Source organism: Caproicibacter sp. BJN0012 (assembly GCF_035986805.1).
GTDB lineage: Bacteria > Bacillota > Clostridia > Oscillospirales > Acutalibacteraceae > Caproicibacter.
Genome location: NZ_CP142518.1, coordinates 2471830 through 2529500 on the forward strand (window position 1 = coordinate 2471830; position 57671 = coordinate 2529500).

The window sequence follows — 57671 nt, forward strand, 5'->3', positions numbered from 1 at the left end:
TTCTGCGCTATCTGGAAAAGAAACTCGGCTCCGCGCCCGAGGATGATTTGGGTTTGCCGGACTGCGAGCTTGCCCTCTACGATGAGGTGATCGCTTTCGACCACCTGAGCAGCAGGGTGTTTGTAATCCTGAACGTCAGGAGGGGCGGGAATACCGCCGCGCAGTACGAAGCCTGCGAAGCGCGGGCGCGGGAGATTCTGCGGGAGCTGGAGATGGGGAAGGCGAAGGAGCCGGCCGTCCCCGGATATGATCCGGGCAAAATCGAAGTTTGTTCGAATCTCTCAAAGGAGCGCTTTTGCGCCATGGTGAAGGAAGCAAAGGGCTATATCCGTGCGGGGGATATATTTCAGGTCGTGCTCTCCCGGAGGTTTGAGATTGAAAACCCGCCGGACCCGTTCAAAGTATACCGCGTGCTCCGCGCCGCGAACCCCTCGCCTTACCTGTATTATATCCGGTCGGACGGCTACTGCATCGTGGGGGCCTCCCCTGAGATGCTCGTGAACGTGACGGACGGAGTCGTTACCAATAAGCCGATTGCGGGCACCAGCCGCAGAAGCGCCGATGAAGCGGAGGATGAAAGGCTGGAGCGGGAGCTTTTAGCGGATGAAAAGGAGCGCGCGGAGCACACCATGCTGGTCGACCTGGGTCGCAACGACGTCGGCCGGGTCTGCCGGTACGGTACGGTGGAGGTCAAAGATTTCATGCATGTGGAGCACGCGTCGAAGGTGATGCATCTGGTCAGCGAGGTCACGGGCGTTCTGCGGGAGGACAAAACCGCCGAGGACGCGCTGCTCTCCGTTCTGCCGGCGGGCACGCTCTCCGGCGCGCCGAAGATCCGGGCAATGCAGATCATCGACGGGCTGGAAGACAAAAAGCGCGGCGTCTACGGCGGAGCGATCGGATACCTGGGCTTTGACGGGAATATCGACACCTGCATCGCCATCCGCACGGCGCTGTTCCGGAACGGGAAAGCCTATGTGCAGGCCGGAGCGGGGATCGTCGCCGACAGCGTGCCGGAAAAAGAATATGAGGAGACCGAAAATAAGGCGCTGGCGGTGCTCGGCGCGATTCAGGAGGCGAAGAGGCTGTGATCCTGTTTCTCGACAATTACGACAGTTTTACCTACAACCTGGTCCAGCGCATCGGGCGGCTGTACCCGGAGATCCGGGTCGTCCGGAACGATGAAATAACGACGGGGGAGATCGAACGGCTGAATCCGCAGGCGATCGTGATTTCCCCGGGCCCAGGTTACCCAAGGGATGCGGGCGTCTCCGTCGAAGCCGTCCGGCGGTTCAGCGGAAGAATCCCGATCCTCGGGATCTGTCTCGGCCATCAGTGCATCGGCGAGGCGTTCGGCGGAAAAACCGTGCCCGCCTCGCGCCTGATGCACGGGAAATCGAGCGAGATCCGGGTGGACGGCGCCTGCCCCCTGTTCCACGGCTTGCCGGAGACCATCACCGCGGCGCGATATCACTCCCTGATTCTCGACCCCGTGACCCTGCCCGCCAGTCTCACCGTCGTTGCGAAGGACGAGGATGGCCAGATCATGGGCGTGCAGCACAAAACGGAGCCCACTTTCGGCCTGCAGTTCCACCCGGAATCCGTGCTGACTGAGAGCGGGGACCGAATCCTGTATCAATTTCTGAAAGAGGTGTGTCAATTGGAGACAAAACAGATGACTTTTCCGCCGCTGCCGGCGGAAAAGAGAACCGGGCTCAAGCCCTTCCTGCTGAAAGCCGTGGAGGGCGGGAATCTGACGGAGCAGGAAGCCCGTGACGCCATGAATTGCATCATGGGCGACGCCGCGACCGATGCGCAGATCGCAGCGTTTCTGACGGCGCTGCGCATGAAGGGCGAAACCATCAACGAGATCACCGGCTTTGCCAAAGTGATGCGGGAAAAGGCAGAACCCGTTGGCATTTCCCCCGCCGCCGTGGATATCGTCGGAACAGGCGGAGACCTGTCCAACAGCTTCAACATCTCTACCACCGCCGCGTTTGCCGCCGCGGGCGCGGGTCTTCGGGTGGCGAAGCACGGCAATCGCAGCGTTTCGAGCAAAAGCGGCGCGGCGGATGTGCTGGAGGCGCTTGGGGTAAAAATCTCGATCACGCCGGAACAGGCGGCGCGGTGCATGGAAGAATGCGGGATCGCGTTCCTGTTCGCGCAGTGCTACCACGGCTCCATGCGTTTTGTGGCGGCTTCTCGCCGGGAAACCGGTCTGCGCACGGTATTCAACATTCTGGGGCCACTCGCAAACCCGGCGCACGCCGATTCGATGTTGCTGGGCGTCTATGACGAATCGCTTCTCGGCCCATTGGCGCAGGTGCTGGTAAATCTGGGAGTCAAAAGCGCCATGCTGGTGCACGGGGACGACGGCCTGGACGAAGTCAGCGTGTCGGATTCCACCAGCGTCTGCGAAATTCAGGACGGAGATTTGGACTCCTACAAAATCACTCCCATCGATTTCGGCCTTCCGCTTGCACACAAGGCGGATATCGTCGGCGGAACGGCGAAGGAAAACGCCGCGATCGCGAAAGACATTCTGTCGGGCGGAAAAGGCCCGAAGCGCGACATCGTTCTGCTGAACGCCGGCTGCGCTCTTTATGTCGGAAAAAAAGCGGCTTCGGTCAAAGAGGGGGTAGCCCTCGCAGCGCAGTCTATCGACAGCGGCGCGGCGCTCGAAAAGCTCAATCGGATGGTCGAAGTGACCAACCGATTTTAGGAGGAAACGATGATTCTGGAAGAAATCGCAGCGAAACGGCGGGTCCAGCTCGCACACGAAAAAGACGTGGCGCCGCTGGAAGCGGTAAAGCGGAGGGCCGAAGCGGCCCCCGCTCCGAAGAATTTCCGCGCCGCCCTGCGCGGAAAGCATCTTTCGGTCGTCGGAGAAGTCAAAAAGGCCTCACCGTCCAAAGGGCTGATCCGCCCGGACTTTCATCCCGTGGAGATTGCGAGGACCTACGAATCGGCGGGGGCCGACGCGCTTTCCGTTTTGACGGAGGAGGCATATTTTCAGGGTTCATCCGAATATCTGAAAGAGATCCGGCGGGCGGTTGCGCTGCCGATCCTGCGCAAGGATTTTATTCTCGACCCCTATCAGATTTATGAGGCGCGCGCCATCGGCGCGGACGCGATCTTATTGATCGCCGCTCTGTTGGATGAGCAAACCTTGCGGGAATACGCCGGGCTTGCGGAGTCGCTCGGCCTTTCCTGCCTGATGGAAGCGCACGACGAGCGGGAGCTTGCGAGTATTCTGGCGGCCGGCGGAACCGTCGTCGGCATCAACAACCGCGACCTGAAAACCTTCCGCGTGAATTTAAGCACCACCGTGCACCTTTCAAAGCTGGTGCCGGAAGAATGTACGCTTGTTTCTGAAAGCGGGATTACAACGCGAAAGGACATGGAAACGGTGCGATGCGCCGGAGCCGACGCCGTTCTGATCGGGGAAACACTGATGCGAAGCGAAAACGTGGCGGAAATGCTGCACGGACTGAGGGACGGGCTACGAAGGTGAAGCTCTGCGGCATGAAAAGGCAGGAGGACATCGGCTACCTTAATGAATTCCACCCGGATTACGCGGGTTTCGTATTCGCCGGGACAAAGCGGAGAATCACACCGGAGGCGGCTGCGGCGCTGGCGGAAAAACTTGATTCCGGGATCGGGAAGGTCGGCGTGTTTGCCGACGAGGAGCCGGAAACGGTCTGCCGTGCCGTCCGGCTGGCCGGGCTGGACATCGTGCAGCTCCACGGCGGCGAGGCCGCGGAATATATCGAAGCTCTCCGGCGCCTCCTGCCGGGGATGGAAATCTGGAAGGCAGTGCGCGTTCGGGACAGGGAAACGGTGCTTCGCGCTCTGACGCTTCCCGCCGACCGCTTTCTGCTGGATGCCTTTTCTCCAACGGAGGCGGGAGGCACCGGGCGCGTCGCGGATCTCGGCGTCATCCGAAGCTGCCGCATCGAGGTTCCGTATTTTCTGGCGGGCGGGTTGAACGCGGGCAACCTTGCGACAATCGTCCGCGAAATGCGGCCTTACGGAGTGGATGTCTCGAGCGGTATTGAAACCGGCGGTGCCAAGGACCGCCGGAAAATCGAAACAGTAATGCGGATTCTCCGCGGGGAATCCGGAGAGGTGGGATCAAATTGATGCAAAAAGCCGGAAGATACGGAGAGTACGGCGGACAATACGTCCCCGAAACGCTGATGAACGCCGTCCACGGGCTTGAAAATGCGTATGAAGCGGCGAAGAACGACCCTGAGTTTCAGAACAAACTGAATCGTTTGTACCGGGAATATGCGAACCGGCCTTCGATGCTCTATTGCGCGGAGCGGATGACAAAGGACCTCGGCGGAGCGAAGATCTATCTGAAACGGGAGGATCTGAACCATACCGGAGCCCACAAGATCAACAATGTGCTCGGGCAGATCCTGCTGGCGAAACGCATGGAAAAGACTCGCATCATCGCGGAGACGGGAGCGGGCCAGCACGGGGTGGCGACCGCGACGGCGGCCGCACTGTTCGGCCTTGACTGCGAGGTTTACATGGGCACCGAGGACATGGAGCGCCAGTCGCTGAACGTTTACCGCATGGAACTGCTCGGCGCGAAGGTGACAGGGGTTGATTCCGGAACCGGAACGCTCAAGGATGCGATCAACGAGGCCATGCGCGATTGGACCTCCAATGTCGAAAATACCTATTACCTCATCGGTTCGGTCATGGGACCGCACCCCTACCCGCAGATGGTACGCGACTTTCAGAAAATCATCGGCGAAGAGGCGAAAGCGCAGCTCCTGGAGCGCGAGGGGAAGCTGCCCGACTGCGTCGTCGCCTGCGTGGGCGGCGGTTCCAACGCGATGGGGATGTTTTACGATTTTATCCCGGACCCGGGCGTGCGGCTGGTCGGTGCGGAGGCGGCGGGAAAGGGCGTGGACACCGCTCTGCACGCCGCGACCATCTCCAAAGGGACCCCCGGTATTTTTCATGGGATGAAATCGTTGTTTCTCCAGAACGAGGAGGGTCAGATCGCGCCGGTCTATTCGATTTCAGCGGGACTCGATTATCCCGGTATAGGACCGGAGCACGCAAACCTTCATGCGACCGGCCGCGCGGATTACGTCGCGGTCACAGACGAGGAAGCCGTGCGGGCGTTTGAATACCTGTCGAAAACGGAAGGAATCATCCCGGCGATCGAATCGGCACATGCAGTCGCGGCGGCGATGAAGATCGCGCCCACAATGCGGAAGGATCAGACGATGGTCGTCTGCCTTTCCGGACGGGGGGACAAGGATGTCTATTCCATCGCAAGGTACAGGGGGGTGCAGCTCAATGAACAGGATTGAACGGAAATTCGGGGAACTCAAGGCGAGAGGAGAAAAAGCGCTGATCCCGTTTGTCACAGCGGGGGATCCGGACCTGGAGACTACGGAACGGCTGGTTCTCGCCATGTTCGGGGCAGGAGCAGACCTGATCGAAATCGGCGTGCCGTTCTCCGACCCGGTCGCCGAGGGGCCGGTAATCCAGAAGGCGAGCAGACGCGCGATCGACGGGGGCGTTACGCTGGTTAAAATTTTCGACCTTGTCCGGTGTCTGCGCGTGCAGACCGATGAGCCGCTCCTGCTCATGATGTATGCCAACAGTATTTTCCGTTTCGGCACAGAGCGCTTTTTCCGGCTTTGCGCCGAGACCGGAGTGGACGGTGTGATTGTCCCCGACCTGCCGTACGAGGAGCGGGACGAAATCCAGGGTCCCGCAGAGAAGAGCGGCGTTGTTCCGATCCGGCTGATTGCGCCGACTTCGCATGACCGCATCGCGATGATTGCCGCCGGTGCGAAAGGCTTTCTGTACTGTGTTTCCTCCACCGGTGTCACGGGGACGCGGAGCAGCTTTACAACCGATTTCGATTCATTCTTCGGCGCGGTAAAGCAATACGCCAAAATCCCGTGCGCGGTTGGGTTCGGTATATCCGGGCCGGAACAGGCGATGGCGATGGCGGCTTACTGCGACGGGGTCATTGTCGGCAGTGCGGTGGTGCGGATTGTGGAACGGGAAAAACGAAGCGCAGTGACGCCGGTTGCGGAATTTGTACGTTCTCTGAAGGACGCCGTGCGTTGAAAGTCATGACTCCCGGCAAGCCGGGAGACTTGCATAAGCCCTAAAAGGGTATGTTACCGGATAGCCTTTTAAGAGATTTGACCAACGTATTGGCTTTTTCAGGCCGCCCCTCAAGGGGCTATTCTTGGAATTCTTACTACAAACGGGTCTATAAATTCCTTTATTGCTTAATTGGGAGTCGTCATCCCATTCAGTGACTGGGCGGGCAACCGAAGTGTAACAACCGCAGACATCGCTCTGAGGGCAAATACCCTCGTCTTGGCGTATCCCCGGTATGTCGCTTGTTTCTGTCGGAAACGTATCCATCACACCCGCGCTATACGGGACCGCACAGTGAGCGCCAGTATGCCGAGATTCCACACGACTGAGGAAAAGTAAATTTTCTGGGTTTTTACATAGTCCTTTATAAAATCGTCCATGGAAAATTTATAAATCAGCTTCACGGATGCGGCTCCTTTCAGTAGAATAATTATAAAGAAAGACCGGAATGATTACAAATCCAAAATAAGGGAAGACGGCAAGACATTGCCCGGCTATTCATTACATAGCCTTTTTATAAATACACCTAATATCATCCAAAGAAAAAACAACAGGATTATTAGCGATTCCGGCTGCGGATACTTTTAGACAATTTTCAGCCATCCAGTCCACATCATTTTCCGAAAGGCCCTGCTGGGAAAGTGTAACATTGAGATCTAGTCTTGTAAGCAGTTTGCGGATTTGCGCAACGCAATCCTTTTCATCATTCCCGCCTAGTAACTTTGAGATAACGGCAAATTTTCCAGGTGCACCCTTGATGGATTCTTCAAACACAACTGGAGTGAGAGCGGCAAGTCCTCTGCCATGGACAATATTTTTCAATCCACTCGCCGGATGCTCCATACCATGCGGTGCCAAAACGCCCGCCGTATTGATAACTATTCCGCCGAGAGTACTGGCAAACGTCATTTTTTCCCACGCTTCGGCATCACCGGAACCCTCATACACTTTGACAAGGCTTTCCGAAATCAGCCGAATGCCCTCGAGTGCCATAATGTCTGTCATCGGCTGCCCGATCTTGGACAGATACCCTTCCATGTTATGGCAAAGAGCATCGAACCCGACCGACGCAAGAACGGGTTTCGGCATGGTTTTCATTAAGTCGGGATCAATGATTGAGGCTTTTGCAACAATCGCGTTGCAACGCAGCGATTTTTTATCGCCGTTTTCAGGATTTGTCAGAACCGCGAAGCCGTTCCCCTCGCTCCCCGTGCCACAGGTAGTTGGAACAAGAATAACGGGAAGCGCTTTGTCTGAAAATCTTCTGTTGAAGATGTAGTCGGAAATATCACCTTCGTTCACGGAAAGAAATGCAATTGCTTTTGCGGCGTCCATGATGCTGCCGCCGCCGAGACCTACCACGACATCGCAGCCTTCGCTTTTTGCAAGCTTGACTCCGGCATATGCAGTCGTTGTAGTCGGATTCGGCTCAACCTGATCGAACACCACGCTGTTGACACCGAATTCTTTGAGAAGAGCAACGGACTTCTCGAGGAGACCGGATTTTTTCGTACTGCTTCTTCCGGTTACGATAAGAACCTTATGCCCATACTGCTCGACCTGCCCACCGAGTTCTTTAATTTTCCCACTGCCAAAAATTAAATTTACCGGCAAATAATAATTGAACTGCAAGGAAAGGTCACTCCCTTAAAAGTAAAATAACGATCGCAGAAAAGCGTCCGGAGCATTTGAAATGCTCCGGACATTTTCAAACAGTGCGATTACTTGACATTCTTTGTCTTTCCCTGATCCACACCGACAAAATAGTCTTTCGTCAAACCGTAACTGGTCAAAATTTCCATTAGGCTGCCATCCTGTTTCATCTCGTTCAATGCCTTGTCGACTTCGTTCAGAAACGCCTCATCAGAAAAGCGGACTGCGGAACCAATCTGGCCGCTGGCTTCCGGTTTGTACGGGCTCAGGAGCTTCAGTTTCAGGCTGCTGTCCTGCGAAAGCGTGTATCCCGCCACGATGCCGTCCGTCACCACTGCGTCAACTTTTCCCATGTTGACGGCTGTCATCAATGTCGCCTGGTTGTCAAAAGACGTGAGGTCGCCGATGGCGCCGCTCTTTTTCCAGGCCTGTGCCGTCTCATAAAATGTTGTGCCGGGCTGGGCACCGACGTTTTTTCCTTTCAGGTCCGCTTTGCTTTTGATGGACGAATTCTGCGGAATAACGACCGCTTCGCCTTCCTGATACCATTTGTCGCTGAAAGCGGCCATCTTGAGGCGTTCGTCCTTGACGTACATCGCATCGACGACCATATCGCCGTTTTGTTGTCAGCAGCCCGTTTCACAGTTGCGTGTAGTTCCTTATAAACCGACCTAAATGGAACTGCAAATATCATATGGCAGAAATAGAAAAATAATTCAGGAATATATTCAAAATCAGCTCAAAGAAGATTTGATAGAAAACCAAATGTGACGGCGAAGCTACCAGCCCCTTTAGGGGCCGCAGGAAACAGGTTGCGACTTTGGTTCCGCAAAAGTACCACCGACTTATCGGTGGGTATCTACTCATCGATATTCTACAAAAGGCTTTCCTTTTTTCTGTCTATTTTCTGGTGCTGTCCAAAAGGGCAGGCTTTTGATTTTTCTAAAATGTGATTGCGAGTCCTAACCCCTTTAGCACCTTATAGAACAACGTAACATTATTTATTTTTCTCTTCTTCAATAATCTTATTAAAATAAGCGGTACGGAGATTCAAGACCTTAAAGAATCCATTGATTTCCTCCGGCACGCAGTCCTTAGAAAGCCAGAGAATGATCTCCATGGTTGTTTTCCGGTCATATGCCCTGTGCTTAAGACAGGTCTCCTGTCCGCTTCCCGTTAGGTAAAGATTTCGTTCTCGCCTATTTTGGGGATTTACCTGCTGTGTAATCAAGCCATGCTTTTCCAGGGAAGAAATCAAAATAGATATAGTTCCCTTTGTTCGATGTGTCATTTTTGCTATTTCCTTGGCTGTTATGCCCGGCTCACATTCGATATACAACAGAATATGCGCTTCCATTTCGCTCAAATAAATACCGGTTCCATAGTCACGTTTTACCGACTGATAGCTGGTCATAACAAGCTGATATTCAAATAACTGGTCTACTTTTTTATCCAAATCTGCAAAAATGCTTTCTACGTTTCCGGTGCTTTCCATCTTTGATTCCTCGTTTTTCACCATTTTTTATATTATAACAGAAAAATAATAGTCTCTCAAGGGAATTGCGACTGCAGTATTAGGTCTTAGGTCATGCCGACAATCCTTTCATAATTCTACCATACGTATTCCTTGGTAAAACTCCATTTTATTCCGACATCACCAGATCGTCGTCGGGTTGGATTTCGCTTTCTCACGAATATCCTAATATTCATTTCATTACTTGTCCATTTTAAACTTAATCTTTGATTGTTTATTGCTTTTATTAAAGATAAGATTTTTAGTCTAAATTTTGCGATTGACAGCATATCAAAAGATGTGTTTTGCTCTGAAGCGATAAACAGTAAAATAACAGAACGACAGACCTTCCCCGTGATGGTATGGGTTTCCACCGTAGAATTACAATATCGCTCTTGGGCAGCGTCGTCGAAGGATGATAAACATTTTTCCAACTATGCCCCATAAGATTAAACAGATAGGCATACGGTTTGAATATCAAACAATATAGCTAGACTAATTTTGTGAAATAAGACAAAAATTCAAAATAATATAAAATAATTATTGTTATATCAGATAATCAGTGATATCATTTAGGTATAAGTGGTTTGAGCGCCAAACCATTAGCCTCCGGCCGGGGCAACGAGTAAGTGTCACAAACGAAACGAAAGGGGATATGTTATGGCTTCTACTTCTATACGTCAGGAATCTAAACTGAAAAAGACACTGGGCTTCTGGGATTTAATGGGCATCGCCTGCGGGATGATTATAGGTGCCGGAATCATGTCATCGACCGGTGTAGCACTTGGAATGACAGGAACAGGTGTGGTTCTCGCTTATGCATTCAGTCCTATTCTTACATTAATCTGCATCTTTCCAGTCGCAATCATGAGTGCCGCAGTACCGGCGACCGGAGGGCAGTATCGCTATGTCAGCCGATTGCTCGGAAAAGGGATCGGCACGTTTTACCTCATTGTTTACACCCTGATGAATTGCCTACTCGCAACTTATGCACTGAGCTTTGCGTCGTATCTGGTCAGTATTGCCACCGGCCTGAATGAACGTATTGTGGCGATCGCTGTGCTAACATTTTTTTTTATAGCAAATCTTATTGGAACCAAAACTGCTGCCATTCTGAATACAGTGATCACTGCATGTTTGATTCTCGGACTTGCCGCCTTTATAGCATTCGGCTTGGGAAAAGTTGATTACGGGTATGTCTTTACGCCAAATAATCTGTTTACACATGGTGCATCCGGGTTTATTGCATCATTGGCCCTTCTTTCCAGCGCGACAGCGGGCGCACAGTTTATTGCTGAGCTTGGCGGCGAGGTTAAGGATGCATCACATAATATTCCGAAGGTTATGGTTTTTTCTACCCTTGGAGTTGGTGTCCTTTATGTCTTGATTGCCCTGGTAGCTGCTGGAATATTGCCAATAGCACAAGTTGCGGATCAGCCGCTTTCTCTGGTTGCAAAAACCATTATGCCGAAGAATTTATACTATTTCTTTATTATTGCAGCCGCTCTCGGCGCAACGGCTTCTACATTGAACGGTACCATGGCTTGGGTCACTAAGCCTATGTTGGTTGCCTGCGAAGATGGCTTGCTGCCGCATTCTATGGCGAATGTATCCAGGAACGGTGTACCGTATAAGTGGTTGATTTTCTTCTACGTTGTTGGGATGATCCCGTTGCTTATCGGTTTCAATCTTGCAACTGTTGCAAAGTTCAGCACTGCAAATTCTCTGATAAGTAAGATCTGTATCTGCCTAGCGTTGACACAACTTGCTAAAAAATATCCGAAGGAACTGGCAAATTCCAGCCTGAAGCTCAGCCCAAAAGCAACAATTGTCTTGGCAATTGCCGGAACAATTACCTTGGTAGTCTTGTCGCTTTCACTGCTCCTGAACCTGTCGGTTTACTCCATTGGCTTCCTAGCTGTAGCGATAATTTTTTCAATTGTCTATAATAAAACCGTTATCAAAGACGTGGTGATACCGAACGATTTGGCAGTTGATTTTACCAGTGAATCAGAAAGTTAAGGCGACTCTGTACTTAGAATTCCAGGTTGCCCTAATAAACCATTCTAATGATTTAAAAGGAGGAGAAACATGTCTAATAAATATAATTTTGAAACGGTAGAGTCTCGTTTTGATGTTGGTTCTAAAAAATGGGATGAAATCGATCAATATTGCCCGGAGGTTCGAAAAAAGGGAGAGGATATTATTCCATTCTCTGTTGCCGATATGGAGTTTGAGACTGCACCAAGTATTTGTGAGGGAATGAAGAAGTATATCGACCATTATGTTCTTGGATATTCCAATCCAACACCGGCATTCTTTAATGCAGTATGCGACTGGATGTATAGTCATCATGACTGGGAAATCCAGCCGGATTGGGTTCTGACAACCAGCGGCGTCATTACGGCATTCTTCATGGCGGTCAAGACTTTTACCGACCCAGGAGATGGTGTCGTCCTGATGACACCGGTATATTATCCGATGTACAGCGCAATCCGCAATAATAATCGTAAGCTTGTGGAGAATCCGCTGATTAATCATAATGGGCATTATGAAATTGATTTTGAGGATCTGGAACAAAAAGTCAAAGATCCGAATACGAAGCTGCTAATCTTTTGCAGCCCGCACAATCCAGCAGGGCGTGTCTGGACAAGGCGGGAACTGGAGAAGGTTGGACGTATCTGTATCGACAACCATGTGCTGATTGCATCCGATGAGATTCATTTCGATTTAATTATGCCGGGATATCATCACACGGTATTTGCATCGATTTCTGAAGAATTTGCAATGCACTCCATCACTATGACGGCAGCTTCCAAATCCTTTAACTTAGCGGGTATGCAGACGTCCTGTGTTATTATACCTAATAAAGAACTGCGCGATGCGTTCCATGCCGAGCAACTTCTGGATGAGGTAAATCCGAAGAGCAATATTCTTGGTTATGAAGCAACCAGACTGGCCTATACAGAGTGTGGAGAGTGGTTTGATCGGGCACTTGCTGTCATAGACCATAACCGTCAGACCGTTGTGGACTTCATGGCAAAGGAATTTCCGGAAGTGATTGTTACGCCGCTAGAAGGTACGTATTTACTCTGGATGGATATCCGTCCTTTGGGTATTGATTATAAACATCTGGCGGAGATTCTTCGCACGGAAGGCAAGTTATTCTTTGATGATGGCTACATATTCGGTACACCGGGAGAAGGATTTGAGCGCTGGAATCTGGCATGCCCGACCCGCTATGTGGAAGAAGCCCTTCTGAGATTAAAGGGAGTACTGAATAAGCATAGAAAAGACTGATGTGAAAATTTTAAAGGCATCTGGACAGAAAAAGGAAATGGCTGGAATATCTGTCCAGGTAAAAATAAATTTTCGGAGGAGAGTATTATGGATTCACTAATTATTTACGGGAGTCATCTTTGTCCTAATACACTGTATTCTATTATAAAGTGCAAGGATAAGGGAATACAATTTCGTTTTAAGGACATCTCAGCCAATCTTGCAGATTTGAAGGAGTTTTTGACGATTTGGTCAGAAGATTCGGATAAGTTATTTCAGCAAGCGAAAGATCAAGGAATGATCGGCCTTCCGTTATTTATTCTGCCAGATGGTACAAAAACGAGAGATCTTAATGGGGTTCTTGCCCAAAAATAATGTATAGTAAAGAAGGATGGTTAAAAATGACAAAGAATTTTTCAACAAAGAACGCACCGGCTGCAATAGGACCGTATTCACAGGCAATTCAGACAGGAGATACCGTATATGTTTCAGGTCAACTCCCAATTGATCCAACCACGGGTGAGTTTCCTTCCGATGATGTGAAGGTTCTTACACAGCAGGCGCTAGATAACATTAGAGCAATCCTGAAAGAAGCAAATATGGACCTTTCCAATATCGTAAAGACTACGGTGCTTCTCGACAGTATGAGTGATTTTGCGGCTATGAATGAAGTGTATGGAAAAAACTTTGCGAAACCGTATCCCACAAGAGCGGCATTTGAAGTGGGAAAACTCCCGAAAAATGCAAAACTGGAAATAGAGGTCATAGCTGTCAGGTAAATATCACAAGAGCTGCAACTATAATGCGAATCACGCGGGGACCTTCCGCTGCGTGGTTCGCATCTTTAATTAAAAAGACTTATTTTCTTAAAGGTACAAGGGCCCGCTTTAGGTCGTACTTTAATAAGTCGCATTGAAAACTTAATGTTCTGAAAATTTTTGAATGGACCAAATAGGTGTCAAGTAAGAAAGGTTCTTTTATGAAGCCGTTGATCACATACCTAAAATAATAAATCTTAAACTGCTTAAATTTTAAAGGACGTGAGCAGTGGCGATGGCTGTCACAATCATAAATTTTGGATGGGATCGATTGATTCATTTGCACTCTACGACTTAGGGAGCATCCCTTAAACATCCCTTAAACGTGCAAAATAAAACGCAAAATCTGATTTTGCAGAAATCGGGATGTAACCTGCATTTATCCTCCTAAAAGTTTCCGATTGTAAATAAAAGGACAACGGCAGATCTGCCTTGTCCTTTCGCATTATGCTAAAGCATATGTATTATTCGGTTTATCAGAGCATTTTTTTGACTATCAAGATAAAGTTAGGCCAAATATTCTCCACAGTCGTGATTGTTATATTGCTTCTTAATTTTGATAACGACGGATTCATCAGGCTGCGTAACTTCCTCAACAATTTTATATTTTGTACGGTTACGTTCCAACTTAACTTTATAATTATCCAATTCTTCTTTGACGCTCCGGACCGCGGCATCATGACCGACGTCCTCTTTCAACTGAAAGTGGATCGTCTGTTCTAAACAAGCGGATATAATACGCTTCATTGATATTACCTCCTCTTTCTATAAAAATGATAACACAAATTTTTTTCTGTAAGCAAGTAAAATTACGATCCGCCTTCAAAGTTTGTCAATTTTGCGCATTTAGTGTGTAAATGAAATTAGTGAAAATATCCACAACAATTAATCGGCCAAAGCAAAAGATCTGAACGGTATCTACTATAAAGAGCATGATCTATTCAAGGCGTCGGCCATGGGTTTTAATAAACTCAAACACGGGGAGATACCATGTTTTTCTGTATTACCGATAAGAAATGCAAGGATGAAATCCCCGCACGTAAAGCCGGCAGAAAAATATCATTCATCTAACATAATCCGATTACACGAGCACATATCCGTCTCTCTATGAAGCTAGGGCCTTGACATCTGGATATAGTTGGGACCTTATGTCGGGAAACGACCCCTAGTAAGAAACTCGCGCCTGGTTTCTTTAAAAAGTGTATTCTCTGCCTAACAATGCAAACTCAGGTTGAAGGACAACCGCCTTCAGATAATCCATCGATTGACTATTTTTGCATTTAATGTTATAGTAAAGCGAACTCAAATCACACTTTGATTTGAGAGTGTCATCGGAGGGCTTTGATTAAAAGGCCGGATAAGATGTCGGGTTTTGCCCGGTATTTTATCTGGCCTTTTTCATGTTTGGAGGGAAAAATCAAAGGAATGAGGAGAATTTGATTTTATGCAAGACTTGTTTCAGGAGGACTGTAATATGGAAACTCAAAACGCGAGTTTTAAGCAAATCAACAAAGAATTTGTCAGGTATGTGGTTCCATCCGTTATAGGAATGCTCGTCCAATCCCTTTACACTGTTTTAGACGGCGTTGTCGTCGGGCAGGGAATCGGCGAGATCGGGCTCGGTGCCGTCAACATCGCGTTTCCTTACGGCATGGTCACGATTGCGCTGGCGATGCTGATCGGCATAGGCGGCGCCAATATTTATTCTATTTATAAAGGCCAGGGAGAAAAGGAAAAAGCCAATAATATCTTTTGCCAGTGTCTTGTCATATCCGCCGTGATTGGCGTCGTACTGGCCCTGGTGGGATTCCTCTTCCGCGAAAATCTGGCCTTGCTGCTGGGGAGCAACGAAGTGTTTCTTCCCTCCGTCACCGCTTATCTGAAATGGCTGGCGCCTTTTTCGCTGCTGCAGATGGTAACCTTCGGTGTCTCTGTTTTTGTCCGCAACGACGGCGCTCCCAAGCTGGTCATGGCGGCTTCCGTCACGGGCGCTGTCATCAACGCGGTCCTTGACGTCATCTTTATTCTCATTCTGCATTACGGTGTTGAGGTGGCGGCGATCACAAACGGCATAGGGCTGCTGATAGAAACCTCATTCTACATAACCCATTTTGCACGGAAGAGGGGCTTGCTGCGGATCAGGAGGCCGGATTTTGATCTTGCCGATATCAGACGGATATTCAGCAACGGTCTTGCCACTTTCCTGATGGAATTCAGCCTGCCCGCCGTCACCGTTTCCTTTAACCTCGCAATCATCCACACTGTCGGGACGCTTGGTGTTGCCGCCTATTCCATCGTAGGCTATGTGTGCGCCGTTATCAACATGTTTCTTGTGGGTGTCACGCAGGGCGCACAGCCCCTGATGAGCTTTTATCATGGCAAGGGCGACCGGAATACCTTTTCCCACATATATCGCCTCGGCATACGCATCAATATCATTGCCCCGGTGCTGTTGGTCGGCCTCTGCATCGCCTTTGGAAACGGGATCGTTTTCCTGTTCCATTCGGGCAATTCCGAATTGACGGCGCTGACGGTCCATATGCTCCGCCTGTACCCGACGGCGCATATCGCAATAGGGGTTACGCTGATGAATATCCTCTTTTTCCAGACCACGGAACGGAACGCCTATGCCGCCCTGATTTCTTTTCTGCGCTGCGTCGGCTTCATACAGGTGTTTCTGCTGCTGTCCGTTTTTCTGTTTAACGGCAAAGGGCTTTACCTTTCCTTCTTAGCCGGCGAGCTGTGCCATCTGGTCATTTCGCAGATACTGGTGCGGCGGACGAAACGAGCGGAAGACAAGGCCACGGGAGTGCCGGCTGCCCTTTTGGAAACGACTGAGAACGCAGGATATTTCATTACCATCAGCCGCGAATATGGTTCGGGAGGACGCATGATCGGCCGCAGGGTGGCCCAGGCTTTGAACGTTCCTTTCTACGACAGGGAAATCATCGGGCTGGCCGCGGAACATGCGAAATTATCCGTGGGAACCGTCGAGCAGTCCGAGGAAAAAATGACGAAGGGCTTTGAATACGGGCTGTACATCGGCCGCAAATATATGCCGATTCCCGATCAGGTCTTTCTTGCACAAAGCAAAGTAATCGATGAGATCGCGGGCAAGGGTTCCTGCGTAATTGTAGGGCGGTGCGCGGACCATATTCTGCGGAATAAGGAAAACTGCATCCACATTTTTATCCATGCACCTTTCGAGCAGCGCGTCCACCGGGCCGTCGAGGAATACGGGCTGCCGGCGAAGGATGCGGAGCAGGCGGTACGGAACAACGATGCGGCCCGGGAAAGCTACTATAACCATTATACCGGTGCGGAATGGGGCGACGCGCACAACTACCATTTATCTATCGACAGCGGCATCGGAATAGACCGGTGTGCGGAATTGATTCTCTGTGCCGTAAAAGGACAAATCAGATAAATTAGCCTTGTATGTCGATAAATGAAGCTCTCGGCAAATCCCGGAAGGGACGTTGGCTAGCCGCCATCGCAGAAGAAACACCTCGCGTCCACAGGGCATTTCATAACAACGCTGAACCGAACCTGCTGCCGACGCCGAATGGTTCTGTACGAAACCAGCTGCGTAATCGACGTAAAGCAGTCGGGACCAGTCAGCAAAAAACCTGCTCTCCTGAAGGAAAACGAACTGGATAAAATCAAGTTAAGGAACTGAAGGTCGTGTCAAACTTGTCCCCCTTTTAGCGGGGCCTTTTTATTCGGCTGGGCCGCCTCCGGTTTCGCCGGCTAAGTCAGCACTTTATTTTAAATTGACAAACAAAACTAATCCGCCGGTACATTTCCGGCGGATTAGTTTATCGGCCTTCTTTCAGAAGTTGTTTATTACGGTCATGCTTTGCAATGAAATCCGCGGTGTCGTTTTAAAGGTTAAATGAGTTTTTGCCAGCTTTGCAAAGAATCCTCAACTACTTCATGAACGTGTTCAAAGTCTTTCGTTTCTATACAATCTATAATCCTCTGATGATACTGAGGGGCTTTAGAATCAATCTTTTCCAACTTGACCGTCTCGCCGATAGAGCTTTGAAAAATACTGTAAACCCCTTTGAGAATGTAACCGAAAAAAATATTATGGCAACTGTCAATCAAAGACATATGGAACTGATAATCCATTTCCTGCGCTAATTCATACTGACCTTTTTTGACAGCCTCTGCCATAGATTGAACATTTTCCTTCAGTTGAGCGACATCATCCGGAGAGGTCTTTCGAATTGCCATGCGCACGGTTGCATCATCCAGTACTTCGCGCAGCTCCAGCAGTTCAGTGTTACTGCTTAGTTTTGATATAACACTGTAGACAATAGTGTCGAATGTAGACTGATTCAACTGAGAACAAACATAAGTCCCGTCCCCGCGTCGAATTTCCATAATCCCCATCGTCGTAAGGATTTTTATAGCTTCCCGCAGCGAATTGCGGCTGACCTGCAATTCGCTGATCAGTTCATATTCATTTGGAATTTTCATTCCAGGTTTATAATAACCTTTAATAATCTGTTTTTGCATATATTCAATAATCTGACGTACGACAGTCTTTTTTTCCGAAGCGCGCACGCCGTCATGCCTATTTTCTATAGCCATTTTAATTTCCCCATTTGCAATTGTTTTTTGAATTATAACACAAAATGAAATAAAGCGATAGACTATAGAGTATTGATAATAGAAAATTTTTAGTTCCTTTCAGTCAATGAAATTCATAATCGACAACTATTCTGTGATCAATTACCTGAAATACGAATTCGCGTACCTTTAAGTGCAAGGGATGTACAAGGTACTTCTCCAATGCTTCTTTACTTTCAAATTTCTGATTCAGGCACATATCATAAAACCGCTCTTCCCGGTTGTAGTTATGTCCGGTTTCAGTCGAGATCACGCCCGGAATCTTCTCGCTAATTTTCTGAAATTTTTCAGCAAGCTCCTGGGCGTTCTCGTTTCCTGTTTTTCCAAGTGCTTCAGATTTCATTTTAAAAAAAACAACATGCGTAATCATCACGCGTCCATTTCTCCTTTTATTTTAACAAAACAGTTTCCGTCCCACTGCCGCGATATTTTCAGCAGTGATGCCATTTTTATTAAGTAAACGATTATAGGGGGCAGATTCTCCAAACCGATCCTGAATGCCGACTCTGCGCACAATTCCCTTACCCATATCGGCAACCACCTCACAGACGGCACTGCCTAACCCGTTAATGATATTATGATCCTCAACTGTGATAATTTTTCCGGTTCGCCCAACAGCAGCTCTAACTGCTTCCGTATCCAATGGTTTGATGGTATGCATGTCAATCACCGAAGCGTGGATTCCCCTGTCAGAGAGAAGGTTGGCTCCCGCCAGTGCGACACTCATGACATCTCCGTTCGCAATGATGGTAATATCGTCTCCGTCCATCAATTTTTTTGCCCGGCCGATTTCAAAGGATTCATTTTCATTATAGATTTGAGGAATGGGGTCCCGGGTAAAGCGTAAATAGACAGGGCCGTCGTATTCAGCCGCGGCGCGGATCAATCTACGGGTAGAGTTATAATCGCACCCCATAATCACTGTCATATTAGGAATCGTTCTGAGAATTCCCATATCCTCAATTCCCTGATGGCTCGCACCGTCGTTCGCCGGCGTCAGCCCGCCGTGGGAACACGCAATCTTGACATTAAGCTTCGGATAGCAAATTTCCTGGCGAATCTGTTCACACATTCTCATGCTGCCGAACACGGCATAGGTGGTTATATACGGAATTTTGCCGCAGGTTGCCAGACCGGCGGCAACGCCACAGGCGTTTTGCTCCGCAATGCCAACATTTATATGCTGTTCCGGCAGCTCCTTTGCAAAATCAAGCGTTTTACAAGATTTTCCGATGTCACAGTCCACCACGTAAATATTGGAATTCTTACGACCCAGCGCCAGAATTTCATCGCCGTATGCTTCTCTGGTGGCGACGGATTTTTGGGATTCGCGCATTTAAAATCCTCCTTCCAAATCCTGCATTGCCCGAAGATACTGTTCTTCATTGGGGGCCATGCCATGCCACATCACAACGTTTTCCATATAAGAGACACCTTTACCCTTGACCGTTTCGGCAACGATGCATTTCGGTGCGCTGTTTTCGCTGTCTCGCACCTTGTCGAGAACATTCAGAATTTCCTTCATATCATGTCCGTTAATGGTATAGCTCTCAAAGCCAAAGGCTTCAAATTTTTTTTCAAGATCAAGGTTTGGCATAATTTCCGCGCATACGCCATCATTCTGAAGACGGTTCCGATCCAGAAACACAATCAGGTTATTCAACTGATATTTAGAAGCGGTTTCAGCCGCCTCCCAGATCTGGCCCTCATCGCTCTCTCCGTCGCCTAAAAGGCAGAACACACGGTAATCTTTATGGTCGCGCTTTCCCGCTATCGCCATGCCGGCCGCAACACTGAGGCCCTGCCCCAAAGAACCCGTGGAAATATCGACACCGGGGCAACGTTTCATATCCGGATGCCCCTGAAGGATTGAGCCTTCCTTCCTCAGGGTCGATAAAACGGAAAGGTCATAATAACCCCGCAGGGCAAGGCAAGTGTAAAGCACAGGGCATACATGGCCTTTTGAAAGGACAAAACGATCTCGATTCGGATCTTTCGGATTCTTAGGGTCCAAACGCAGCTCGCTGAAATATAGTGCCGTCATAATATCGGCTGCGGAAAGAGATCCGCCCGGATGGCCTGACTGCGCCTGATAAATCATGGTGATAATGTTTTTCCGCACTTCTTTTGCTCGCGCTTCCAACTCCCGGATTTTTTGCGCGTTCGCCATTCTTATCAGCTCCTTACCTCTCCATCAATTCTTTAATTTTGCTAAACCCGGATTCGCCGATCTTATAAACCGGGACATTCAGCGGATCATGAGAAAGCAGACTCATGGAAATCTGCGCAAACACAATAACATCCACTTCACTTTGGAGTTGATAGAGAGCTTCACAGACCATCTCATCATGCTTCGCGCGATCACCGGCGCAGAGTAAATCAAAGGCTCCGTCTACAACACGATTGACGAGTTCCACATCTTTACCCATCTCCGCCGCTTTTTCCAGAATGACACGTCCAATGGCAGATGGACTGGTCGGCACGGTTCCCAGAACACCGATTCGCTTACCGTTCTTTGCCGCCGTCTCCGCCACAGGTTCCTCAATATTGATCATCGGTATGCTCAGCAACGGGCGGATAATCTTTGTAGCTTCATTCACTGAGGTACAGGTAACAAGAATTCCGTCAGCTCCGCTGGCTTCCGCCGCCTTTGCATAATTCAACATGCGGGAAGCCGTTTTCGGGGTCATCCCATTGTCGTCACGCGTCGCTTTCAGCAGACTGTCATCCATAATATTATAAATTTCGATATTCGGATTTTTCTGTGCAAACGGTTTGCCAAATGGATTAAAAATAATTTCCATGAAATTGTTAACGGTATTAATGGTATAAAGTTTCTTCATTTATATTTCTCTCCAATAAAATTATTTTTCAGCTTTGCTTTCCTCAACCATAATCATTATTGTGCAGCTGAATTATCCGGCTTTTTCCTGATTTGAAATGCGATGGTAAGCACAATGATACAGAAAAACAGCAAAGCGATAGGGCGGGTGAAGAAAACAGCGGGATTGCCAGAACTGACCGTCAGAGCTCTGCGGAAATTGGAGTCAATCATATTGCCCAAAATGATTCCCAAAATAATTGGTGCAGGTGAATACCGCATCTTATCTAAAAAGTATCCAAAAACGCCGAAAATCAGGACAATCAAAATATCAAAGGATCTATTGTTGATCGCATACGCTCCGACAATTGAAAGGACCCCTACGATCGGCATCAGATAAACTTTCGGCACCTTTAGAATCTTTGACATGGGTTTTGCCAGAAACATTCCCGCGATCCACAATGTCAGAACGGAAAGAAAAAGCAGAGCGGAAATATAGTTTATAAAAGTCGGATTGTCGCGCATAAGCATTGGCCCGGGACGGATATTGTGAATCATTAGCGCACCCAGCAGCACGGCTGCCGGCGGAGAGCCTGGAACCGCAAGGGTCAGCATGGGGATCAAAGCGCCGCCAATCGCCGCGTTATTTCCAACCTCAGGCGCAATAATGCCTTCAAAAGAACCATGCGTATATTCTTCAGGATGTTTGCTTGTTCTTTGGGCGGTATTATAAGAAACCCAGGCCGCTACATCTTCTCCTACCCCTGGCAGGGCTCCAATGCCGACACCGATCAAAGAAGACTGGATGACTACGCGGATATGTTTGATAACCACCTTTAGGCTGTTTAGCTTTTCTTGCGCAGTATCCCTTGCCAAACTCACCTCAGCTTCTTCCTTATGAGGAACGAATGCCTTAATAATTTCCGGTATGCTATAAAAACCGATCATGGCAGGAACCATGCTGACGCCGCTCAGTAAATCACTGTTGCCGAAATTAAACCGAGGAGCACCCTGCATGCTGTCCGTTCCTATCATAGCAATTAATAAACCCAGCATACCTCCAAGCCAACCTTTCAGCGGAATGTCATCTGTTACAATCGATCCGCAGATCATGACGCCGAAAAGTGCCAGCATGAAATACTCAGGGCTAGTAAATTTTAACGCAATTTGGGTCATGGGCGGAGAAATTAGGGCTAGAACCAAAACGCCGACAAAAGTACCAATAATAGAGGCGGTCCGCGTCACCTTAATTGCGGTTTCCGCTTTTCCTTGCAGTGCCAAGGGGTGTCCTTCCAAAGCTGTTGCGGCCGCTGAAGCGGTACCGGGAATATTTAGAAGAATTGCAGACATGCTGCCCCCATAAATTGCTCCTACATAAATGCCCATCAGCACCGCAAAAGTATAGGAAATGGGGAATTGGTAGGTAAGACCTGTTAAAAGTGCGATCCCCATGGTAGCGGAGAGACCCGGTAATGCTCCGATAATCACGCCGAGAAATGTAGACAGCAACAGAGTAAGCAGGAGCCGAATGTCCATCAGTGTGATAAACTGCTGAAATAGTCCAACCAAATTCTGCAAAGAGATATCCTCCTCATAAATATATTTACGGTGATTCCGAGAAGGGCACCGTAAGGACCTTGTAACTCCGAGAGTCATTTGGGGAAGGGGTGTACTATCATTCGGCGATAGTCGGATGCAAAAAGCACCGGTTTTACGGCAGAGGAATCATTGCCAGAGTTCCAAAACAATAAGTGACCGCTGCTGAGGAAACCGCTGCTACAAGAAGAGATATCATTATTTTTTTAAGGCTTTTCTCGTTTAAGACTACCATCTGCACCGCCAAAAGAATAAAGGTGGCAATCATAAACGGAAATCCTTGAAAGTGCGGAAAAACATCAAACATCTGACGGCAAGCAGGAATCAGACACAGAATATAAACGGCTATCGTTCCAATGACGAAAACCGCAATCGCTGTCTCCGGGTTTTTAATAAATTCCACTGCTTTTTCTTTTGTAAAAAAGTCGAATTTCGCCCCGGATTTACGCGCAAGCCGAAACAGCATTATTGCACAGAACATGATAGCTATCGCAATAATAACGGGAAGAAACGCGGGAGACGTATACCAGTACAGAATGGCATCCTTTACGTCATTCCCACTTACTTCATTTGCAAAATCTTTTTCAAACGGATTAAAAAACATCCGGACGCATTCCAGCATCGTCCCCACGGAGACGATAATCAATATTAAGCTGAAAACCAGATCGACTTTACGTAAGGTCTCTTTTTTCATGCGATCTACACTCCCGTCAAAAGGTTACCATAATCGGGGAGCGGAAAGCCAAAGTATCCGCTCCCACTAATAAACCAGGAAAAAGCAGGTCAGGGCTTCGGAATATTATATTTTTCAGGACTGAACTTGGCCTGTCCCATGTTATAAAGATCCCAGCAGAGCTTACTTTCTGTGTCGGCCGCCATTTTGCTGGCTTCGTCGCCGGTCAGCCCATACAACGTACACAGCTGCTCATCAGCAAACTTTTTAATCTCGTCACTTTTCATTGCCTCGTCAAAAGCGTCTGTTAAAACGTCAACAACCGCGGAATCCGTGTCGGCTGGAACCATGAAGCCCAGGAACTGTTTCAGAGGCAGGTATTGCTTGAGAGCTGGAACATAGGAAGAAACTGCTTTCACTGTTCCAAATTCAGGGAAATTCCAGTCATCGTTATCCATAACCGCAATCGGGATCAAATCGCCGCTGCGGACAAACTCCTTTACCTCGCCCGCGGAAGCGCAAACGCAGTCAGCTTCATATGAAACCGAACCTTTAATGGCATCCCCCGAGCCATTGTAGGGGACCCACTTAAATGGCACATCGCCGTAAGAATCGAACAATTTTGCAAGCGCAAACCACAGCCCTCCAGTTGTTCCGGCAATAGAAACGCTTTGGGGCTTATCTTTCAGAGCATTTAGAATTTCGTCCATGCTTTTATATTTGGATTTTCTGTTGACACAAAGTACACCCGGCGAGCCAGCCGCAATAAAGAATTTCCAGTCTTTCGAAGTCTGATCGGAAGTCGTCATAATCGGAATTGTCAGAGGGGTTTCAGATGTTCCGCAAAGCGTGTAGCCGTCATGCTTGGCTTTCCAGGCATAATCCACACCGATGGAGCCCGCGCTGCCACCCGTCATATTTGTGGAGACGATTGTTTGTCCGAGCACTTTGCTCATTTGGTTCATCAAAGCCCGGTTCCAAACATCCGTACCGCCGCCCGCGCTAAACGGGATAATATTCTGCAGTGACCGAACCGGGAAATCCGCCTTTGCGGCCTGCGAATTTTGGTTTGTTTGAGAACCCGCTGAATTTCCACCGCTATTTGATGTTGAGCAGGCTCCCATAGAAAGTGCCATGGAAATCGCAAGAACCGTCGCCAGTGCTTTTTTCATGTAACTGCCTCCCTAAACAATCTTTAAATTTTCTCTTACTTTCTCCAGGTCTTGCAGCATCTCACAAATTTGTTCAAAGCGGATACGGGTTGGGGTGATGCCTATTCCTATCTTCAGAAAAACGGGTAGGCAAAGCCGGCATCATACCGCCACCACACCACGGGAAAATCAAATCTCAGCCGTTTCGAACCATGTGTCCTGCAAATAATCAACCGATTTTCGCTGTTCTTGCTACATCGCCTCCTATTCATACTACGTAGTATGTATTATATTTCACTTCAATTGTGAATGATGTGATGTGAACGATGTAAAAAAACAAGTAAAATACATAGTACGTAGTACTAATTTTGTAATTTTTAGTATATCAGACGTTCTGTAGAAAGTCAATATATTTTATTTAATTTTAATAAAATATTATGATATCGGCAGCTCTTTTTTAATCAGAAATAAAATGCCCAAAATAAAAAGACGGCTGTATTTTTACGGAAAACACAGCCGCCAAAGGCTAATTTGCAGGGCATTATGCGAAAGAAGTTTCTATTATACCCGCCAAACTATTTTATACAAAAAGTGCAATAAATCGCGCGACACCAATCATTACCTTACCCCGAAGGCTCTGTGAATCAAGCCGGCCCTCCCCCGTGAAAATAAAATCTGCACCGGCGGCCAAACTCTCAAAATTCACCGTATCCAAAACAGTGTCAATTCATGGCTGAAGGCTCGCCCCGAAAAAAGTTACCATGCCCCCATACCGTCAGCAGCACCGGTACCGGAAAGCTGTGAAATATCCCGCTCCAGCTGTTCGCAAATGACTTGCGGCAGATGCCTGAGTCCGGAATCCAGGAACTTTACCATCGTTTTGTCAGTCCCCTTCTGAGGACCAAACACATATGCCGCGCCGTTTTTTTCAAACAACGGATTGTCGACATCGCACATGGCCACAATCCTCACCTTTCGAAGCAAGGGAGAAAGCCCCGAAAGGTCGATCTTGAAAATTTGAGAAAGCGTACCTCCCACTGGATAAACGCAGTCAAAAAGTCGTTCACACTTCCCTCTCGCCGCCTGCAACGGGAATGGAAACAATCTGTGCAGCCGTGTCTGCGGCTTTGACGGAACGCCCACGATCTCACAGATTTCCGACGAACTCATCGTCCCTCTAAAGGAATCCGGGATTAGAATATTTCCTCATAAACTGATTTTCCACTTAAAGCATATCACGCGCATTCACAACATTAATGGGTTTTCCTTCCTGAAATGCTTTTAGATTCGCGACAGCAGCATCCATTAAGCGTTGGCGGCTTTCCTTCGGTGCCCAAGAGATATGGGGTGTAATCAGGCAGTTTTTAGCTTTCAGAAGAGGGTTGTTCTCTTGAATCGGCTCTACTGAAACAACATCCAGGCCGGCAGCATACACCTTGCCGGAGTTTAGCGCTTCTGCCAGGTCTTCCTCTACGATCAGCGGACCACGTGAATTATTGAGGAGAATCACGCCATCTTTCATTTTCGCAATGGTGTTTTTATTGATGATGCCCTGCGTGGAAGGAAATAGCGGGCAGTGCAGGACAACCACATCCGAAGTGCTCAGAAGTATGTCCAGTGAGACATATTCGGCAAGGCTCTTCCCTTGCGGGTTGGGATATTCGTCGTACGCGATGACCTTCATACCCATTGCTTTAGCAATTTTTCCTGTCGTCTGCCCGATCTTCCCAAAGCCGATAATACCCATGGTCTTATTGGCAAGCTCAATTAGAGGATAATCCCAGAAGCACCAGTCAGGGCATTGGCTCCAGCGGCCTTGATGCACCTCCTTATCGTGATGTGCGACATGGTGGCAGATTTCCAACAGCATGGCAATAGCGAACTGTCCAACTGCGGCCGTCCCATAAGTTGGAATATTACACACCGGAATACCACGTTTTTGTGCCGCCGCCGTATCTACGACATTGTAGCCGGTAGCCAGAACACCAATGTATTTCAGGTTGGGGCAGGCCGCCAGCGTCTGTTCCGAAATAGGGGTTTTGTTTGTAATTACGGCCTCCGCGTCGCCAAGGCGGGAAACGGTCTTCTCGGGCTGCGTGCGGTCGTAAACTGTAAGCTCGCCCAACTTTTCAAATTCTTCCCAGCTTAAATCACCAGGATTTTCAGTATATCCGTCCAAAACAACGATTTTCATATGGTTCCTCCTGATTGAATCAATCTTATCACACGTTTTTTAGCCCAGTCTACCTATGAGCCCGTTTAATTCAGACTTTCTGCATTAGTCAGACCTTCACAAACTGTTGTGCGTATTCCTTATTCCTGTAAATGTCGAAAAAAAGGAATATGTCTCTCACCGATTCACTTTTCAATTGAAACCGTTCACATCCTGCACAGTATAACATTTAGAACTCATCAGTTCAATGCTTAACTTAATAATTCTCTTCAACCACCGCAGTATAATTGACCTAAAACATCGGAGAAAATTGATTTCTTCAAAACCGCTATAATGACGCAGAGAAATGCGCTACCCTAGGCTCTTTATCTTACGGACAGTTATGCGTGTCTTCTTTCCGAGCCGGGAACCCTAAAACGAAAATTAAAGAAAAAGGACCTCCTGTTGCAAATATAGAAAATACGACAGGAGGTTTATTAAATGACGGAAAAAAGGGAACAAAGGAATGCCGTAGGCGCGAAAGACGCTTCGAAACAATTTTGCAATAGGCGATTGTTCAAAGCAACTGCCGGAAAGGCAAAGGAATACGCCCTGAAACGGCTTAGAAAGCCCAATCAAGGCGTATTTTTTGCATTATTTGGGAATAGGTTGTTTCGCAACAACCCCATCATTTAGTAGGCAGCCAGGCCTTCACCGCGTTCGCGCTGCCGTTCATTCACGAGCCTCACAGAAATTCAGCCCAAAAATCGGTCATAGAATAGCCGCGATGGAATTTACAAATTTAGGAACAGCGGTTGCAAGCGCGGAGACAGTCAGAATCAGGCAGAAACCATAACTGATTGTCATACAGATTTGCAGCACGCGGGGTGTCTTCGTTCCGGCATTGATGTCTTTCCTCCAGAGAAGCATACATATAAACAGGCCGGAAACCGGTGTTGCAACCGCGGTTGCAACGTTGGAAAGATAAATCAGCTGAACGGGCGAACCGTTGTAGCTGAAGGCAATAACCGCACAGATAATCAGAACGATCATGGAACCCCATCGGATACTTTTATCCGCCAGATTTGTCGGCTTGTTAAATCCGGCATTCAGCAAAACAACCGTACGCTGCGTATTGCCAAGCAGCGAAGAGAACGCCGCCCCAAGCAATGCGATTCCCATGATATATCGCGCCGCATTTCCCAAGACGGGAACCAGCATGTCGGCCAGCTGCTGAGGGCTGTTCAGCACTTTATGCGTCGGGTGAAGCACGATGGCGCCCACCAGTACCATGGCGCCGCTGATCAGAATGACTTCGACAATATGTGCAATGGTATCGGTCGTCATGACGCCGTTGGTCAAATCCTCTTTCTTCCATTTCTTTTCCGCACCCAAATAGGTTCCGTAAACTCCGGTTGTGACGGAAGCGTTGGTGCTGATGAAAGCCAGGGAGAGCGCCAAGCTGCCGGCGGGGAAATACCAGTGGGTTAGGCCGCTTATGGCCTCTCCGCCGGAAAAGTCGCCGGTACCGATCAGAGTGGCGTAAAACGATACTATCATGCCGAGAATGCAAAGCAGGATCGCCTTTTCAACCTTGGAATAGACGTCCTTTGCGAAATAGCAATAGATCATAACCGCAATCATAATAATGGAACCAAGTTTCCAGTTGATCCCAAACAGAAGAGTCATGCCAGCACCTGTGCCGGAGATATTTCCCATCGTAAAGAACATGCATGCAAGGAAGCTCGCGACCCCGACAAAACCCGCCGCAAATTTCCCATAGTAATGGCGGATTGCGTGAATCGCCGGCAGACCGGTCAAAAGGGAAATGCGGTATGTAGTAAGTAAAAACGAAGTGCCCATGAATGCGATGGGAATCAGCAGCCAAAGCATCGCATAGCCATAGTTGGAGCCCAGCATGGAAGCCGTGGTGATTGCGCCGGGGCCAATGACAATGCCGGTCAGAACAATGCTTGGACCAACCCTTTTCAAAAGTTCTTTCGCAGGGAGCCTTTTTGTAGAAGCCTCATTTATTCCTTCCTCCGGAGGGGTTGGTGTATTCTCATTCAAAACCTTTCATCTCCTTCTCAATCCTGTCCCCAAAGAGTTTTCCCCGCAAGAGATGCTGCACGGAATTCACAGGATCGTTTGTTTCGGATAAAACTCCTTCACCCATAATGAATTTCTCCAATTCTTTTTAGAATATGAAGTCCGAAGCTCCGCATAGGCAATCTGGAAGAAAAAACGATTTAACGAAAAGACCTTTGCCGCCGGAGGCCCGGCCAGCCATTTCGGGCCGGAGCCGCGCGGCAATCTCCTTTCCGTCAGACAAGGTTGACCTTTTCCACGCCGGAATCTTTCAAGGCCTGAGTTACTCTGTCTTTTTCCTCCTGGCTCAGCGGGATCAGCGGGGGGCGCATCAGCGGCAGAGAAAAGACTTTGCGCTGAACGAGGAATTCCTTCATGCGGGCATGCGCTTCACCGCTCGGCTGGCCAATTCCGTAGATAGCGCTGGATGCCGGGAACAGCTTTTCATTGATTTTCTTTGCCGCGACCAAATCGTTCGTCTTCATCGCTTGGTAAAGTGCGGTTACCAGTTCCGGCACGCAGCCGGAAAATCCGACGAGACAGCCATCAATGCTCTGGATCATGGTGGAAAGCAGGTTTTCGTCGTGGCAGGTGATGAGGCTGATTTCCGGAGCCTCTTTTTGCAGAGTGCGCACGTCCCTTTCGTATAAAGGCATGTCGCGCGTGCCCATTTTAACGGCTACCACGTTCGGAATCCTCACCATTTTCAACAGCAGGTCGATCGGGTAAAATGCCTTGGTGTTCGATGGATACAGATGAAGGATAATCTTAATGTCGATCGCCGCGGCAATGTCCTGAACGAACTTCAGAGCTGCCTCCGGCTTCACGCCGAACCTGAGCCACAAATGCGGCGGCATCAGCAGGATCCCGTCCGCCCCCGCTTCCTGTGCGGCTTTCGCGTGCTCAATGGCCTCGAACGTTCCCTCGGCCGAAACACCGGAGACAACCAGAGCTCTGCCCTTTACCTGATCTGCGGCGATCTTGGTGATACGGGCTCTCTCTTCCGGAAGGAACCCGGTGATTTCACCCGTGTGCCCGTTTGTGACGAGGCCCTTGATTCCGGCATCCGTGTAGGTAAGAAGCCAGTCGATATAGTTGCGGAATTCTTTCTCATTGATCGAATAGTCCGCATTCAGAGGAACCATAATCGCCGGGAAGACGCCGCCCCATTTTTTTTCCATAATAAAATACCTCCAGTCGATAATTTAAGAAAACGTTTTCTGCTTTCTGTTTTTTATTATAGAAAACCTTTTCTATGTTGTCAATATCATATATTTGAATTTTTGTACGAAAATATTGTCTAAAACACACAAACAAGGCCTCCCCAAATAGGAGAGGCCTTGTTTGTGTGTTTTCCAATGTCAGAACAGTTTTAGATTCCGGACGGACTGGCGTTCTACAATCGAAGCGTCCATAGTGATATTTTTATCTTCTTCGCCGTTTACAATATAATCCACGGCCATTTTCCCCATTTCATAGTGAGGGATCCGCAGGGTGGTAAGCGGAGGATGCATATATTTCGCCTCCGAGATATCCCCAATGCTGATGATGGAAAGATCTCTCGGAGTTTTCAGCTCCAATTTTCGAATGGCGCTCATCGCTCCCACCGCGATATTATCATTGGCACAGCAGATGGCTGTGCAGTCATTCACACGCTGCAACAGCCGCTGGCATGCGTTAAAGCCGCCCGTCTGCGAAAAATCGCTTGTGACCGTATATTCGTTGGGGCAGTCGAGACCGGCGTTCCGCATGGCGCTCTGATATCCGCGGAGGCGCTCCATGGACGTAAACACTTTCTGCGGCCCGCCGATAAAACCGATCTTTCTGTGGCCGCGCTCTATCAGATATTGAGTAATGGACCGGCCGGCCTCAAAATCGTCGATCATCACATAAGGCATACTGACTCCCTGCGGCGCCAGGGTGATGATGCGCAGCCCGTATTTTTTATGCCGTTCCATCTGCTGGAGAAGCGTTCGCTTATAATCTTCCTGATCGAGGCCGCCGCCGGTCAGAATAATCCCCTTGACTCTGTGCTGCCATAAAAGATCGTGATACGTCAGTTCGTCGCGGGGATTGCGCCCCGTATTGCAGACAAAAGAGAGGCAGCCAAGCTCACTTGCGCGATTCGTAACTCCTTTTGCGATTTCGCCGAAATAGGAGTCGGAGATATCCCTCACAATCAGCCCTATAATATCGCTGGCATTCTTGCGAACTCCCTGGGCAGCCTTGTTGGGACTGTATTGTAAAGCTTCGATCGCTTTCAGGACCTTTTCCCGCGTATCCGAGGCGACCGGGTACGCAACATTGTTGATGATTCGGGAGACCGTAGTTACGGACACTCCCGCCTGCCGCGCCACATCTACAATTGTAATGCCACGGTTCATGGCTATTCTCCCAAATATGTATTTTTTGTCTCAAAGGATATTTTTATCTGTCCGCATTATTAATTATATTAGAAAAAAATGAAATTACAATAACTTTTCGAAAGATTCTTGGCGCCAAATTGAAATAGCGACAAACAATCGCCGGCCAAGTTTGAAGTGATAACCTGTATCGTCTCCCGTTCCGACTGCGCGAACACGATGTAGATATTAAGCATCGGAAGGTATTGCCGCAGATGAGGTAATCCGTGTTGAATTTGATGATAGAGAGCCTGATCATATCCGGAAATTCCTATACCCCGACATCTTCCCGCAGCGGATTGGGAACAGACATGGTATAAGGCATATACAAAATTCGCATATAATCCGAGAGGTTAATTAAGCGCTAAACCGAATTCAGCTTAAAATCAGGACTCTGGAAAAAAACAATACATATGATATAATAACTTTAGAGAAAGCTCAAATTATGAATCAGGAGGCGAGCGTTATGCTTGGAGCTGGTCTGTTGAATATTGGAAGTCTTGTACTTGGGCTGATCGCATGGGTACTTCCCGCAGTGAATCTCGCTCAGGCCAAAAACTCTGATTGCAGGAACTGGGCCCTATCCGTGGTTAGCGTTAGTGCCTGCGCTGTTGCGCTGTGCATGCAGATCTTCTACAGTGAGCATCTAGTTAAAATACAAGACTGGTCAGCACTGATGGACACATCTCATTCAACGGCATGGATCTCCACGATGCTGCTCGTAGTTACCATCGTACTAAACACGATCACATTTGTCGTTTACCACAAGAATATCAATAACGGCAATGAACGCTAGGTTTGTTTATAGAAGTCTCGTCTATGAAAAATAATAAGAGGAATAAGCATATAATATGGGCTTTCCGGCTTGCCGCTCTCGCCGCTTGCTCCATATGGCTTTACCGGGGAAACACCTCAATTCAAACCACACAGGTCAGGATCAGCAGTGAAAGGATTCCGGTATCGTTTGATGGATTTGTCATCGTTCATGTATCCGACCTGCATAACGCTGAATTTGGGAACAATCAAGACGGGTTACTTGAAGCGGTAAAAGATGCTGCTCCTAATTTGATTGCCATTACTGGGGACCTGATCGATTCAAGGCATACCAACATTACAAAAGCGATGGAATTCATCAATGGCGCCGTCACGATCGCCCCGGTATATTATGTCACCGGAAATCATGAGTCAAGAATCAGCGAATATCCCCAGATAGAAAAGCAGATGGCAGAAGCCGGTGTTATCATACTGAGAAATCAAGGCACTGCTCTGAAACGCAAAGGAAATGGCATCCGTCTTCTGGGGCTGGATGATCCGGACTTTATAAGAAGGGGCAATCCGGCCAACCCATTAAGCACGGCTGACGCTATGCTAAAAAACTTGTTGAACAACAACAGCAGTTATACGGTTTTGCTGTCCCATAGACCGGAGTTGTTCGACATATACTCAGCCAATGACATTGATTTGGTGTTGAGCGGTCACGCCCATGGCGGACAGGTTCGGGTCCCTTTTATCGGAGGGCTTGTGGCACCAAATCAGGGGGTATTTCCCAAATATTATGAGGGTGTTTACGAAAAAGGCCGGACAAAAATGGTCGTCAGCCGTGGATTAGGCAACAGTATTGCTCCTGTACGCATCAATAATCGGCCGGAGCTAGTTGTTATTACCCTCTCGTCATAATCGATATACTCCTATTTGTGAACAAATCGGATTCATTAGCTGCTGATCGTGATAGAAGAAGTGATTTTTCCGCTGTCTGGCTGGAGATGTCCGCTGACAGTTGCAGGGGAAAACACACTGACGCTCAATGAGAGGATTTGGTATTTTCCTCTTTATTGGTTTGATTATAATCATGCAAATGCGACTCGCATTATTAGAACGGGAAGTGTCAGGCAACAGGAATTTGTAAGAGAGGAAAATTAAAATATGTGTACTGATTTTGTAAACTTAACAACAGAAAACCTTGTTAATGAGCATTTATGCTGTATTATACGCAGTAAAAAGCTCCATCCGGGTGTTGAAGCGAAGCGGGAGTGGCTTTCTGGCCGACTAGATGAAGGTCATGTTTTTAGAAAGTTAAATGCAAAAGCTACGGTTTTCATTGAATATGCTCCCCTTGAAACCGCTTGGGTTCCCATAATCGGTGACAACTATTATTATGTGTATTGCTTATGGGTTTCTGGTAGTCACAAAGGCAAGGGGTATGGGAAATCGCTGATGGAGTATTGTTTGGCTGATGCCAAAAAAAAGAGGAAATCCGGCATTTGCATGCTCGGGGCAAAGAAACAAAAATCCTGGCTTTCAGACCAATCATTTGCGAAGAAGTTCGGCTTTGAGGTTGTCGATAGCACCAATAATGGTTATGAATTGCTTGCACTTTCTTTTGACGGAACAATGCCAAAGTTCGCACAAAATGTTAAAAACGAAGAAATTGAAAGCAAAGAGCTAACAATTTATTATGATATGCAGTGCCCCTATATCTATCAAAACATTGAGATGATAAAACAGTATTGTGAAATGAATAACGTTCCCGTATCTTTCATTCAAGTGGATACGCTACAAAAAGCAAAGGAATTGCCTTGTGTTTTCAATAACTGGGGTGTGTTTTATAAAGGGAATTTTGAGACGGTGAATTTGTTAGATATCGCCTATTTAAAGAGAATATTTAAAAAATGAAAATACAATTTTGGCTTTCACATTGATTATTAGGACTATCTATGATTTGCTACGTCTTCGGTGCGAAAAGGTGAAAGAAAAACATAATAACCGGATGACCAGCCGCGCCGGAATCCAGGCGGCAAACCATTCCTCTTCCCGATGCCGCCGAGAGGAGGATTTCGTCTTTCCGGACGCGATTCATCAAAATGAGTTATAAGAATATGTTGCAAAAATGCGGGATAAGAGATATACTTAATAAAGTGGATTAATAAAAACAGTTAAGGAGCATTCAAATGGCGCAGCGACGTACAAACAGTGCCCGCCTGAAAAAAGTGAACGGCAACCGCATCTTCAAGCTGATTTATCAAGAGGGTGTCATTTCAAAACCCGAGATTGCCTATCAGCTTGGAATCAGCCTTCCCACCGTCATGCAGAACGTCAAATCTCTGCAGGACGAAGGCCTTGTCGAAGAAAGCGGGACGCTCGACTCCACCGGCGGGCGGAAAGCCGTGGCCCTGACCTGCGTGAAAAACGCCCGGCTGGCGCTCGGCGTGGATATTACGCTGAACCACATTGGCGTGGTGCTGGTGAATCTGGACGGAACCGTTCTGAAAAGCATCCGGGAAAAGATTCCTTACCAGAAAACGATTGAATACGCAAAGACGCTCGGCGCGATTGTGGACCGCTTTGTCGAGCAGTCCCAGGCGGACCCGAGGACGATTCTGGGAATGGGCGTTTCCATCCCCGGAATCCTGTCGACCGACGGGCAGATCCTGCTCGATTCGCACGTTCTGCAGATACAAAATGTAAAATGTGCGAATTTTGTTGAATTCTGCCATTACCCCAGCATTTTCTGCAACGACGCGAACGCCGCCGGCACCGCCGAAATATGGAACAGAAAATCCATCGAAAGCTGCGTCTACCTTTCCCTGAGCAATTCGGTCGGCGGCGCCATCCTTCTGAACAACAAAATCTTTCAGGGTGACAACCAGCGCGGGGGCGAATTCGGGCATATTACCGTCGAGCGCGGCGGGCGGAAATGCTACTGCGGAAAAAGAGGCTGCCTGGACGCCTACTGCAACGCGTCGGTCCTGTCCGATTTGACCAGCGGAGACCTTGCGGGGTTTTTCAGGCTGCTGCGCGAGGGCAACGCCAAAGCCGCGTCGGCATGGGACAATTACCTTGACTATCTCGCGACCGCGGTCAACAACCTGCGCATGTCGTTCGATTGCAGCGTGATTCTCGGCGGCTACGTCGGGGCCTATATGGAGGATTACGTCCTGGATCTGCGAAAGCGTGCGGCCGACCTGAATACGTTCGAAGAGGACGGAAGCTACATCAAAGTTTGCTCTTACCGCACGGAGGCCTCGGCGGTCGGGGCGGCTCTGATGCATATTGCGGCGTTTATCGAACAGATCTGCTAGGTCTGCGGAAACTTCTTCCTGTGACTGAAAATACAGCGTTCCATCGGGAGACATCTGAAACACGAATTCAGGCGTCTCCCCTTTTGTGCGCCGAAACGCGGCGAAGCGCTGTTTATCCCAGCCGTTTCCGGCGGGGGCCGAAGAGCGAATCCGCTCGCGGCGATTTCTGCAACACAATATCTTATATAAATCACAAATTTTTGTATAAAACGTCTTGACAAACCGGTGAAATCAATGTTATTATCAAATTGATCTTTATTAAACTATTTTAATAAACCATTTAATTATCTTGGCTGTTTTCATCCACTTGAAAGGGGAGCACATGTCATGCAAGGTAAAATGAAAGTCGCAGTGATGAACGGAATCGGTAACATGGGGTTTGTCGAGAGGGATATCCCCCGTCTGGCAGACAACGAAGTCCTTGTCAAGCTGGAGTATGTGGGCATCTGCGGCTCGGACCTGCACTACTACGAAAACGGCCGTATCGGTGATTATATCGTAAAACCGCCGTTCGTGCTCGGCCATGAACCCGGCGGCACGGTGGTGGAAACCGGCAAAAACGTCAGGCACCTGAAGATCGGCGACAGAGTCGCGCTGGAGCCGGGCAAGACCTGCGGCCACTGCGAGTTTTGCAAGACGGGCCGGTACAATCTCTGTCCGGACGTCATCTTCTTTGCGACGCCGCCCGTCGACGGGGTTTTTCAGGAATATGTCGCGCACGAGGCGGGCCTCTGCTTTAAGCTGCCGGACAACGTAAGTACTATGGAAGGCGCGCTGATCGAGCCGATGGCGGTCGGATTCCACGCGGCGAACCAGGGCGGCGCGCACGCGGGGCAAACGGCCGTCGTAATCGGGGCGGGGTGCATCGGGCTGGTCACCATGATGGCTCTGAAAGCCGAAGGGGTTTCTAAAGTCTATGTGGTCGACATCATGCAGAAGCGGCTGGACAAAGCCCTTGAGCTCGGCGCCGACGGAGTGATAAACGGAATGGAACAAGACGCGGTCAAAGCCGTGCTGGATCTGACGGACGGGAACGGCTGCGATCTGGTCATTGAAACGGCGGGGGCGGAAAAGACGACGCAGCAGGCAGTACATATGACGAAAAAAGGCGCCACGATCGTCTGCGTGGGCTACAACGCAACCGGAATGGTCAATCTGCCGATGAGCCTGGCTCTCGACAAAGAGCTGACCATCAAAACAGTTTTCCGCTACAGGCATATCTACCCCATGGCAATCGAGGCGGTCGCGGCGGGGAAGGTCAATCTGAAGGGAGTCGTGACCAACATCTTCAATTTCGACGACATCCAGAACGCGATGGATTCCAGCGTACGCAACAAGGAAGACATTGTCAAAGCAGTTGTAAAGATTATTAAGTAGGAGGGGACGCAGTTGAACCTGCAGGAACTGACGGCGGAAATCCAGCACATCGGCATCCCGACGGACGACATCGGGAAGACCGTCGCCTTTTACACCGGACTCGGCTTTGAGACGGTGCTGCGCACGAAAAACGAAACGGCAAACGAGCCGGTTGCTTTTCTGCGCCTGAAAAACCTGACCATAGAAACCTATGAAACACGTACCGCGAAAAAACAGGCCGGGGCAATCGACCACATTGCCCTGAACGTCGCGGATATTGACAGAACGTTTCAGGCCGCAAAGGCGGAGGGTTACTCCCTGCTCGACAAAGAAGTACGGTTTCTCCCCTTCTGGGAACACGGCGTCAGGTTTTTCACCATAGAAGGCCCGAATGCGGAAAAAATCGAATTCAGCCAGATACTGTGAGGTGACGGGAATGTTCGACATAACGGCAGTGGGCGAGCTCCTGATCGATTTCACCCCCGCCGGCGTAAGCGACGCGGGCGATCCGCTCTTTGCCCAGAAGCCGGGCGGCGCCCCGGCCAACGTGCTTGCGGCCAACAGCAGACTGGGCGGACACAACGCCTTTATCGGCAAGGTCGGGAACGACGGGTTCGGGGACTTTCTGCGCGGCACGCTGGAAAAGCTGCGGATCGACGTCTCAGGGCTCTGCACGGACCCGGAAATCCCGACGACGCTGGCCTTCGTGCAGCTCGACCGGAACGGCGACCGTTCCTTCAGCTTTTACCGCAAGCCCGGCGCGGACCTGATGCTGCGAAGCTCGGAGATTAACGACAGTCTGATTTCCGGATGCCGCATCCTGCATTTCGGCTCCGTATCCATGACCGGCGAGCCTTCCAGGAGCGCGACCCTTTCCGCCGTCAGGGCCGCCAGAAAGCTCGGGCGCATCATCAGCTACGACCCGAATTACCGCCCGCCGCTGTGGGAAAACGCCGGGACGGCAAAAGAGCAGATGACCGCCGGTTTGGAACTGGCGGATATCATAAAGGTTTCCGAAGAGGAAATGGCCCTGCTGACCGGAGAAAGCAATCTAGAAAAAGGTTCGGCGGCACTCGCCCGCTTCGGCGCATCGCTTGTCTTCATTTCTCTGGGCGCCGGGGGTGCTTTTTACCGAAGCGGAGACCTGTGCGGGGCCCTGCCTGCTTACGGCGTAAAAACAATCGATACGAACGGAGCAGGAGACGCGTTTCTGGGCGCAGCGCTGTTTCGCCTGCGCGGCAAAACACTGGAGGAAATCCGCAGCCTGAAAGAAGCGGAACTGAAGGACATCCTTCTGTTTGCGAACGCGGCCGGCGCGCTCACAACAGTGAAAAACGGAGCGATTCCGGCCATGCCCTCTCTGGAAGAAATCAGGTCCTGCATGGAAACGGTCCCGTTCCTGCCCCGCGGCTGTGCCTCATCAATCTGCAGGTCTTATTAAATTTTTTATATTATTAGGAGGAGAAAAAAAATGAAAAGGTTCTTGTCGCTTTTTCTTTTGGCAGCCATTCTTGCATTCTCTGCAGCAGGCTGCGAAAGCAGTCAGACGACCTCAAGCAGCGCGGCGCCCGCTTCTTCGGCAGCGGCGTCATCCGCCTCGGGCAGCAAAAAACTGAAGATCGGCGTCACGGTGCAAAGTCTGAGCAACCAGGTCTGGTCGGTCGCATGCACGACGATGAAAAAGCTGGCGGATGCCGACGGAAACACCCTGAGCTACATGTCCTGCGATGATACTTCGTCGAAGCAGATCGAGCAGATCGAAAACTTCATCAGCGGCGGCTGTGACGTCATCATGGTCAACCCTTCCGACCCGAACGCCATTGAAGACGTCTGCAAACAGGCGCGCGATGCAGGCATTAAAGTCATGTGCTGGGACAACACGATGAAAAACACGGATATCAACTGGGTAATCGACAACCAGAAGCTCGGCTATATGATCGGCGAACAGGCGAGCACATTCATCAACAGCAAATTCAAAGACGGAAATGTTGAAGTCGCCGTCCTCGATTATCCGCAGACTGCAATCCTTCTCGAGAGGGAAAAGGGCATCCTGCAGGCGCTGAAAGAGAAATCCCCCAACGCCAAGGTCGTTGCGCAGCAGCCCGCCCTCAATGCGACCCAAGGCCTCGACGCAATGGAGACCATCCTGCAGGCTCATCCCAACGTGAAGGTCGTGTGCTGCATCGGCGGCGGCGGAGCCGTGGGCGCCAACGAGGCTTTGAAAGCGGCCAACAAGATCGCGGACGACGTTGGGATCTTCGCTGCGGATGCGACGGACCAAGAGCTTGCCTCCATGCTGAGCGGCGAAGCGAACAGAATGTCCGTTATCATAACCGGAACCCCGACGGTCATCGGCCAGAACTGCTATCAATTGCTGACAAAACTCGGCAGCGGCGGTAAATTTGACAATCAGAATGTCTACAGGGAAATTTTCCCGGTGACCGCCGAAAACGCAAGTCAGTATTATAAAAAGTAAACTCCCGGATTCCCAGATCAATCATAAAAACACAGAGCAGATGCTGTACTTACATGGATAGCCGCGTCCCTGAGCACGATGGCTATCAAGTCGCCGGTTTCCGGTTCGCGCTTAAACGAGAAAATGGAAATGCCCCACGGAATTCGTTGGATATTTCTCTTTCGTATTTCGTAGGCATTTCCTTTGTTAAAAAGGCAGACCCGGAGATCCTTCAACTCCAATTTTTTCGCGCTGGATGGTTCTGAATTGCCCGAATGCATCTTTGAAACTGCCCAAGCGCAGAAAGGATGACTGCTATGGAAGATCCTGAATATATTCTGCAACTCAAACATGTGAAAAAAACGTATCCCGGCGTGGTTGCCCTGGATGATGTTTCCATCGATGTGAAAAAGGGTGAAATTCATGCCCTCGTGGGAGAAAACGGCGCTGGAAAATCGACATTGATCAAAACCTGCAGCGGAGCCGTTATCCCGGACTCAGGGGAAATCATAGTCAACGGCAAGTCATTCCATTCCATGAACCCGCGCCTTGCTGCCGAAAACGGAATCGCAATTATCTACCAAGAGTTTAACCTTGTCGGGGATCTTTCTGTGGCGGAGAATATTTTTCTCGGCCGCGCAATCCGGAAGGGCATCGTCGTCGATAAAAAGGCGATGGAAAGGAAATCGGAGAAGGTATTTCAACAGCTTCATATCCATATCGACCCCAACGAACTTGTCAGGAACCTTACCGTCGGTTATCAGCAGATGGTCGAAATCGCGAAGGCCATCCAGCAGGATGTCAAAATCCTGATTATGGATGAGCCCTCCGCGCCTCTTGCCGCAGTTGAAGCGGAAAACCTGTTTAAAATTGTTGATACGCTGAAAAAGTCCGGCGTTTCCATTATCTATATATCGCACCGGCTTGATGAGATATTCAGATTATCCGACCGGATTACGGTTCTTCGGGACGGTCATTACATAAAGACTGTGAACACGAAAGAGGCCAACGTGGACGAGCTGATTTCAATGATGGTCGGCAGAACGCTGAGCGAAAAATTTCCGCCCAGAAAAGCCTGTGTGCGGGACGAGACGATCCTTGAAGTCAAAAATCTTTGCGGAAACGGCGACAAGGATATCTCTTTTTCCCTAAAGGAAGGAGAAATCCTCGGCCTCGGCGGATTGATCGGAGCCGGCCGCACGGAGCTTGTGCAAATGATATTCGGCGTTGTTCCGAAAACATCCGGGCAGATTATTTTCAAAGGCAGGGAAATCAGCCCCAAAAGTCCGCGCGATGCCATTGAGATGGGCATTGCACTCGTTCCGGAAGACCGGAAGCAGGAGGGTGTACTTCTGGGCATGTCGATCAATCAGAATATCAATATGCCGATTTATAAAAGGATCTCCCGGCTTTCCGTCATTAATAGAAAAACAGAGCACAGCGTTGCCGATACCTATGTGAAAGGACTCGGCATCAAAACCCCGAGCGTCGATCAGCTTTCTAAAAACCTGAGCGGCGGCAACCAGCAGAAAGTCGTTCTGGCGAAATGGCTGGCGGCAAATTCCGAGCTGATTATTTTTGACGAACCGACAAGGGGAATCGATATCGGCGCAAAGTACGAAATCTATAAACTGATGAACGATCTTGTGGAAAAAGGGAAAACAATTCTTCTTATTTCTTCTGAGATGGAAGAGCTTATAGGAATGTCGGATCGGATTCTGGTTCTTGCGGAAGGAAAGATCACCGGCGAGCTGGCCAAAGACTCCTTTAGCCAGGAGACGATCATGAACTATGCTTCCAATATTGAAAAGGAGAAATTGGCATGAATAAGGTTGTCAGTCTTATCAAGGAAAGGGCCATCTATGTTGCTTTTGTCGCTTTGTTCATCGTTTTTTCGTGCCTGAGCAGCGACTTTTTGACCTCGACCAACCTGCTTAACATCACCCGGCAGATTGCCGTGCTCGGCGTCGCCTCTGTCGGCATGACATATGTGATTCTGATTGGCGGCATTGATCTTTCGGCCGGCTCGATCATTACATTTGTGAACATTATCGCGGCGTATCTCATGGTCAATTCCGGCATGAACATGTGGCTTGCAATCCTGATTTCGCTGATTGCAAGCACCGGTATCGGTTTTCTGAACGGTTTTCTGGTGGCAAACCTCAACATTCCATCGCTGATTGTCACGTTCGCTTCCCAGACGATTTTTGAGGGTCTTGCCTATATCATCTCAAACGGCATGCCGATTTTCGGCTTTCCAAAGAGCTTTGCAACGATCGGGCAGGGATATCTCGGTTTCATCCCGGTGCCGGCCATCATCATGATCGTTGCTTTCCTCATTGGCGGCTTCCTTCTCAACAAGACCTATTTTGGCAGGTATTTCTACGCGCTTGGCGGTAATGAGATGGCATCGCGGATGGCCGGTATCCGGACCAAACGGGTGAAATATCTGATTTTCTCGCTGTCTGGGCTCTTTGCGGGCATCGCCGGAATTATCATGCTTTCGCGCACGAATTCAGGCCAGCCAACAGCCGGCAAAGGATATGAATTCCAGATCATCACCGCTGTCGCGCTGGGCGGCGTTAGCTTGGCAGGCGGTTCCGGAGAGCTTTCAAATGTTGTGGCCGGCGTGCTGATTATGGGCATTTTGAAGAACGGCATGGTTCTGCTGAATGTCAGCGAATATGTTCAGATGGTTGTCGTAGGGATCATCCTTCTGCTGGCCGTTGGGTTTGACTGCATCCAAAAGAGAAAGCTTGGCTACACGAACCACTGACGGCATGCGGCGGCCGTCTGACGGTATCGTACAGCAGGCCCCCTCGCAATCTCCCCGTGCAAAGGCCGGCGCCGAAACGGCGCCGGCCTTTGCTCTGCCCTGTTACTGAAGCCGTCACAGCTCCCGCCGTACTTTCCGAGCCATCATCCGTGAAAGCCCGCCAAACTCACGCTTTTGTTGGGCGGGATCGCCGTCATCATTTAATTCTTTTACGTAAAATATTCACCATGCATCTGTGGCTCATTCTATATCCCGGATTTTTACTGCCGGGACAATTCTTTCCCTGCCGTTTTTACATTCAGCATTCCGCATACCTTACGGAGTGTAAATCGGTAGAAGCCCCAAATCCCGGCGCTGATGCCTAATACAATACACAGGCAGACCACCAGACTGGAGATCTCGCTTTGTGTGATCTGATTGTCGTTGAGATACAAAATCATGACGTAGCAGATGCAGGTAAGCAGTGTTCCGATGAGGCCCGGCACACCAAACACTGCTGATATCTGCCCCCGAATAGAGCAGTACAGATAGTTTGGCGCCGCTCCCAGATGCCGCAGGTCATCGTATATCTGCCGATTGTTCAAGGCGATGGTCAGGCAGCGCGTATGGCTGATGACCAGAACGGCGGCAAAGCAGACAATGGAAATGAAAATAAACAGCATCAGGAAAACCGCGTAAGTTGCTATCAAGTCGTTTCGGTCAAGCACACGGAACTGTGGGGCATATTTCCAGTGCATTTTAAAAAGCGCCGAGCCCCGGTCCCGATAGCTGACCTTCACCAGCGAAGTCTCATCGCCCCAGTAGGTTTCTCCGGCCTCTTCCGCCGCGATCTTTTCAACCCGGTCGTAAGCATCCTCATACTCCTGTTCGGGGCTGAAATGGTCAACAATGGAATTGTAAAGCCCTTTTGCAAAATCATAAGTTTGCATCACGTCCTTCACATCGAAAAATACGATTGTTTCTCGCCAGGAACGCACCAATCCGTCCGTAATTGTCTTATAGTCAGCATCGTCCAGAACGTAATAGGTGATAAAGTTGGAATACGCCAGCATATCGTCGCGCAAATACTCCTGAAACGAAACACTCAGCGTTTTCCGGGTAGTCATGTTGGTCAGCAGAAGAGTGTCGGATGGCTTTGAATCACCATTGGCGGCTTCCTTCGACAAGACAACGGCCAATTTTCCCGGTTGAATCTGAACGCTCTGCCCCGTCATTTTATTGAAATTACTTTCTGAAATGTAGTTGCCCTCTCCAAGTAGCTTTCGGTATTCATAATGGTATTTGCCGCTGTCGTCCGTGATCTGCTGATTGCCGTCGTGTGCCAGAACCGCTGTCTCGGCATCCTTCCAATCGGTGATCGTCACACTGTCTTTAGAGGCCATCGCTTCAATTTCGTCCTTCGTCAGCATATTCTGATCTTCACAGTATCGAAACGCATAGTCGACAGGCCGCTGATCAACGCGGTACGTCGATCCGGCAGACATGGTGGGGGTATAAAAAGCGGCGAAATACGCTCCGGCGATCAAAACCGTAAGGACCAGCATGCTGTTCACTGTCTGCCTGCCCTGAAACTTCATCATGCTGCGGGAAATGATATGCCGGTACCTGTTCTTGCCGCTCCGCCACCCGCGAATGACGGTATGCAGCAGCACCATATAGAGGCCGATGATCAACGGAAGATAGAAAATACTAAGCCATGCGGGAGGATAAGCCGAAAACAGCGCCTCGTAGAGACGCGGCACCAAGTACCCGCCAAGTCCGCCGGCAAATAGGAACCCGATGCCGAGCGGCCCGAACCAAGGTTTCACATCGCGGATGGGTTCGGATTTGCGCTGTTCATTAACCACGTCCATGATGTCGGTGCGGCGGACCAGCTTTGTTCCCATCAGAAACAGTGCCAGAATCGTGTACAGGGCAAACGCCGCGGTGAACAGGTACGCTTTCGGGTCAAAGGACAGCACCATTTCCTGGGTGTCCACAAGAAAAAGCCGAAAAAGCTGCCAGATACACCACGCAAGCGGAGCGCCTGAAATCGCCCCCGCCACGCAGGAGCCGACCGCCACAGCCGCAAGCTCCCGGAAAAGCAGGCCGCGGATCTGTTTGCGGGAAGCTCCCAGAGCCATAAGAATTCCGGCTTCCCGTGATTTATACCGAAAGAAAAGGGACGATGCGTAAGCCGTGAAAACTCCGCAGCCAACGACGGCCAAGGCGAAAATCATCATGACCTGCTTGCGGGAATCCCCGCCCTCCGGCAGAATCGTGAGGACGGTGGGAGAACGCATCATGCAAACGTAAGCCGTAATGAGCAGCACCGAAACGAAAATACATAAAACCAGCAGCGTATACTGCCTGCGATTTCGGCGGCGGAGCGCAGCGCTGACTTCCCGAAGGTTTCTCATGCCACTTCACCACTCATTTCCTTAATGGCGGCAAGCAGCGCGTCCTGAAAAGCGCCGCGTTCCATCCCCCGTTTTTCCAACATGCTGTGAACAGCGCCGTCCTTCAGCATGATCACCCGGTCGCAGAAGGATGCGGCAAAGCTGTCGTGCGTTACCATGAAAATTGTGGCGGACAGTTTGTTCCGCGCTTCCTCAAAGGAGGAAATCACCGCCCTGCTGGACTTGGAATCCAGGTTTCCTGTAGGCTCATCCGCCAGAATCATCAGGGGTTCGTTCATAAGCGCCCGGGCCACAGCGGTCCGCTGTTTTTCACCGCCGGAGATCTCGGCGGGATATTTGTTTTTTATCGCGCCGATGCCGAAGAGCTCGCAGAGTTCGCCCCCGCGCCGTTCCATCGCCCGGCTGGTATCTCCGCCGATGATCTTGGGCAGCAGGATATTGTCCAGAACGCTCAATCCGTCCAGCAGCATAAAATCCTGAAAGACAAAACCGAGCTTTTGATTTCGCACTTTCGCAAGGGAATTCTCGTCCATATTTTTCAGTTCCTGTCCGCCCAGCGAAATCTGCCCGCCTTCAAAGGGGATGTAGCAGGAAATACAGTTGAGCAGCGTCGTTTTTCCGGAGCCGGAAGGCCCCATGACGGCGACAAATTCTCCCTGCGCCACGGACAGGCTGACGCCTTTGAGAACCTCATAGGTCATCCTTCCGACCTTGTAGGATTTGCGCAGGCCTTTTACTTGCAGCATAATAAAAACCACCTTTCCATGGTTGAATCTTACCTCAGAAAAGTGGTTTCCGGTTTTGGACCTGTGATAAATGGTTCGTATTTTGTAAAGTCCCGCATTCGTCTGCTGAACTTGTAAAGTTTGGCCGCTGTGGTGTAAAGTTTTGCAGCTGTCTGTTTGACCATTTGTTTTTTTCATGCTGATTGTATGTTAAAATCGGTATGGGAGGCGACAGAATGCTTCGAATTGGAATTTGTGACGACGAGAGCGGTGCGCGGGATGCGCTCCGCTTTTCAATAGAACATCTGCTTCGGGAAGAAGAAGGGAAAGTCTTTTATGATTTTTCATCTGGCGAGGGTGTCATACAATGGCTTACGAAACACTCCGGCGAGCTGGATACCCTTTTTCTGGACGTGGAGCTGGGCGGAATATCCGGTATGGAAACGGCAAAGCAGATCAGGGAGCACGATACAAATCTTATGCTCGTATTCGTCACCGGATACTCCGACTTTGTATTTGACGGGTATGCTGTCGGCGCTATGGACTACCTGGTAAAACCCGTGAAGGAAGACAAGCTCCGACTGGTGCTTGATCGCGCGCAGAAGCTGATGGAAAGCCGCAGGCCGCAGACGTTCACCGTGCAAAACGCGGAGGGCCTGTACCGCATTGCTAAAAAAGACATTCTCTACCTGTGCAGCGAAAGGCGTCTGGTCAAGGTTTTAACCGAGGCGAGGGAGTATGCCTATTATGGCAAGCTGGATGACGCTCAGGCTACGCTTGGCTCAGGTTTCATCCGCATTCACCAGAGATATCTGGTCCGTGCCGGAGCGGTATCGGAAATTGAAAAAAGCGGCGTCAGAATCGGCGATGCCCGGTTGCCGGTCAGCCGGGCATTCCGTCAAAGCGCGATGGCGGCGTTGGCAAAGGACATGATCGAAGGGGAAAGCCGAATATGAGATACTGGTTTAACAGCCCCGTTATGATGACGGCGGGCTTTTTCAGCAGGTTCGTCACGGCGTCTCTGATTATGCGGATCGCGATACTGTTTCTGCCTATCCGAAAGAAACGATGGGCGGAGCCAATCCTATATCTTGGCTGTCTGTTCTTTACCAGCATGGCTGTCTTTGTCGGAGATCCGGTCAACTTGCCCGGCGCGTTCCTGGGCTTCGGATGCGTCGTTTTTCTTTGCTGCGAGGGGAGCTGGCTGCAACGCCTCTCCATAGCACTGATTCTGTCCAGCATTGGGTTTTCTCTCAACGCACTCGTGGACAGCATGTTTCTATTGTACAGCATCGATCTTCTCAAATGTTTTCTTTGGCTGACAGTTTATCTGGCGCTCAGACGCTTTGCACCAAAGCAGGAATACAACCTATCGACTCAATTATGGGCGCTTATAGATGTGCTGGCGCTGACGCCTCTGGCCGCCACATTTATCACCGTTCTTCTGGGAAATGAAGAGGGCGGAAGCGGAGAGCCGCGCGTTTACCTTCTGCTTCCGGTGGTCACGCTGACCTCCATCGGCCTCTTGTGGGCCGTCGTGGTGCTAGCCCGGCAGCAAAAGCTGGAGCAGGAAAAGAATTTTTATGAGATGAACCGTATGTACTATCGGAATCTGGAGCAGGAGCAGCTCCAAGTTCGGCGGCTCAGGCATGACTTGGCGAACCACCTTCAAACCATGTCGGCACTGCCGGAACCGGAACTGAGGGACTACCTGAACGGGCTGATCCATTCTCCGGTGATGGAGCACACGCGAAAATTTTGTGAAAACCAGATTATCAACATTGTTTTGGCGTCCAAAGCCGCCATCATGGAGCAGCATCAAATCCGTTCAGAAGTGGAAGTGTCCGTGCCACAGGGAATCCAAATTCAGGACCCGGACCTGTGCGCGGTATTTGCGAACAGCCTTGACAACGCGATTGAGGCCTGTGATAAGCTGCCAGAAAGGCAAAGGCATATCTCAATAAAAGCGAGAACGGACAAAGGGCTGTTTGTTTTAAAGGTGCAAAATCCTTCCACTGAAAAGCCAGTTCTCGAAGCTGGCATTCCAATCACGACAAAGAAGGACCGACATTCCCATGGCTTCGGCCTTTCCAGCATCCGGGAGATCGCCATGCGGCACGGTGGGTCTATGGAAATAACAGAAGAGGAAGGCATGTTTACGCTTCTTGTATATTTCCCGTTCTAATTCGAAAGGAAGGCCTTACAAAAGTTGTAACTACAGTCTGCCATCAGGCAAATCCTTATAATTGGTGTTAAATTCAGTTCTCAATATGATCTGCAAGTCCCGTTCCGTTACATATTTCTTGATTTAAAAGCTGCGGGCACAAGGTGCAGGATGTTTAGATAGTTGTTCGTGAAGAGTTCGGTCGCCCACAAAATTCACGGACAGGGACGGATTTTTCACGTAGGTGCCACAGAAGTAACCTGTCAACAAAATAAGGAGTGATCGCAACGGCGGAATTGATCTATTCGCGACAGAGATTCCTGCATCACTGATCTGGTTCTCACCGGCCGGATAAGCCCGACTAAGCTATGCATTATAGGTATTTATCGAATTTGAATTAAATAATATTGATTTTTTTATCAACCGGCGTATAATTAATTCAAACAACTGAATAATTTAAAATGTCTTCAGGGCAGGGTGAAATTCCCGATCGGCGGTATAGTCCGCGAGCGCGTAAGCGCAGGACTTGACATTATGTTCAAGTCAGGATTTGGTGAAACTCCAAAACCGACAGTAAAGTCTGGATAGAAGAAGATGTGTTGAAATTGTGTTTGATGCCGAAGTAGTGTTCGACAACACTTTGCTATACCATCAAAGCCGAATTTATCGCGCTGGATGGTTTTGTAGGCATTCCAATACACCTAAATTTTAACACCTGAAAGACATTTCCAATGTTTTCAGGTGTTAATTTTTTATTTTAGGGGTGTTGCGATTGTCTGACGAAACTTACATGAAACTGGCGCTGGAATACGCACAAAAAGGCTGCGGCTGGGTTAACCCAAATCCGATGGTCGGAGCAGTTGTTGTAAAAGATGGCCGTGTGATCGGCACGGGATATCATCAGCGGTACGGAGAATTGCACGCGGAACGGAACGCGCTGGCCTCCTGCACGGAACCGCCGCGGAACGCGACGCTGTATGTGACCTTGGAACCGTGCTGCCATTACGGGAAAACACCGCCGTGTACGGAGGCAATTCTGGAAAGCGGCATCCGCCGCGTCGTGGTCGGTTCGGTCGATCCGAATCCGCTGGTTGCCGGAAAAGGAATCCAGATTTTACGCCGGCACGGGATCGAAGTCTCCGAAGGCGTGTTATGTGAAGCCTGCACCGGGCTGAACGAGGTGTTCTTCCACTTTATCCAGACTAAAACGCCTTACGTTGTGATGAAGTACGCCATGACGATGGACGGGAAAATTACCACACGGTCCGGCCGATCAAAGTGGATCACGGGCGAAACCGCCCGCAGGTGCGTACAGGAAGACCGGCATCGGTATACCGGCATCATGGCGGGTGTCGGCACGATCCTCGCGGATGACCCGCTTTTGACCTGCCGCCTGCCGGGCGGCAGGAATCCTGCTCGCATTATCTGCGATTCCCGGCTGCGGACACCGCTGAACGCGCGGGTTGTGCGGACGGCGGGAGAGGCTCCCACTATTCTTGCCACCTGCTCACGGGATGAGGCCCTTGCGCATTCCTACCGGGATGCCGGATGCGAAATCCTCACGCTTCCGTCGAAGGATGGGCATGTGGATCTGCGTGAGCTCATGGCCGCGTTGGGGGAAAAGAAAATTGACAGCGTTTTGCTGGAGGGCGGCGGCGCGCTGAACTGGTCGGCACTGCAAAGCGGCATCGTCAACAAGGTACAGGCATACGTCGCTCCGAAGCTGTTCGGCGGCGCCGATGCGAAATCTCCGGTAGGAGGAATCGGCGTGGAAGACCCGAAGAAGGCGTTCCGGCTTGCCTCGCCGCAGGTGACGCAGCTGGGAGAAGATATTCTGCTGGAAAGCGAGGTGCTCCCATGTTCACAGGAATCATAGAGGAAACGGGAATCATCCGTTCCATCAAAAGAGGCGGGCGCTCCGCCGTCCTGACCATCGGCGCGTCGGCGGTTCTGGAGGGTTTGAGGCTGGGCGACAGCGTCGCGGTCAGCGGCGTGTGCCTGACGGTCGTTTCCCTGTCGGAAGATTCCTTTTCCACCGACGTGATGCACGAAACCGCCGCGCGCTCCAACCTTTTGAATAGGAACGTCGGCGGCACGGTCAACCTCGAACGCGCCATGCCGCTGAACGGACGGTTCGGCGGGCATATCGTCACGGGGCACATCGACGGAGCCGGGGGCATCAGTAAGGTGCGGAAAGATGAAAACGCAATCTGGTTCACCATCCGGACTTCCCCCGGCATTCTGCGGTATGTGATCGACAAAGGGTCCATTGCCATCGACGGCATCAGCCTGACCGTCGCGGGCGTAACAGAGAATGATTTCAGCGTATCCGTGATTCCGCACACGGCCCAAAATACCACGCTTGGGGAAAAGCGCGTCGGGGACACGGTGAATCTGGAAAACGACTGCATCGGAAAGTATGTGGAAAAGCTGCTCCGCACACCGGGAGGACAGAGCGGCATCTCAAAGGAATTCCTTGCCCGGTATGGATTTTAGGAGGGATCGGCATGTTTGCGTTCAGTACGATAGAAAAGGCGCTTGACGATTTGCGCCAGGGAAAAATCATCTTAGTAACGGATGATGAAAATCGGGAAAACGAAGGGGATCTGATCTGCGCCTCTGAATTCGCCACGACGGAAAACGTCAATTTTATGGCGGTGCACGGCAAAGGGCTGATTTGTATGCCCATGAGCATTGCGCTCTGTCAAAAGCTCCGGTTTCCGCAGATGGTTTCCGACAATACCGACAATCATGAAACGGCGTTTACGGTTTCCGTCGACCATGTAAGCACCACAACGGGCATTTCCGCCGAAGAACGGGGCATCACGGCCCGCGCCTGTGTAAGCGGCAGCGCAAAGCCCGAGGATTTCCGCCGCCCCGGCCATATGTTTCCGCTGATGGCGAAACCGAACGGGACTCTGGAACGGAGCGGGCATACGGAGGCTACCGTGGACCTGCTGAGGCTTGCGGGCCTTACGGAGTGCGGCCTGTGCTGTGAGGTCATGAGCGCAGACGGACGAATGATGCGGACACCCGGACTGATTCAGCTCGCCGGTCAATGGGGGCTGGCCTTTATCACCATCAAGGACTTGCAGGACTACCGGAAAAAGCACGATAAGCTGGTCGAGCGTATCGCCGTTGCCAAGATGCCCACCCGGTACGGAAATTTCACCGCATATGGATATGTCAACAAACTCAACGGGGAGCATCACGTCGCGCTGGTCAAGGGAGAAATCGGAGATGGGGGGAACCTGTTGTGCCGCGTCCATTCCGAATGCCTGACCGGCGATGCGTTCGGCTCCCTCCGCTGCGACTGCGGACAGCAGTTCGCGTCCGCCATGACGCAGATCGAACGGGAGGGACGCGGTATTCTGCTCTACATGCGGCAGGAAGGCCGGGGCATCGGGCTGATCAATAAGCTCCGGGCCTATGAATTGCAGGATCAGGGCATGGACACGCTGGAAGCGAACAAGGCGCTTGGCTTTGCGGGCGATTTGCGGGAATATTTCATCGGCGCACAGATTCTCCGGGATTTGGGAGCCAAAACGCTGCGGCTTTTGACCAATAATCCCGACAAGGTGTATCAGCTTGCCGATTACGGCATGGAGATTGTAGAGCGGGTCCCAATCCAAATGGACGCCACCCCCTACGACCTGTTTTATCTAAAAACAAAGCAGTCCAAGATGGGACATATTCTCAATTATTGAAGGAGTTTTTACAATGAATATTTTCGAAGGAAAACTGGTGTCCAAAGAGATCCGGATCGGCATTGTAGCCGCCCGCTTCAATGAATTTATCACCTCGAAATTACTGTCCGGCGCATTGGATGGCCTGAAGCGCCACGACGTATCGGAGGACAGCATCGATGTTGCATGGGTCCCCGGCGCGTTTGAAATTCCGCTGATCGCGTCAAAAATGGCGAAAAGCGGAAAATATGACGCGGTGATCTGCCTCGGCGCTGTGATCCGCGGAAGCACAAGCCATTACGACTATGTTTGTAACGAGGTATCCAAAGGCATTGCACAGACGGCGCTTGCCAGCGGAGTTCCGGTGATGTTCGGCGTACTTACGACGGAAAATATTGAGCAAGCCATCGAGCGCGCCGGGACCAAGGCAGGCAACAAGGGCTTTGACTGTGCGGAAGGCGCGATTGAGATGGTCAATCTGATCCATACGATAGAAAAATAGCCTTATTCCGTACTAATGTTGCCAACTGCTTAAATAAGAAAAAGATAAGCCCGCCAAATAAAAAAGCAAGGGTTCGGCGGGACATTCCTTATGTCTCATTTGATACGAATCCTCCAAGCTCGCGGGTTTGGGGGATTTTTTATGCCAATAATACCACTAGAGGAAATAGCCTCAAGAATTATGTCAAATTATGAACCGGATAAACGATTGCGGTCCGATATAAAAATCTTAGTTTAACAACGAAATTTTTGTCGGAATTTTCTCGAAGCAATACAGTAATTATTTAATTGTGATATTATGTTCTCAAGAGTAATTATTATTGTTGGGAATGATAATAGTGTTAGAAATTGCCTTATGTGATGATGATAAAGCGGAACTTGAAACCATAAGAGCTATGATTGAGAACCATTGTAAAAAAATCCATCTGCAGGTGATAATTTCTAAATTCGAAAATGGTTGCGATTTGCTAAAAAGTCCTAAAAAGTTTCACGCTATTTTTCTTGACATACAGATGGAACAGCTTGATGGTATTCAAACGGCCGTCGAGATCAGAAAAAAAGACAAGCATACGAAAATTATCTACGTGACCAACTTTTCAAATTATCAAACAGACGCTTTCACCGTAAGAGCATTTGGCTACATCGTGAAGCCGGTATCATGCAAACAAATCTGTGACCAGATCGACGATATTATAGCTTACTCATACCAGGAATCTCAAAGGGTAACCTATACCTTTAATACAAATGCCGGGATTAAAACAATAGATACAAAAGACATTTATTATTTCGAATCATACAACCATAAAACAAAAGTGCAGTGCAAAAACATTGCTTATATAATATCGGATAGTGTAATCAATATTTTCGATAAATTTAAACCCTATGGTTTTGCAATGCCGCATAAAAGTTTCGTAATCAATTTTTTACATGTTTCCAGTGTAAAAGGATATGACATTATTCTCACAAATGGAATGAAAATTCCTATTTCTCAGAAAAGGGCAGTTGAATTTAAATCGGAATTTCATTCATATTTAAAAAACAATTTTAATCTATTATTCAGAGGTTAAAACAATGTCTAATCCAATAATAGCATGGATATCTTATATTATCTCATGTACTTTCGAAGTATATGTTATATATGGCTTCATGGACGACATGTACCAAACTAAACTTCCTAAAATGAAGCGAATAATAAGCTATATCGTATTTGTGAGTCTATGGCTTTACATAAATAGTTTAAGCAATCCAATCTATAATATTTCCTATTTTGTAATCTGCGTTTTTGCAATATGGTTTTTTATTTATAAACAAAGAGAACTTAAAGAAGTCATACACATAATAATTTTAATCATTACTTTTGCCGGTTGCGATACCCTTATTTCTTCCCTATTTTCGATAATAACTGGTTACTTGCCGATTTATGAAAACCAATCGATCTTTTTTCTTCCGGATGTTGTCATGATACAAGTGATCCTGTTGGGAGCTAAAGAACTATTAGTTTATATTTTTAAACAAAGCACTTATAATTTATATTTAAGACAAACCATATTGTTTAGCATTATACCTATTTTAAATATTGCGATCATCTATATAATTGCTGTTATCGCCACATATCAATATAGTGAAGGCATCTCATATTTTATTATTACTCTACTGTCAATTTTTTCTGTCATTGTTAACTTTGCTATCATTTATCTGTTTAAAAATATCTTGAAGTCCAATCAATTGGAAAGAGACTACTCATTAATGAAGCAACAACTTGATATGCAATATAAATTTTACCAGCAATTAGAAATTGATTATAACAACTCCCAAAAAGTAACTCATGATATTAAAAATCATTTAAGTGTAATAGAAACCCTATTTAAAGCCAACCAAGTGGATGAGGGACTGGAATATTCCAAAAAATTGACAAATATAATAGAAAATCTCAGTATGAAATTTAAAAGCAATAATCAGATACTCAATATTATTATTAATGAAAAAATTAAAATATGCAACCTTAATCACATTGAATTTATCTATTCGGTCGAAAACCTTGATCTAAGTTTTATGGAAAATATAGATATAACTGCTATTTTCGCAAATCTCTTCGATAATGCAATAGAAGCCTGCAGCAGGATATCAACTGATAAAAAGCAAATTGAGCTTCGTATTTACAAATTTAATAATATGTTGATCATAAATCTTATTAACACCATCGATAATGCACCGAAAACAATCGATGGAAAATTTGTTTCAAGCAAAAAAAGTCATAGCGCAGTAGGCTTATCCAATGTTGAAGCTTCCGTTAAAAAATATGATGGAGACATTTGTATAAGCGTAGAGCCGGATAAATTCTCTGTGAGTATAATGTTTCCCCCGGCTTAGTCAAGCAAAAGCGATATTTTCCAAATCATAATATAATATGTATTTCAGTCGAAAAAGCTGTAAGTTGGACAAAACTTATTGAATTTGCTCGAGCTATCATTATAATGTAAGCAAATTTATATAAGGAGTGGTTAACTTGGACAGCAAAAAGAATAGCATCAAAACGTTCGCATTAAAGCTGGTATCCAAAGTAGCATTTTTAGAGGCGTATCAATCCGCCAATACTTCTTGTATATGCTTGTCATATCAGCCGAAACTGCCATCCGCTGCAAAAAGGCTTAGAAAATTCTAATGTTCAAAATCCTCGTCGATAAGATTGTCGATGCATTGTGTAAGAGCGGCCTTGTCACTTCGGATGATAAAGAAATTTATCAATTTGGTGTCGAGACTGCTCTTCTCAAATGTATCCACATCTCTACAATGCTCCTCATTGGCCTGAGCTGCGGATTGTTTTTAGAAACTCTTTTGTACCTTGTTTTCTATTTGACTCTTAGAATCTACGCGGGCGGATACCACGCAAAAACAAAATTCGGCTGCTATGCGATATCTTGGCTTATGATTATTTCTGTAGTACTATTAACAAAATATTTTCCATTTCAAACATATCTAATGAGTTGGACTTTCATCCCATTCTTTTTTGCTATTTTCTTTTTAGCACCGGTTTCTAATAAAAATAAGCCCTTAGATTCCTTAGAAAAGCAATACTATGGAAAAACTGTCAGAAAATTATTAGCAGTTGTTTTAGCGTTTTCTATTTTCCTATATTTCACAAAAAATACTCACATGTTATTTATCGTTTACTTAAGTATAGTCGCATTAGCAATGATGCTTATAATTGGCTTCATCCAAAACAGACATCTACAGAAGGCATCTTGATAGGTTTGAGGAGGATGCTATGTATTACAGTGAGATATCGAAGAGTACAGTAACAGAAGAAGAAGCATTAATGCAAATTGTACACCTGTGCAGCAAATGGTTTCAGTACTCCCATCCAAAAGGCGATCTTTCTAATTATTTAATGAAACATTCGGACATCTTTTTAATTGAAAGATGGCCGGATTTTAAAAAAATAGATTGATCAAATGAAAGGACCTGCGATTTATTAAAGGATCGCAGGTCCTTTCATTTGAATATCTTTTATATACTCAATCGGTCTGTTTCCTGTATGGCTTCTTTTGTCCGCCTGATTCCTGAACTGTCATAATCCGCTTGCATACCGGTCCTTTTTCATAATTATTCGTACTGTTTCCGATCCGGCTGGATTAAAGGCAGCGACAAAACGTTTCTAAATCCATGTCCGGGAGTGCTATCAATCTCAAATTGTCCATGATGAGCCTTTACAATTTTCTGGACAATCAAAAGCCCCAACCCGTGCCGCTGTTCTCCATTGCTGTCTTCACTCATCATATAGTGAGGTGTATTTTGAAGCTGTTTTAACTGATCCGGCTGAGCACCGACGCCATCATCTCCCACTGCTATTTTACAAACGTCGCCCTGCTTTTCCAAGCGTAAAAATATGGCGCACCCATTTGGATTGTGCAATTGGCTGTTTTGAATAAGATTAGAAACGGCGCGCACCAAAAGTCCCGCATCTGCCCGTATGATGAGATCATCCGCCTGCTTATCCATATCCCAGTGTATGGGATAGTTTTTATCTACGCTGGAGTTTAAAAAATCGACTGCGGCTTGTCGAAGCACTGTTACCGCCCTGATCGCTTGCATATGAATGGGTTGCATATCATATTCCAGTTTTGAAATCAGATTTAAGTCGCTGATGAGATTCCTAATACGTATGCTTTGCATCCGAATGATGGATGCTTTGGTGCGGTTTTCCGTACTCAGCGCATCGTCCTGCTCTAATTGCTCCGAATATCCCATTACCAGTGAAAGAGGTGTGCGAATATCGTGCGACACACCGGCGATCCAATTGGTACGCGCCTGATCCTTCCGCTTGATTTGTGCATTCTTCTCTTGCAGGGCGCAGGAGGTTTCATTAATACTTTTGGAAACAGGTCCCAATGTCCCCGATTCTTTTAATTGTACCGGTTTCCCCTCTGAGAGGGCTTGGACTCCTTCCACAAGAGGATCGATGAAAAATATGGTTTTGCGGCTGACCCAAAAATAAATGACTCCGATCAATAAAAGATCAAGCAAAAGTATTGTGACGGCAAAGCCTGGAATGATACGAATCGCATTCACGGGAATGGCACGTAAGTTGTTGGAATAGGTCCCTCTTGGATATCCCTCCACTAAGAGATCATCGTGGTATTTCGTGCAGAAAACCGGATAGCCATTCAAATACCCCTGCGTAAACTGCGCAGCGTCTGCTATCGTATAAGAGGTTTCAACATCGGACGGTAATGCATAGCCCCACAAGACCTTTCCTGAGATATGATCCACAAGCATAGCCCATGCATGACACTGCTTAAGGTTGTTTTCAAATGAGGTGGAGAGTTTATAAGAATTTTCTTCTTCTTTCAGATTTTGAGAGGTCTGACTCAACACGGTGGAGGGGCTGATCGGCACTGTATCAGAACGTATGATCCCATAGAATACGATAACGTATAACAGAATATCTAAAATCAGAATCAGAAAGGCGGAAAGTAGCAAACCTAATATCGTTCGTTTCAGTAGATGCCGGATATTTTTCATCGTTATTCTCATCTGCCCTTCAGCATCAGCTTGTATCCCAATCCTTTTACTGTGATCAGAGAACGGGCTTTGAAGGATCGGATTCTATTTTCTCTCGGATTCTACGGATGTGTCCCATCAACGTATTTTCGTAACCGTAATAGGCATCTCCCCATACGGATTGAAGGATCGAATCGATTGTAACAATTTTCCCCGCATTTGAAAAAAGGGCGGATAATATATCGTGTTCTTTCGCGGTCAGTGGAATCGTAGTCCCATTTTTATAAACCTCGGCTTTTTCAAGATCAACCGTGCAGGCCTCCAGTGACAGCTCGACTGCGTTTTCTTTGTAGGTCCGGCGCAGCACCGCATAGATGCGAAACAGCAATTCTTTTGATAAAAACGGCTTAATGATATAATCGTCGGCACCTAAACCGAACCCACGAAAGCGATCTTCTGCGTCCCCGCGGGCAGTGAGAAACAGGACGGGGATATCGGAAGCCGCACGAATATCCTGCATCAAATGAAAACCGTCCCCGTCGGGCAGCATGACATCCAAAATTGCGAGAGCCGGCCTCTCCCGCTCCAGGGCCGATTTGGCGCTTGCGACCGTGGAAGCGGTCACGATGGAGTGGTATCCGTCCGCTTCCAGAACTGAAACAATCAATTTTAAAAGCTTCGGTTCGTCATCGACGATCAGAAGCTTTTTATTTTTTATGTTGCTTTCCATTCCACGTACCTCCGCAGAAGAGCTTAATCAAAGTATACCATATGGCTTCCGCAATGCAAAACCGTCACGAAAAAGTAAGGTAAATATAAGATTGGCCGCAGGATGGCATAAGGTTCGGGTGATAAACTGTGGGCATTACAAATAAGGAGCACAGAAAATGAATATCATCGAAACGCACAATCTTTCTAAAACATTCAGAGGATTTCAAGCCGTAAGCGGGCTGAATCTGCATGTTGCCAAGGGAAAAATCTACGGCTTTTTAGGCCCCAATGGTGCCGGAAAATCAACCACGATGAAAATGTTTCTCGGGCTGACAGACCCGACCGGTGGCAAATTTACCATTGACGGAAAACGCTATCCGCAGGACCGGGTGAAAATTCTGAGCGAAATCGGTTCGCTCATTGAAGCTCCCTCTTTCTATTCCAATCTTACTGGAGAAGAAAATCTTGACATTGTCCGCCGCATTCTCGGGCTTCCGGCCGAAAGCGTTCAGGGTGCATTGGAGCTGGTCGGCCTTTCCGAGTTCGGAAAGCGGCTTGCAAAAAAGTATTCCCTTGGAATGAAGCAGCGTCTCGGGCTTGCCTCGGCCTTAATCGGAAACCCGCCGATTCTGATTCTGGATGAGCCTACCAACGGCCTTGATCCGGTTGGAATCCACGAAATCCGAACTCTGATTCGTTCTCTTCCAGAAAAGATCGGCTGCACCATTCTGATTTCATCCCACCTGCTGTCGGAGATAGAACTGATGGCGGATGATGTCGGCATTTTGAATCATGGGCATCTTCTTTTTGAAGGGAGCATGGATGACCTCCGGGAGCAGGCAAAGCAAGACAACTTCGATACCTCAAATTTAGAAGAAATGTTCCTT

At 48.6% G+C, this 57671-nt stretch carries 55 protein-coding genes, 1 pseudogene and 1 riboswitch (2 of these 57 only partly in view); of the genes and pseudogenes, 34 read left to right on the top strand and 22 right to left on the bottom strand.

The genetic code is table 11. From position 1 onward, the window contains the following. The 6 genes in view from trpE to trpA are tightly spaced (at most 11 nt apart) and all read left to right on the top strand, a layout consistent with a single transcriptional unit that may run on beyond the window. Positions 1–1091 carry the 3' portion of an anthranilate synthase component I gene (gene trpE / locus VA597_RS11995; RefSeq protein ID WP_326974619.1) on the top strand. 385 nt of this gene lie to the left of the window's left edge, so 1091 of the gene's 1476 nt are visible here — the last part of the coding sequence; its start codon lies beyond the left edge, outside the window; the stop codon is at positions 1089–1091. Continuing rightward, positions 1088–2722: a bifunctional anthranilate synthase component II/anthranilate phosphoribosyltransferase gene (locus VA597_RS12000; RefSeq protein ID WP_326974620.1), complete on the top strand. Its 1635-nt coding sequence runs from the start codon at positions 1088–1090 to the stop codon at positions 2720–2722. Before trpE ends, VA597_RS12000 begins: the two co-directional genes overlap by 4 nt. Positions 2723–2731: 9 nt before the next feature. Next, a complete protein-coding gene (gene trpC / locus VA597_RS12005; protein ID WP_326974622.1) occupies positions 2732–3514 on the top strand; it encodes an indole-3-glycerol phosphate synthase TrpC in 783 nt (260 codons plus the stop codon). Between the two features lie 11 nt (positions 3515–3525). Continuing rightward, positions 3526–4143 (top strand): phosphoribosylanthranilate isomerase, encoded by a 618-nt coding sequence (locus VA597_RS12010; protein WP_326974623.1) that lies wholly within the window; start codon positions 3526–3528, stop codon positions 4141–4143. Continuing rightward, positions 4143–5336 (top strand): tryptophan synthase subunit beta, encoded by a 1194-nt coding sequence (gene trpB / locus VA597_RS12015; RefSeq protein WP_326975685.1) that lies wholly within the window; start codon positions 4143–4145, stop codon positions 5334–5336. Before VA597_RS12010 ends, trpB begins: the two co-directional genes overlap by 1 nt. Continuing rightward, positions 5323–6108, top strand: coding sequence for a tryptophan synthase subunit alpha (gene trpA, locus VA597_RS12020; protein ID WP_326974624.1), 786 nt, complete (start codon positions 5323–5325; stop codon positions 6106–6108). Before trpB ends, trpA begins: the two co-directional genes overlap by 14 nt. Positions 6109–6648: 540 nt before the next feature. Here trpA and VA597_RS12025 read toward each other — a convergent pair. The 3 genes from VA597_RS12025 to VA597_RS12035 form a co-directional block, all read right to left on the bottom strand. Next, positions 6649–7779, bottom strand: coding sequence for an iron-containing alcohol dehydrogenase (locus tag VA597_RS12025; RefSeq protein ID WP_326974625.1), 1131 nt, complete (start codon positions 7777–7779; stop codon positions 6649–6651). 89 nt (positions 7780–7868) lie between these two features. After that, positions 7869–8411 (bottom strand): substrate-binding periplasmic protein, encoded by a 543-nt coding sequence (locus VA597_RS12030; RefSeq protein ID WP_326974627.1) that lies wholly within the window; start codon positions 8409–8411, stop codon positions 7869–7871. Positions 8412–8797: 386 nt separating this feature from the next. Next, the gene (locus tag VA597_RS12035) at positions 8798–9295 is read right to left on the bottom strand and encodes a MarR family winged helix-turn-helix transcriptional regulator (RefSeq protein ID WP_326974629.1); all 498 of its coding nucleotides are present in this window, start codon (positions 9293–9295) and stop codon (positions 8798–8800) included. A gap of 678 nt (positions 9296–9973) precedes the next feature. Here VA597_RS12035 and VA597_RS12040 point away from each other — a divergent pair. The 4 genes from VA597_RS12040 (at position 9974) to VA597_RS12055 (ending at position 13371) form a co-directional block, all read left to right on the top strand. Further along, positions 9974–11335 (top strand): APC family permease, encoded by a 1362-nt coding sequence (locus tag VA597_RS12040; RefSeq protein WP_326974631.1) that lies wholly within the window; start codon positions 9974–9976, stop codon positions 11333–11335. 69 nt (positions 11336–11404) lie between these two features. Continuing rightward, on the top strand, positions 11405–12613 hold the full coding sequence (locus VA597_RS12045; protein ID WP_326974633.1) for a MalY/PatB family protein: 1209 nt from the start codon (positions 11405–11407) through the stop codon (positions 12611–12613). An 87-nt stretch (positions 12614–12700) separates the two neighbouring features. Beyond that, complete coding sequence (locus VA597_RS12050; RefSeq protein WP_128743124.1) at positions 12701–12967, top strand: glutaredoxin; 267 nt, start codon at positions 12701–12703, stop codon at positions 12965–12967. Between the two features lie 26 nt (positions 12968–12993). Next, the gene (locus VA597_RS12055) at positions 12994–13371 is read left to right on the top strand and encodes a RidA family protein (protein WP_128743125.1); all 378 of its coding nucleotides are present in this window, start codon (positions 12994–12996) and stop codon (positions 13369–13371) included. A 546-nt stretch (positions 13372–13917) separates the two neighbouring features. Here VA597_RS12055 and VA597_RS12060 read toward each other — a convergent pair. Further along, positions 13918–14157, bottom strand: a complete 240-nt coding sequence (locus VA597_RS12060) for a hypothetical protein (RefSeq protein ID WP_128743126.1) — start codon at positions 14155–14157, stop codon at positions 13918–13920. 727 nt (positions 14158–14884) lie between these two features. On the opposite strand from VA597_RS12060, the gene VA597_RS12065 reads away from it, so the two are divergent. Continuing rightward, complete coding sequence (locus tag VA597_RS12065; protein ID WP_128743127.1) at positions 14885–16837, top strand: cytidylate kinase family protein; 1953 nt, start codon at positions 14885–14887, stop codon at positions 16835–16837. 464 nt (positions 16838–17301) lie between these two features. Here the strand turns inward: VA597_RS12065 and VA597_RS12070 are convergent, their stop codons facing one another. The 11 genes from VA597_RS12070 to VA597_RS12115 all read right to left on the bottom strand — a co-directional run bounded on the left by VA597_RS12070 (position 17302) and on the right by VA597_RS12115 (position 26483). Next, on the bottom strand, positions 17302–18009 hold the full coding sequence (locus tag VA597_RS12070) for a FadR/GntR family transcriptional regulator (RefSeq protein WP_128743128.1): 708 nt from the start codon (positions 18007–18009) through the stop codon (positions 17302–17304). A 103-nt stretch (positions 18010–18112) separates the two neighbouring features. Beyond that, a complete protein-coding gene (locus VA597_RS12075) occupies positions 18113–18418 on the bottom strand; it encodes a Dabb family protein (RefSeq protein WP_243112817.1) in 306 nt (101 codons plus the stop codon). A 24-nt stretch (positions 18419–18442) separates the two neighbouring features. Further along, complete coding sequence (locus VA597_RS12080; RefSeq protein ID WP_128743130.1) at positions 18443–19384, bottom strand: transketolase family protein; 942 nt, start codon at positions 19382–19384, stop codon at positions 18443–18445. Beyond that, positions 19385–20218 (bottom strand): transketolase, encoded by an 834-nt coding sequence (locus tag VA597_RS12085; protein ID WP_128743131.1) that lies wholly within the window; start codon positions 20216–20218, stop codon positions 19385–19387. Between the two features lie 13 nt (positions 20219–20231). Next, positions 20232–20891, bottom strand: a complete 660-nt coding sequence (locus VA597_RS12090) for an aspartate/glutamate racemase family protein (RefSeq protein WP_128743132.1) — start codon at positions 20889–20891, stop codon at positions 20232–20234. 56 nt (positions 20892–20947) lie between these two features. Beyond that, the gene (locus tag VA597_RS12095; RefSeq protein WP_164919053.1) at positions 20948–22447 is read right to left on the bottom strand and encodes a tripartite tricarboxylate transporter permease; all 1500 of its coding nucleotides are present in this window, start codon (positions 22445–22447) and stop codon (positions 20948–20950) included. A gap of 133 nt (positions 22448–22580) precedes the next feature. Then, complete coding sequence (locus tag VA597_RS12100) at positions 22581–23159, bottom strand: tripartite tricarboxylate transporter TctB family protein (protein WP_128743134.1); 579 nt, start codon at positions 23157–23159, stop codon at positions 22581–22583. 89 nt (positions 23160–23248) lie between these two features. Continuing rightward, positions 23249–24310: a tripartite tricarboxylate transporter substrate binding protein gene (locus tag VA597_RS12105; RefSeq protein WP_326974639.1), complete on the bottom strand. Its 1062-nt coding sequence runs from the start codon at positions 24308–24310 to the stop codon at positions 23249–23251. Positions 24311–24869: 559 nt separating this feature from the next. After that, complete coding sequence (locus tag VA597_RS17790) at positions 24870–25004, bottom strand: glycerate kinase (RefSeq protein WP_164919054.1); 135 nt, start codon at positions 25002–25004, stop codon at positions 24870–24872. 41 nt (positions 25005–25045) lie between these two features. Continuing rightward, the gene (locus VA597_RS12110; protein WP_128743136.1) at positions 25046–25459 is read right to left on the bottom strand and encodes a glycerate kinase; all 414 of its coding nucleotides are present in this window, start codon (positions 25457–25459) and stop codon (positions 25046–25048) included. 55 nt (positions 25460–25514) lie between these two features. Continuing rightward, positions 25515–26483, bottom strand: coding sequence for a D-2-hydroxyacid dehydrogenase (locus VA597_RS12115; RefSeq protein ID WP_128743137.1), 969 nt, complete (start codon positions 26481–26483; stop codon positions 25515–25517). A 459-nt stretch (positions 26484–26942) separates the two neighbouring features. On the opposite strand from VA597_RS12115, the gene VA597_RS12120 reads away from it, so the two are divergent. Beyond that, a complete protein-coding gene (locus tag VA597_RS12120) occupies positions 26943–27137 on the top strand; it encodes a hypothetical protein (protein ID WP_128743138.1) in 195 nt (64 codons plus the stop codon). Positions 27138–27212: 75 nt separating this feature from the next. On the opposite strand, the gene VA597_RS12125 is transcribed toward VA597_RS12120, so the two are convergent. The 3 genes from VA597_RS12125 to VA597_RS12135 form a co-directional block, all read right to left on the bottom strand. Beyond that, positions 27213–28433, bottom strand: a complete 1221-nt coding sequence (locus tag VA597_RS12125; protein ID WP_326974641.1) for an NRAMP family divalent metal transporter — start codon at positions 28431–28433, stop codon at positions 27213–27215. A 332-nt stretch (positions 28434–28765) separates the two neighbouring features. Further along, positions 28766–29710 (bottom strand): dihydrodipicolinate synthase family protein, encoded by a 945-nt coding sequence (locus tag VA597_RS12130; RefSeq protein WP_128743139.1) that lies wholly within the window; start codon positions 29708–29710, stop codon positions 28766–28768. A gap of 180 nt (positions 29711–29890) precedes the next feature. Continuing rightward, the gene (locus VA597_RS12135) at positions 29891–30913 is read right to left on the bottom strand and encodes a LacI family DNA-binding transcriptional regulator (RefSeq protein ID WP_128743140.1); all 1023 of its coding nucleotides are present in this window, start codon (positions 30911–30913) and stop codon (positions 29891–29893) included. A 484-nt stretch (positions 30914–31397) separates the two neighbouring features. Here VA597_RS12135 and VA597_RS12140 point away from each other — a divergent pair, with 484 nt between their 5' ends. From VA597_RS12140 to VA597_RS12185, 10 genes are all read left to right on the top strand, one after another. Next, on the top strand, positions 31398–31727 hold the full coding sequence (locus VA597_RS12140) for a hypothetical protein (RefSeq protein WP_128744320.1): 330 nt from the start codon (positions 31398–31400) through the stop codon (positions 31725–31727). 23 nt (positions 31728–31750) lie between these two features. After that, on the top strand, positions 31751–32608 hold the full coding sequence (locus tag VA597_RS12145) for a metallophosphoesterase (RefSeq protein WP_128743141.1): 858 nt from the start codon (positions 31751–31753) through the stop codon (positions 32606–32608). A gap of 246 nt (positions 32609–32854) precedes the next feature. Continuing rightward, a complete protein-coding gene (locus VA597_RS12150) occupies positions 32855–33604 on the top strand; it encodes an N-acetyltransferase (protein WP_128743142.1) in 750 nt (249 codons plus the stop codon). A gap of 275 nt (positions 33605–33879) precedes the next feature. Further along, positions 33880–35010, top strand: a complete 1131-nt coding sequence (locus VA597_RS12155) for an ROK family transcriptional regulator (RefSeq protein ID WP_128743143.1) — start codon at positions 33880–33882, stop codon at positions 35008–35010. A 327-nt stretch (positions 35011–35337) separates the two neighbouring features. Beyond that, complete coding sequence (locus VA597_RS12160) at positions 35338–36387, top strand: NAD(P)-dependent alcohol dehydrogenase (RefSeq protein ID WP_326974643.1); 1050 nt, start codon at positions 35338–35340, stop codon at positions 36385–36387. A 12-nt stretch (positions 36388–36399) separates the two neighbouring features. Further along, a complete protein-coding gene (locus VA597_RS12165; RefSeq protein WP_128743145.1) occupies positions 36400–36792 on the top strand; it encodes a VOC family protein in 393 nt (130 codons plus the stop codon). Positions 36793–36802: 10 nt separating this feature from the next. Next, positions 36803–37807 (top strand): carbohydrate kinase family protein, encoded by a 1005-nt coding sequence (locus tag VA597_RS12170; protein ID WP_128743146.1) that lies wholly within the window; start codon positions 36803–36805, stop codon positions 37805–37807. A gap of 30 nt (positions 37808–37837) precedes the next feature. Beyond that, entirely contained in the window at positions 37838–38842 is a 1005-nt protein-coding gene (locus VA597_RS12175; RefSeq protein WP_128743147.1) for a sugar ABC transporter substrate-binding protein, read from the top strand. A gap of 296 nt (positions 38843–39138) precedes the next feature. Beyond that, on the top strand, positions 39139–40647 hold the full coding sequence (locus tag VA597_RS12180) for a sugar ABC transporter ATP-binding protein (protein ID WP_128743148.1): 1509 nt from the start codon (positions 39139–39141) through the stop codon (positions 40645–40647). After that, positions 40644–41597, top strand: coding sequence for an ABC transporter permease (locus tag VA597_RS12185; RefSeq protein ID WP_128743149.1), 954 nt, complete (start codon positions 40644–40646; stop codon positions 41595–41597). Before VA597_RS12180 ends, VA597_RS12185 begins: the two co-directional genes overlap by 4 nt. A 260-nt stretch (positions 41598–41857) precedes the next feature. Here the strand turns inward: VA597_RS12185 and VA597_RS12190 are convergent, their stop codons facing one another. Next, a complete protein-coding gene (locus tag VA597_RS12190) occupies positions 41858–43996 on the bottom strand; it encodes an ABC transporter permease (protein WP_128743150.1) in 2139 nt (712 codons plus the stop codon). Beyond that, on the bottom strand, positions 43993–44742 hold the full coding sequence (locus tag VA597_RS12195) for an ABC transporter ATP-binding protein (RefSeq protein ID WP_128743151.1): 750 nt from the start codon (positions 44740–44742) through the stop codon (positions 43993–43995). The genes VA597_RS12190 and VA597_RS12195 overlap by 4 nt, the downstream gene beginning before the upstream one ends. Positions 44743–44957: 215 nt before the next feature. On the opposite strand from VA597_RS12195, the gene VA597_RS12200 reads away from it, so the two are divergent. The 11 genes from VA597_RS12200 to VA597_RS12250 all read left to right on the top strand — a co-directional run bounded on the left by VA597_RS12200 (position 44958) and on the right by VA597_RS12250 (position 54520). Continuing rightward, positions 44958–45677, top strand: a complete 720-nt coding sequence (locus tag VA597_RS12200) for a LytR/AlgR family response regulator transcription factor (protein ID WP_128743152.1) — start codon at positions 44958–44960, stop codon at positions 45675–45677. After that, positions 45674–46906: a sensor histidine kinase gene (locus VA597_RS12205; protein ID WP_128743153.1), complete on the top strand. Its 1233-nt coding sequence runs from the start codon at positions 45674–45676 to the stop codon at positions 46904–46906. Before VA597_RS12200 ends, VA597_RS12205 begins: the two co-directional genes overlap by 4 nt. A 438-nt stretch (positions 46907–47344) precedes the next feature. Then, positions 47345–47485: riboswitch (FMN riboswitch) on the top strand. A 172-nt stretch (positions 47486–47657) separates the two neighbouring features. Continuing rightward, the gene (ribD, locus tag VA597_RS12210) at positions 47658–48761 is read left to right on the top strand and encodes a bifunctional diaminohydroxyphosphoribosylaminopyrimidine deaminase/5-amino-6-(5-phosphoribosylamino)uracil reductase RibD (RefSeq protein WP_326974644.1); all 1104 of its coding nucleotides are present in this window, start codon (positions 47658–47660) and stop codon (positions 48759–48761) included. Then, positions 48743–49381, top strand: a complete 639-nt coding sequence (locus VA597_RS12215) for a riboflavin synthase (RefSeq protein WP_128743155.1) — start codon at positions 48743–48745, stop codon at positions 49379–49381. The genes ribD and VA597_RS12215 overlap by 19 nt, the downstream gene beginning before the upstream one ends. Positions 49382–49392: 11 nt before the next feature. After that, the gene (locus tag VA597_RS12220) at positions 49393–50592 is read left to right on the top strand and encodes a bifunctional 3,4-dihydroxy-2-butanone-4-phosphate synthase/GTP cyclohydrolase II (RefSeq protein WP_128743156.1); all 1200 of its coding nucleotides are present in this window, start codon (positions 49393–49395) and stop codon (positions 50590–50592) included. A gap of 13 nt (positions 50593–50605) precedes the next feature. Further along, the gene (gene ribH / locus VA597_RS12225) at positions 50606–51073 is read left to right on the top strand and encodes a 6,7-dimethyl-8-ribityllumazine synthase (protein ID WP_128743157.1); all 468 of its coding nucleotides are present in this window, start codon (positions 50606–50608) and stop codon (positions 51071–51073) included. A gap of 337 nt (positions 51074–51410) precedes the next feature. Further along, positions 51411–52139 (top strand): LytR/AlgR family response regulator transcription factor, encoded by a 729-nt coding sequence (locus VA597_RS12230; RefSeq protein WP_164919055.1) that lies wholly within the window; start codon positions 51411–51413, stop codon positions 52137–52139. Between the two features lie 391 nt (positions 52140–52530). Continuing rightward, complete coding sequence (locus VA597_RS12235; protein ID WP_164919056.1) at positions 52531–53442, top strand: sensor histidine kinase; 912 nt, start codon at positions 52531–52533, stop codon at positions 53440–53442. 127 nt (positions 53443–53569) lie between these two features. Beyond that, complete coding sequence (locus VA597_RS12240; protein WP_243112516.1) at positions 53570–53734, top strand: cyclic lactone autoinducer peptide; 165 nt, start codon at positions 53570–53572, stop codon at positions 53732–53734. Beyond that, positions 53734–54318 carry an accessory gene regulator ArgB-like protein gene (locus VA597_RS12245; protein WP_128743160.1) on the top strand — a complete coding sequence of 195 codons (585 nt, stop codon included), beginning with the start codon at positions 53734–53736 and terminating at the stop codon, positions 54316–54318. Before VA597_RS12240 ends, VA597_RS12245 begins: the two co-directional genes overlap by 1 nt. Before the next feature lie 19 nt (positions 54319–54337). Further along, the gene (locus tag VA597_RS12250) at positions 54338–54520 is read left to right on the top strand and encodes a hypothetical protein (protein ID WP_326974645.1); all 183 of its coding nucleotides are present in this window, start codon (positions 54338–54340) and stop codon (positions 54518–54520) included. Between the two features lie 155 nt (positions 54521–54675). Here VA597_RS12250 and VA597_RS12255 read toward each other — a convergent pair whose 3' ends face one another. Both VA597_RS12255 and VA597_RS12260 read right to left on the bottom strand, forming a co-directional pair. Further along, positions 54676–56106, bottom strand: coding sequence for a sensor histidine kinase (locus VA597_RS12255; protein ID WP_128743161.1), 1431 nt, complete (start codon positions 56104–56106; stop codon positions 54676–54678). Beyond that, positions 56103–56803: pseudogene (locus VA597_RS12260) on the bottom strand (response regulator transcription factor). Before VA597_RS12260 ends, VA597_RS12255 begins: the two are co-directional and overlap by 4 nt. A 157-nt stretch (positions 56804–56960) precedes the next feature. Between VA597_RS12260 and VA597_RS12265 the strand changes: the two are divergent. After that, positions 56961–57671: the 5' portion of an ABC transporter ATP-binding protein gene (locus VA597_RS12265; RefSeq protein ID WP_128743163.1), read on the top strand. Its footprint extends 51 nt past the window's final position; the window shows 711 of its 762 coding nt (coding positions 1–711); its start codon is at positions 56961–56963; its stop codon lies off the right edge, out of view.

Coding starts and splice junctions, on each gene's coding strand:
- trpC (WP_326974622.1), top strand. CDS start 2,732: ATGATTCTGGAAGAAATCGCAGCGAAACGGCGGGTCCAGCTCGCACAC.
- VA597_RS12010 (WP_326974623.1), top strand. CDS start 3,526: ATGAAAAGGCAGGAGGACATCGGCTACCTTAATGAATTCCACCCGGAT.
- trpB (WP_326975685.1), top strand. CDS start 4,143: ATGCAAAAAGCCGGAAGATACGGAGAGTACGGCGGACAATACGTCCCC.
- trpA (WP_326974624.1), top strand. CDS start 5,323: ATGAACAGGATTGAACGGAAATTCGGGGAACTCAAGGCGAGAGGAGAA.
- VA597_RS12030 (WP_326974627.1), bottom strand. CDS start 8,411: ATGGTCGTCGATGCGATGTACGTCAAGGACGAACGCCTCAAGATGGCC.
- VA597_RS12035 (WP_326974629.1), bottom strand. CDS start 9,295: ATGGAAAGCACCGGAAACGTAGAAAGCATTTTTGCAGATTTGGATAAA.
- VA597_RS12040 (WP_326974631.1), top strand. CDS start 9,974: ATGGCTTCTACTTCTATACGTCAGGAATCTAAACTGAAAAAGACACTG.
- VA597_RS12045 (WP_326974633.1), top strand. CDS start 11,405: ATGTCTAATAAATATAATTTTGAAACGGTAGAGTCTCGTTTTGATGTT.
- VA597_RS12050 (WP_128743124.1), top strand. CDS start 12,701: ATGGATTCACTAATTATTTACGGGAGTCATCTTTGTCCTAATACACTG.
- VA597_RS12055 (WP_128743125.1), top strand. CDS start 12,994: ATGACAAAGAATTTTTCAACAAAGAACGCACCGGCTGCAATAGGACCG.
- VA597_RS12060 (WP_128743126.1), bottom strand. CDS start 14,157: ATGAAGCGTATTATATCCGCTTGTTTAGAACAGACGATCCACTTTCAG.
- VA597_RS12065 (WP_128743127.1), top strand. CDS start 14,885: ATGGAAACTCAAAACGCGAGTTTTAAGCAAATCAACAAAGAATTTGTC.
- VA597_RS12070 (WP_128743128.1), bottom strand. CDS start 18,009: ATGGCTATAGAAAATAGGCATGACGGCGTGCGCGCTTCGGAAAAAAAG.
- VA597_RS12075 (WP_243112817.1), bottom strand. CDS start 18,418: ATGATTACGCATGTTGTTTTTTTTAAAATGAAATCTGAAGCACTTGGA.
- VA597_RS12080 (WP_128743130.1), bottom strand. CDS start 19,384: ATGCGCGAATCCCAAAAATCCGTCGCCACCAGAGAAGCATACGGCGAT.
- VA597_RS12085 (WP_128743131.1), bottom strand. CDS start 20,218: ATGGCGAACGCGCAAAAAATCCGGGAGTTGGAAGCGCGAGCAAAAGAA.
- VA597_RS12090 (WP_128743132.1), bottom strand. CDS start 20,891: ATGAAGAAACTTTATACCATTAATACCGTTAACAATTTCATGGAAATT.
- VA597_RS12100 (WP_128743134.1), bottom strand. CDS start 23,159: ATGAAAAAAGAGACCTTACGTAAAGTCGATCTGGTTTTCAGCTTAATA.
- VA597_RS12105 (WP_326974639.1), bottom strand. CDS start 24,310: ATGAAAAAAGCACTGGCGACGGTTCTTGCGATTTCCATGGCACTTTCT.
- VA597_RS12110 (WP_128743136.1), bottom strand. CDS start 25,459: ATGAGTTCGTCGGAAATCTGTGAGATCGTGGGCGTTCCGTCAAAGCCG.
- VA597_RS12115 (WP_128743137.1), bottom strand. CDS start 26,483: ATGAAAATCGTTGTTTTGGACGGATATACTGAAAATCCTGGTGATTTA.
- VA597_RS12120 (WP_128743138.1), top strand. CDS start 26,943: ATGACGGAAAAAAGGGAACAAAGGAATGCCGTAGGCGCGAAAGACGCT.
- VA597_RS12130 (WP_128743139.1), bottom strand. CDS start 29,710: ATGGAAAAAAAATGGGGCGGCGTCTTCCCGGCGATTATGGTTCCTCTG.
- VA597_RS12135 (WP_128743140.1), bottom strand. CDS start 30,913: ATGAACCGTGGCATTACAATTGTAGATGTGGCGCGGCAGGCGGGAGTG.
- VA597_RS12140 (WP_128744320.1), top strand. CDS start 31,398: ATGCTTGGAGCTGGTCTGTTGAATATTGGAAGTCTTGTACTTGGGCTG.
- VA597_RS12145 (WP_128743141.1), top strand. CDS start 31,751: ATGAAAAATAATAAGAGGAATAAGCATATAATATGGGCTTTCCGGCTT.
- VA597_RS12150 (WP_128743142.1), top strand. CDS start 32,855: ATGTGTACTGATTTTGTAAACTTAACAACAGAAAACCTTGTTAATGAG.
- VA597_RS12155 (WP_128743143.1), top strand. CDS start 33,880: ATGGCGCAGCGACGTACAAACAGTGCCCGCCTGAAAAAAGTGAACGGC.
- VA597_RS12160 (WP_326974643.1), top strand. CDS start 35,338: ATGCAAGGTAAAATGAAAGTCGCAGTGATGAACGGAATCGGTAACATG.
- VA597_RS12170 (WP_128743146.1), top strand. CDS start 36,803: ATGTTCGACATAACGGCAGTGGGCGAGCTCCTGATCGATTTCACCCCC.
- VA597_RS12175 (WP_128743147.1), top strand. CDS start 37,838: ATGAAAAGGTTCTTGTCGCTTTTTCTTTTGGCAGCCATTCTTGCATTC.
- VA597_RS12180 (WP_128743148.1), top strand. CDS start 39,139: ATGGAAGATCCTGAATATATTCTGCAACTCAAACATGTGAAAAAAACG.
- VA597_RS12185 (WP_128743149.1), top strand. CDS start 40,644: ATGAATAAGGTTGTCAGTCTTATCAAGGAAAGGGCCATCTATGTTGCT.
- VA597_RS12190 (WP_128743150.1), bottom strand. CDS start 43,996: ATGAGAAACCTTCGGGAAGTCAGCGCTGCGCTCCGCCGCCGAAATCGC.
- VA597_RS12195 (WP_128743151.1), bottom strand. CDS start 44,742: ATGCTGCAAGTAAAAGGCCTGCGCAAATCCTACAAGGTCGGAAGGATG.
- VA597_RS12200 (WP_128743152.1), top strand. CDS start 44,958: ATGCTTCGAATTGGAATTTGTGACGACGAGAGCGGTGCGCGGGATGCG.
- VA597_RS12205 (WP_128743153.1), top strand. CDS start 45,674: ATGAGATACTGGTTTAACAGCCCCGTTATGATGACGGCGGGCTTTTTC.
- VA597_RS12215 (WP_128743155.1), top strand. CDS start 48,743: ATGTTCACAGGAATCATAGAGGAAACGGGAATCATCCGTTCCATCAAA.
- VA597_RS12220 (WP_128743156.1), top strand. CDS start 49,393: ATGTTTGCGTTCAGTACGATAGAAAAGGCGCTTGACGATTTGCGCCAG.
- ribH (WP_128743157.1), top strand. CDS start 50,606: ATGAATATTTTCGAAGGAAAACTGGTGTCCAAAGAGATCCGGATCGGC.
- VA597_RS12235 (WP_164919056.1), top strand. CDS start 52,531: ATGATACAAGTGATCCTGTTGGGAGCTAAAGAACTATTAGTTTATATT.
- VA597_RS12245 (WP_128743160.1), top strand. CDS start 53,734: ATGTTCAAAATCCTCGTCGATAAGATTGTCGATGCATTGTGTAAGAGC.
- VA597_RS12250 (WP_326974645.1), top strand. CDS start 54,338: ATGTATTACAGTGAGATATCGAAGAGTACAGTAACAGAAGAAGAAGCA.
- VA597_RS12255 (WP_128743161.1), bottom strand. CDS start 56,106: ATGAGAATAACGATGAAAAATATCCGGCATCTACTGAAACGAACGATA.